Raw genomic sequence first — 41,965 nt, 5'->3', positions numbered from 1 at the left:
GCCGCTGGTCCGGGTTCAACGCCCAGCCCGAGATCCGGATCAGTGGGTTCTCGTCCAGCGACTCGACCTGCGGCGGTTCCACGTAGCGGGCGGATCGACCGGACGGTCCTCCACCTGACCCGCCACCACCGGTGCGAGCAGCGCGGCGAGCCCACCACCACGGCCAGCCCGGCGGCGGTCGCGGCGACCAGCCGCAGCCGCACCGCCGCGCGTACCGCCGGGGGGAGCCCGGCCACCGGGTCGCCGGCGGCCGGGTCGGAATGCCGGCCCGGCACGGCCAGCCGGCGGCGGCGACGGCCGCGAACAGCACCGTCGGCGCGACCGCCGGCTCCGCGTTCGGCCCCACCACGTAGAGCACGCCGCCGTAGAGCAGCACCGGCGGCAGGTAGCCCAGCAGCACCCGCCCGGCCCGCAGCGCCACCTCGGCGGCGGTCAGCCCGGCCAGCCAGGGGCCACCACCGGGACCAGCACGGTGTCCGGCGCCGGCTCGACCGGGATCATCGCGGTGAGCAGCCGGGGGATAGCGTTGCGCGCGGCGTCCACGGCCACCTCGCCGAGCCCGCCGGGCAGCGCCGCGTGACTGGCGGCCAGCCGCAGCGACAGCAGCGTCCAGCCGTCAGCGCGGCCACCGACAGGGGCGCCACCAACCAGGACGGCAGTCGCCGGGCGGCCACGCTGACCAGCACCGAGCCGACCGCCGCGCCGACCATCAGCCGGGTCAGCAGCGGGTCCGCGTACACCCGGCCCAGCACCACACCGGACAGCGCGACCAGCACGACCAGCGCCGCCGGCACCGGCACGGCGCGCAGCCGCGTCACCACCGGCGGATCCCGTCCCACTCGGCGGCGAACGCCGCGCCGTCCGCCGCGTCCAGCACCACCAGGCCCGTCCCACCGGCCGCCGTCGGTCCCGTCGCGCCGAACACACCGACGACCACCGACGGGTACGCGCCGCGCAGCGCGCCGACATGGCCCAGGTCGTCGCGGCCGCCCGGCCCGGTGAGGAACACCAGCGTGTCGCCGAGCCGGTCGCGGCGCAGCCGGGCGGTCGCCGCCGGCAGCACCTCCGACCCGCCCTCGGCCAGCTCGACCGCGGCGAGGAGATCCAGCGGCCCGGCCGCCCCGGCGGGCTCGGTCTCGGCGGGCGCCACCAGCAGCAGACACACCGGCAGGTCCTCGCGCACGGCGGCGGCCACCACCGACGCAGCCGCCTCGCACGCCGCCTCGAACGACTCCGCCACGCCCGCGACCCGTCCCGGGTGTGCGGCGGACCGGTTGTCCAGCACCACCACGAGCCGCGGCAGGCTGGTGTCCACGTTCTCCCGCACCATCAGCTCGCCCACCCGGGCGCTGGTCCGCCAGTGCACCCGGCGCAGCTCGTCGCCGACCACGTACTCCCGCAACGAGTCGAACGTGATCGAGCCGTGCGGCACGCTGTCGGTGCGCCCGTCCAGGCTGCGCCCCGCGCCGGTCGGCACCGCGGACAGCGGATGGATCCGCGGGTGCACCCACACCGGGACCGCGTCGCCGTAGCCACGGGCCAGCGCCACCAGGCCGAGCGGGTCACGGCGGACGACCCGCAGCGGCCCGACCGGCACCACGCCCCGGCGCTGCGTCGGCACCGCATAACGCACCACCGTGTCGCGTCCCGGGCTCAGCCGCAGCAGCGGCACCGGCACCAGTGCGCCGGCGCAGCGGTCCTCGGCCACCAGGTTCGCCGCCCGCAGCCGGCCGGTGTTGCGCACCGTCAACTCCATCGCCGCCGGCTCGCCGCGGGCCACCCGGTCCGGGTCGGCCCGACGCTCGACGGTCAACCGGGGCCGCCACGCGGCGGTCACCCCGGCGTAGCCCACCGCCACGGCCGCCGCCGCGCCGAGCACGGTCAGCTCCGGGTACGCGTACCGGAAGCCGACGCCGAGCAGCACCAGGGCGGCGACGAGCAGCCCGATCCCCCGGGCGGTGATCCCCACGCTCAGCCGTGCACCGGGGCGGGCTGGCCGGACGGCAGCGGCACCGGCACCGAGGCCACCGCCTGGCGCAGCACCTCGGCCGGCGTGACGCCCCGCACCTGCGCGTCCGGGGTGAGCAGCAGGCGGTGCGCGAAGACCGGCTCGACCAGCGCCTTCAGGTCCTCCGGCATGATCCAGCCCCGGCCGTCGATCAGCGCGTACGCGCACGCCGCCCGGGTCAACGCGATCACCCCACGCGGGCTCACCCCGACGCGCACCTGCGGGTGGGTACGGGTGGCCGCGGCCAGCCGCACCGCGTACGCGTAGAGCGGCTCGGCGATGTGCACCCGCCGGGCCATCTTCACCATCTCGCCGACGGTGGCGGTGTCGGTGACCGCGGTGAGTGAGTCGGGGGAGCGGACCGTGGCGCCCCGCAGCACCTCCACCTCGACCGCCTCGTCCGGGTAGCCGACGGAGAGTTTCACCAGGAACCGGTCGAGCTGTGCCTCGGGCAGCCGGTAGGTGCCGTCCATCTCCACCGGGTTCTGCGTGGCCACCACCAGGAACGGCTGCGGCACCGGGTGGCGTACGCCGTCCACGGTGACCGTCCGTTCCTCCATCACCTCCAGCAGCGCCGACTGGGTCTTCGGCGAGGCCCGGTTGATCTCGTCGGCGATGACGATGTTCGCGAAGACCGGCCCGGGGTGGAATTCGAAACCGCGGCTGGCCTGGTTGAAGATCGTCACACCGGACACGTCGGAGGGCAGCAGGTCGGGGGTGAACTGGATCCGCCGCCACTGCCCCTTCACGGTGGCCGCCACCGCCCGCGCGAGCGTGGTCTTGCCGACCCCGGGCACGTCCTCCAGCAGCACGTGCCCCTGCGCGAACAGCGCGGTCAACGCCAGCCGGACCACCTGCGGCTTGCCCAGCACGACCGCGTTGACGTTGTCGGCCAGCCGGGCGGCGAGGGCGGCGAAGCCCTGCACCTCCGGCTGGCTGAGCGGTTCGTGCGTGTTCACGGTGTGCCTTTCGGTCCGGGCGAGGTCAGCAGGTGGGCAGCACGTTGAGGTTGTCGCCGCCCTCCAGGTTGAGCCACGCCCACGGGATGTACGTCTTGCCCTCGTACGCGATCTGGATCCACCAGGTGCTCTGCTTGTTGTTGTTGTAGATCCAGGCGTCGACGTCCTCGCCCTTGGCCTTGCAGTACGTGCGCAGCCGCGTCCCGTCCGGCACCCAGCCCGCCTGCCGGTCGTCGTCCTGCTGGGTGACCTTGAAGATCTCGTTCCCGTTGCGACCCGGCACGTCCTTGTTGCAGTACGTCCGCTGGTCCCCGTCCGGGCCGTTCTTGCAGGTGGCGATGCCGTAGACCGGGTCGGTGGTCTGGGCGCGGGTGGCTGTGCCCTTACCGGCGGCGTTGGACGCGGTCAGCGTCACCGTGTAGGCCGTGCCCGGCGTCAACCCGGTCACCCGCAGGCTGGAGCAGCTCCCGCTGGCCGTCTTCCCGCCGGTCGCCGCCGTGCAGGTGGCCCGCCCGCCGCCCGCGTCCACGGTGAACGTCACCGTCACCGAGGTGGCGTCCGCCGACGAGCCGGTCACCGTGATCCGGGGCGCGGCCACCGTACGCGCGGTGGTGCTGGCCTCCGGGCCGTCGCCGGCCTCGTTGACCGCCTTGACCTTCACGGTCACGTTCTGGCCGTTGCCGAGGCCGCCCACGGTGGCCCGCACGTCGGTCACCTCGACGGTCTTGCCGCCGGCCTCCACCACGTACTTCGTCACCGGGCGGCCGTTCTCCACCGCCGGCGACCACTCCACCGCGATCGTGCCGGGCTGGTCGGCCACCGTGGACGCGCGCAGCTCGGTCGGTGCCTTCGGCACCGTGAACGGCACCACCGTGTTGCTCACCGGCGACGCCTTCGACCCGGCGCCCCGGTCGCTGACCGCGGTCACCGTGAACGCGTACTGGGTGCCGTACTCCAGCGCGCCGGCCGGCACCACCAGCTCGGTCTTCGGTGACTCGCCGGCGGGGGCGCTCGCGCCGGCCGAGGTCGCGGTCACCGCGTACTTCGTGACCGTGTTGCCCTGGCCGTCGGCCTCCGGCCAGCTCACCCGGACCGTGCCGTCCGGCCGGGCCTCGGCGGTCACCGAGGCCGGCGGGTCGGGCACCTCCGCGGTCGGCACGACCGGGTTGCTGCGCCGCGCCGGACCGTCGCCCTTCGCGTTCACCGCGTGCACCGAGAACGTGTACGTCTCACCGTTGGTCAGACCGGTGACCTCCAACGCGCGCTGGTTCGCGCCCACCTGGTGGGTCTGACCGCCGCCCTCCACCACGTAGCGGGTGATCTCGGCGCCGTTGGACGCGGCGGCCTGCCAGCTCACCCGCGCCGACGCGTTGCCCGCGGCGGCGGTGACCGCCTTCGGCGCGCCCGGCTTGCCCACCTTCGGTTTCTTCGGCGGGGGCGGCGGCGGGGGGACCGGCGGCGGGTCGCCGCCGAGCACGTCGTTGGCGTACTTGTTCACCTCGCGGACCCGGTTGCGGTCGTCGACCACCTGGGCGGTGGACGAGTCCGGCGGGTTGATGAACAGGTGGTTCTCCCGGACCTCCAGCTCCACCGGGCCGGGCCGGCCGGAACCCTTGATCGTCTCCACCAGCTGCCCGGCGGCGTCGAACGAGTAGACCGCGCCGGTGCTCTCGTCGGCGCAGTAGAACCGGCCCGCCCAGGCCACCGCCGGGCTGAGTCGCGCGCCCGTCCCGGGCACCGTGAACCGCTTCACCTCGGCGCCGTCGCGGACCACGTGCACCGACCGGTCACCGGGAACGGTGACCGGCACCTGCGGCCCGCTGGTCCGCGGCGGCAGGTTGCCCGGCGCGGTCATGGTCAGCCCGGCCCGCTGCGTCCGGCCGCCGACCACGGTCACCAGCGACGCGGACGTGCGGTCCAGCACCGCCACACCCTCGTCCAGGGTGGACACCACCAGCTCGTGCGCGGGCTCGGCCACCTCGTGGGTCTCGACCCGCTTCGGGCTGAGCCCGGCCGGCGGGGCGGCGCCGGGGGTGTCCGGCAGGTCGGCGGCGGTGATCGCCGAGACGGTGCCCTCGCTCGGCACCGCGATCCACAGCTTGCCGGCGCCGTCGAACGTCCCGCCGGCGATGCCCGGCGGGTAGCGGACCGGCTCGCCCACCGGCGTCAGCGCCCGCGGGTCGAGCTGCCGGACGATGCCCTGCACCGCGTCCACCACGAACGCCGCGTCCTCGTGCAGCGCCACGCTGACCCCGAACCCCGGCGCGGTCGGCGTGCTGGCGGTGATCTGCAACGTCGCCAGGTCCAGCGAGCTGACCTGGCCGGTGTTGAGGTCGCGCAGGATCAGCAGCCGGTCGGTCTGGGCGACCTGCATCTGGTGCCGCCGCCCGCCGGGCACCTCCATCCGGGTGTCCACCCGGGCGGTGACACCGTTGACCCGGGCCAGCTCGCTGCGGGTGGTGCTCCACAACCAGGAGGACGCGTCGTAGTTGGCCACCGCGTTGTCGGCGGCGCCCAGGCCGAGCACGGTCAGCCCCATCGCGGCCAGCAACGCGGCCACGGTGCCGATGGTCACCAGGCCGCCGCGCATCCGCGACCGGGGGCGGGCCGTCTCCGGCCCGGTGCTCGTGACGTCCTCGATGGTGGTCACTGCCGGCTGCCTCCCCGCGTCGGTGGGGGAGGGCGCCGCGCGTGGTCGACCCTCCCCAGAGCCGGGAGCCATCATAGGTGCCGGCAGAGGCCGGTGAAACCCGCACCGTCTCCCTGTGGACACCGAGCGTGTCCTCGGTGCCCCGTCACTTCGGCGTGGCGCCGCCATCGCGGTCCGTGCACACCTGACCGGACGTGGCGTACGAATCGGTCGAGTAGACCGCCAGCACGGTGAAGCAGTAGTCCAGCCGCGCGCTCAACCCGTTCACCGTGTACCGGGTCTGGCCGGCGTCCACAGTGGCCATCACCCCGAGCTTCTGCCCGGCCTGACCACCGGCCACCACGAACGGCACCCCACCGCTCGTCGGGTCGGTCCAGGTCACCGTGATCGTGGTGGTGTCGTCCCGCAACCGCAGGTCAGCCGGGGGCGGCCCGGTCACCTTCGGCTTCGGCGCGCTCGGCGCCGGCGCCGGCGGTGCCGCGTCCCGGTTCAGCCACACCGCGCCCGCGCCGACCGCGACCACCACCGCCAGCACCGCGCCGCCGACCAGCAGGGCCAGCACCGTACGGTTCCGGCCGCGCGGCTCCGGCTCCTCCACCTCCGGGTACGCCGCCGGCTGGTGGAACGACGGCGGCACCGCCGGCCAGGAGCCCTGCTCCGGATACGCGGGCGACGCCGGGTGTGCGGGCTGCCCCGGGTACGCGGGCTCCGGGCGCGCCGGTTCGGGGAAGTCGAGCAGCCCGTCGTATACCGGCAGGGACCGCCCGTCGGCCGGCGCGTCCCCATCCGGCCTCTCGCCGGGGGCGGTGGGATCCGTGCCGGGTCCCGGCCCCGGCGCGGTCGCCGGCTCGGGCTCCGGGTCGGCGGGCCGGTCCACCGGTTGGGACGGGGCGACGCTGCTCCACGGTGGAGCGGTCATCCCCCACGGCGGCACCGGTGACCCACTGACCGGGGAGGCGCTGATCGGGGCGGCGCTGATCGGCATGCCGCTGACCGGGTACGCGGCCGGTCCGCTGACCGGATGTCCCGGTGGCCCGCTGACCGGGACCGTCGGTGGTGCGCTGACCGGGTGTGCGGCTGGGCCGCGGCCCGGGATCGTCGGTGGTGCGCCGACGGGGTGTGCGGCTGGGCCGCCGCCCGGGATCGTCGGTGGTGCGCCGACGGGATGTGCCGGTGGCCCGCTGACCGGCGCTGCGCTTCCCGGCCCCGTGCCGACGGTCGGCGCGCCGACCGGTGGTCCGCTGACGGGCGCCGCGCCGGCGGGTGGCGCGTCGATCCCGGACGCGCTCGCGGGCGGTCCGCCGACGGGCCGGAAACTCGTGGGTGGACCGTCGGCGGGCCGGGTGTCCGGGCGGGACTCGCGGTCCGCGGCCGCCGCCCGATCCGCCTCCTCGCGCAGCAGCGGACCGATCTGCTGAACCTGGACGGTCGGCTTGTCCCAGCCCGGTCCGCCGGGGACGGAGCCCGCCGCGCCGCCGTCCGAGTCGCCCACCTGCGTCGGGTCCGGGCGTCCCGTCGTGGGCTGACCGGGGACGGGCACCGGCACGGCCGACGGTGACGAGGGAGCTGACGGCTGGGGCGTGGAGACCGGCGCCGCCGAGGCTGGTGGCGCGGCGACCGACACCGTTGCCGGTGCCGCCGGGGTCGATGCGGGGCCGGCTGCGGTCGGCGGCGTCGACGAGTGCGAGGTGGGGACGGGAGCCGGTGGTGGTGGCGGGACCGGTGGGGTCGAGGTGGGTTCGGGAACCGGTGGCGCCGGGACGGACGGAGTCGAGGCGGGGACGGGGTTCGCGGGCGCAGCGACGGGTGGTGCGGAGACCGGCGGCGCGGCGGGCACGACCGGCGGTGGCGGGAGGACTCCGTGTGCCGGCGGGCCCGGCGCCTGCGGCATCGGGGCGAGGGCGGGCGGCGGCGGAAGGACGCCGCGTGCCGGTGCGCCCGAGACCGGCGCCGCCGGCATCGAGGTGACGGCGGGTGACGCCGCCGGTGTCGGCGCGACCGGTGGCGGTGGCGCGACCGGTGGCGGTGGCGCGACCGGTGGCGCCGGCAGCCGCGGTGGCGGGGGAGAGGCGGCGCCAGGAGTCGACCCGGCCTCGGGTCGTGCCGGCGGCTGCGGGATGACCGGGGCCGGTGGCAGAGCGGAGGCTGAGGGGACCGGCGTCGGTGGCACGGGCGGTGCCGGGACGGGATACGCCGGGCTGCGTGGCACGGACCCGTGCGGGGTGTGCGTCGGCGTCGGGCCGGGCCCGGGCGTCGTGCGCCAGGTGGCGGGTGCGGCCGGCGGCCCGGGGAGCGGAGGCGTGGGCGGAACGACCGGCGGCCGGGCCGGCGCCGGCCGTTCACCGGCAGGGGGAGGGACGGTCGGAGGTACCTCGCCGGTCGGGTGATGGCCGGCAGTGCCCGCGACCGGAGTCGGCCCCGCCCGATGGACCGGTGTGACGCCGGGTGCCGGCGGCACCGGGGTGGCGCCGTGGACCGGCGGCACCGGTGTGACGCCGGGTACCACCGGCGGTCCGGCCGTCGGTCGCGGTGCGGTCCCGAGGGGCGCCGGGTGGTCCGCACCGGCGGCGGACGGCGCGGTGAACCGTGTGGTGACGTCGTCGGACGGTGCGGGGAAGCGTGCGGTCACGTCCTCGGGCGGCGTCGGAAGGCCGCTGGTCCGCGGTGCCGGCCGAGGAGCCCAGGGACTCGACGTTCGGGGCGGCGCGGTGGGTCCGACCGGCGGCGACGAGATCGGGACCGCCGGCGGGGGCGGCAGTGTGCCCCGGGCGGGTGCGGCGGTTCCCGGCGGCGGGGCAGCGGGAGGCGTCGTCGAACCCGGCCCGTGGCCCGGCCAGGGCGCCCGGCGCGCCGGCTGCGGCTGCGGAGCCCACTCGGCACCCGGTATCCGTGGTGCGGGCGGCACCGGAGGAGTGGGTCGCGGCGGGACCGGCGGGGGAGGGTACGACGGCGTGACCGCCGGTAGCGACACGGTGGGCCCGGACAGCGCCGGATCGGGGCGCGTGCCGGCAGCGGCGGCGGAGCCGCCGGGAGGGGGGCCGTAGCCGGCGGGAGCGGCGGCGGAGCCGCCGAGGTAGTGCCGCGCCGCGCGTACCGCCGGGTGGTCCGGACCGAGCACGGCGGGCCCGGCGGCGGCGACGCGGCTGTAGTTGCGGCGGGCCTCGTGCCGGTTGCCCAGCTCCTCCGCCACGCCGGCCAGGTCGAAGCTGAGCGCGAGCATCAGCGGGCCGGCGTCGCCGCGGCGACGCTCACCGGCAGCGTACGCCTCTTCGAGCGTCCGGCGGGCGGCGGCGGGGTCGTCGGCCTCCCGGTGCAGCCGGGCCAGCAGGTGGCCGGTGGCCAGGACGTCCTGGTGGTCCTCGCCGTACGCCGGTCGGGCCGCGGTGATCGCGTCGGCGAGCAGCCGGCGGGCGCCGGTCAGGTCGCCCGCGGCGCGCAGTGCGAGGGCCTGGTGTTGAGCGGCGGTCAACGGGGAGGGGTGGGACACGTGAGCAATGCTGCCCGGAATCGTCCGTCGCGCGCTACCCGCCCGCTGCCAGACGGTGTTGACCTGGGGAAACGTGGGGCGCTAGTGGTGATGTGCATGATCGTTCCGGGCCGTGTACAGTAATCCCCCGTGCGGCCCGACGGCCGGCTGATCCGGTGAGAAGATCACCTTGGTCGACCGGGTAGGCTGTACGTGCAGGTCCGGGTGGCGGAATGGCAGACGCGCTAGCTTGAGGTGCTAGTGCCCGTATAGGGCGTGGGGGTTCAAGTCCCCCCTCGGACACAACCCATAGGCCCACGGTGCGCGCTGAGATCCACTTCAGCGTGCACCGTTTGCGTTTGCGGGTGGTGACGATGGCACCACCCCGGGCGAGGTCGCCAGTTACCTCGTCCACGCGTTGGTCACCTCCAGGAAGGCGAGTTGCGCTTCGCCCAACGCCTGGCCGACAACGGCATCTCCGCGCCCGTCCCGGTCGGCCGGACCGGCCACGGCGGGTTCCTCACTCCTCCGGCAGATCGCGCATCGTACGCAGCGGAGAGAAGACGACCCAGAGCACCCCGAGCAGGGCACCGAGGCTGGCGATCCAGAGGGCGGGGCGGACCCCGATCGTGGCGCCGAGCGCGCCGCCGATCAGCGCGCCGACGGGCCGGATGCCGTAGTTGACGGTGCGCCGGAAACCGGAGACCACGGCGAGCATCGTCTCCGGTGTGGCCGCGATCTGCACCGATCCGGCGGTGATGTCGAGGATCATGACGCCCAGGGCGGAGACGAACTCGGCAGTGAGCAGCAGCGCGAGCACCAGCGGTCGCGGTCCCCCGGCCAGTGGTACCAGGATCAGTGGGGCCGGGAAGACGACGAGACCGAGAATCACCGCCGGGCCGATGCCGATCCGGCGACTGAGTGGGCCGGTGACGGCCGCGCCGAGGAATCCGCCGAACGAGCCGGCCCCGATGATCAGGCCCAGCAGGCCGGGGGAGACGTCGAGCTCGGTGGTCACGTACAGCACGAAGAGTGCGGCGAACATGTAGTTGAACAGGTTGAGCGTGGTGGCGCCGAGCAGGACCGCGCGTAGCACCGCGGAGCGGGCCACGTAGCGCACGCCAGCGGCCATGCCCAGGCCGGGGCCGGTCTGTGCGGGACGCTCGGTGACCTTTATCCGGGTCAGGAAGACACCCGATGTCAGGTAGGTGAGCACGTCGGCGACCAGCGCGACCGGAGCGGTGAGCACCTGCACGAGCACGCCGCCGATGCTCGGGCCGGCCACGTCGGACATGGCTCTGCTGGCGCTGATCAGACTGTTGGCGTCCACATAGTCCTGCCGCCGGACCAGGCTGGCGAACAGGCTGCTGTGGGCCACCTCGAAGAACACCGAGAGGATCCCGATCAGGAAGGCCACGACACAGAGCAGCGGCAGGTTCAGTGCGTCCGTCCACCACAGCAGCGGCACGGCCAGCAGGAGGCCCGCCCGGCCCAGGTCGGCGACGATCATTACTTGACGACGGCGCGGGTAGCGGTCCACCCACGCGCCGGCTGGCAGTGAGAAGAGCAGGTTCGGCAGCAGCGAGGCGGCGGTCAGGTAGCCCATCTCGGCGGGTCCGGCGCCGAGCGCGAGCACGGCCAGCAGCGGCACGGCGAGCATGGTGATCTGGTCGCCGAAGAGCGAGACGGTCTGGGCGGACCAGTAGCGGCGGAAGTACGGCTGCTGGAGCAGCCTCGGGATGCGCGGCCGGCGCGGGGGTGCCGGATCTGCCCGGACCAGGGGTTCAGTCACGATCCGTCCCCGCTCGCTGCCCTTCGACGGGTACGGGCCTACGCGGCACCGCCATCTGGATGATCTGCACGGGGCGCGACCCGGGCGGGCGTCTCGCCGGGTCGGCAACCCGTTCGTCGTGCCGGGCCAGCAGCCCCTCGATCTCCTCCGTGAGCCCACGCGGCTCAGCGGCGGTGACGTGCAGCAGCGCGTCGCCGAAGCCGGCGGCGGTCCGCCATTCGACGGGCTCGTCGCCGCGGACCGCGAGGTAGTCCCGCGCGCGTCGCACGAGGAGGGCGAGCATCACACCGTCGAGCTGGTCGGTGGCGGCCTTCATGGCCGGATCGTCCGAATCGTCGTCCCAGGAGGTGTCTCGCGCGGTGGCCCGCCGGGGCCGTTCTCGACTCTCCGCTGCGGCCGCACGTTCAGCGAACCCGTACTTGGCGAGCTGTCGCAAGTGGAATGAGCACTTCGGAACGTTGTCATCGAGCCGGGTCACACGCTAGAGAATGCTTCAGAAAGGCATTTATAGCAACTGACTTCCGTCGGGCGCCCGTCGGCCGGTCAGCCGTCGCGGCTGTCGCATACGAGACCGGTGGGGCATCCACTGCGAAGGTATTGCTCGACTGCGTGTCTCGCGGGAAAGGCCAGCCCGGATACGCACCACGGCGGCCGACCGGTGTCGTCGACAAATTGGGTCTTAGTCTTATGGATGGTTTGTGGAATTTCGTCGGGCTGCGTCCCTATTTGCACCGGGGTGAGGGCGGTGCCGGTGGTGGTGTCGTACGCCGACAGCGGGCGGGCCTGCTGGTCGCCTTCGGTGGCCGTGGCGGGCGGGGGCGCATCGCGAGCTATCGACCCGAAACCCCTGCTCACACCGCCTTCAATCGACTACGCAACTGCCCTGCCGGCGCCTCCGGCGACAAGATCGCCTGGCCGGGACGGGCCCCATGGATCGACGACCGTGCCGTAAGATCCATGTTGGAGGATGCAGTGCGAGAGATTCCCTGAACTCGTCCGCGGCGAATGCTGCCACCGACTGAACGCGCCCTTGCAATGACGATTGAAGAGGTTGGTCTGTGACGCCGTTCGATACCACGTACGTCTCCATCGATCCGCCGGCACATCGTGACTACAACGATCCCTCGACGGTGATAAAGGATCTGCGGTCCGATTGGTACGGCCTGATCGCCGACCTCCATGATGTCGTCCACACGGAAACCGTTCGCTATGCAGCTGCCCAGGGTTTGAAGCATCTCTTCCTCCCGATCACCACGCGAACGGTGACGTGCCCGACCGCGTTGGGCAGCGACGCGGAGCCGGTGCCGGTGACGGTGGGCGGGGTACGCACCTACCTCGCCGATTCCATGCAGTTCGCCCTTGAGTACGGGTGTCGTGTCGCCCCCGGCGGCTGCTACACGATCATGCCGTCGTTCCGGGGGGAGCAACCCGACAAGACTCATCTCGGGCAGTACGCGCACAGCGAGGCCGAGATCCCTGGGGATCTGGATGCCCTGATCGTGTACGTGACCGGCTACGTCAAGGCGCTTGCCGGTGCCGTCCTGGAGACCGTCGGTGGGCGGCTGGAGGCGGCCCGAGGTGATGTCTCCCATCTGGTCAGAATGGTGGAGGCGGCCAGCTTCGAGCAGTTGACGTTCGAAGAGGCCGTCGCGTGCGTCGCTGACGTGGAAGGCGCGGTCCGCGACGAGGGTACGTGGCGCACGCTCACCCGCAAGGGCGAGCGGCTGCTGCTGGACCGGGTCAGCGAGTTCCTCTGGGTGCACCACTTCGACAGTCTGGCGGTGCCGTTCTACCAGGCTTCCGGCGACGACCAGTTCAGGACGGCCCGGGCCGCCGACCTGTTCTTCGGCATCGGCGAGGTGGTCGGCTCCGGCGAGCGGCACACCGATGCCGATCGACTGCGCAGATCCATGGCGCTGCATGGCGTCAACGAGCACGAGTACGCGTGGTACGTCCGCATGAAGCAGGAGCTCCCGATGCTGACCTCGGGATTCGGCATGGGGATCGACCGATTTCTGATGTGGGTCCTCAACCACGACGACATCCGGGACCTGCCCCTGATCTCTCGCATCGACGAGCCCGAGGACTGGCCTGACGCGGTGGTCAGGCCCTAGCGCCGCTCGCGGTCCGTCCGTCCGTATCCGCTGGACTCCTCGTCCGCACTCGACCACTGTGAGGGTTCGTTGGCGACACCGTCACCTCTGGGTTCCGCGGCCCGGCGCCGCACGCCGGACACCGCCCCGGACGGGGCATCCCAGTACGCCGATGTGCCGGTCCGGCTGGACGAGGAGCTTCGGCGGGCGGAACCGCCGGCCGATCCGCGTTCCGATTCCGCGGTCCTGCCGTTCCTGAACCCCGTCGAGGGCGAAGCGTCCGGCAACGACACGCGGACCGTCCTGATCAAGCCGGACGGCGCCACACTCTCCGCCCTGCGTACGCTGGCCCATCGGCTGGAGATCGAGGAGCGCGCGTTGCTTCTCGCCGCATGGGCGTCGCTGCGCTCGCGCTACACCCGTACCGTGAACCAGCCGATCTCGGTGGTGACCGACGGCCCGGCGGCCCCGGAGCTGCGGCCCACTTCGGGGCCTCTCGGGCACCCGGTCCTGGTGCGCCTGCCGATTGCGGCCGAGGCCGCGTTCGCCCTGGCCGCCCGAGCCGCCGAGAACGCGCTGGCGACGACCGCCGCCGACGAGCATCTGAGCGGCCCCGCACACCGGCCCGAGACCTCGTTCCGATACCAGAGGAATTCCTCGTCGCACAGCGTGGAGCTGGAACCGGCCGAGTTCGGCGAGTCCCCCGGCCGGCTGCACCTGGATTGTTGGGCGGGCCCGGCCGAGCTGACGTTGATCATCGCCGCGACCGGCGGAGGGGTGGCCGAATCAGATCTGGTCTCGTACGCACGAGCGTTGGAGTTGTTGCTGGCCGATGTGCTGACGGATCCCGACCGGGCCGTCGGTCGACTGCGCCTGACCGATCAGGTCGAACAGCCGCCACCGCAGCCGGCGCAGCAGGATCCGGTGCTTCTCCGATTTCTTCGGCAGGCTGACCGCGTTCCCGATGCTCCCGCAGTCCGCTGCGGTGCGGATGTGATCAGCTACCGCCAGCTGGCGGCTTGGGCCGAGTTGATCGCGGCGATGCTGCACGATCACGGGATCCGCCCGGGTGATCAGGTGCCAGTGCTGGTCCCGGCGACTGTCGGCACGCCGGCGGCGATCCTGGGCTGTTGGCTCGCGGGTGCGGCGTTCGTTCCGCTGGATCCGGTCTGGCCCCGGGGCCGGACAGAGGCGATCCTGCGGCAACTGGATCCCGGCCTGGTGCTGGTTCCGGAAACCGTCGAGCAGTTCTCCTGTTCGGTTGATGTCGTCTCACTTCCTGCCTGCCCGCCGTCGACCGTCACCTTCCGACCGAGGCTGGTCAGCGGCGCGGACGTGGCCTATGTGATGTTCACGTCGGGCACTTCGGGAGTGCCCAAGGGCGTGGTCATCGGGCATGCCGAGCTGGCCCACTATGCTGCCGCCAGCCGCTTGGAACTGGAGCTGCCCGACCGGGCGAGTTTCGCCGCCGTCTCCACGCTGGCGGCCGATCTCTCGTACACGGCGGTCTTCCTTCCCCTGACGAGTGGCGGATGCGTACGGCTGGTCGGCGCGGACCGTGCCGCCGAGCCGCAGCTGCTGGCCGCCGAGTTCAGCGACCGACCGGTGGAGGCGCTGAAGATGGCGCCGTCGCAGATGTCGGCGCTTCTCACCGAGACAGCGGACGCGCGCGGCTGGCTACCGACCGAGGTGCTGGTGCTGGGTGGTGAACCGCTTCCGCCGGGTCTGGTCGAGCGGGTGGCCGAGCTGAGTCCCCGACTGCGCGTCTACAACGAGTACGGCCCGACCGAGACCACCATCGGCGCGTCCTGCCAGCTGGTGCGGCTTCCGGCCGACCCGCGGTGCGCCTCGGTCCCGGTGGGAACGACCCTGGGCGGTTGCGCACTGACCGTGGTCGACGATTCGGGTCTCCCGGTCCCACCCTGGGTGCCGGGAGAGGTGATCATCTCCGGCCCCGGGGTGGGAATCGGCTATCTCGACGAGGTGCAGGCCGGACGGGACGGCTTCGGCGAGCGCGGGAGACGGCAGTACCGGTCCGGAGATCTCGGCCGCCTGGTGCCCGGTGCCGGCGTCGAGGTGCTGGGCCGGCTGGATGACCAGGTCAAGCTGCACGACTATCGGCTTGAGCCGCAGGAGATCGAGATGTTGCTGCTCCGTCAGCGCAGTGTCGAGGCCGCCGCCGTTGTCGCCCGCCGGGATGACCGCGGGCTGGCCACCCACCTGGACGCTTACGTCGTCCGTGGTGATGGGCACGGCAGCGTGCAGGCCGAGGCACTGAGGAAGGCGCTCGGGCGTCACCTTCCACCGGCACTCGTGCCGACGGCGTGGCAGTTTGTCGATGCCCTGCCGTTGACCCGCAACGGCAAGGTCGACCGGGACGCCCTGCCCCCGATCGAGGTGAGCACCACCGCGTCGGTCGGTCCCGACGACTCGGTCGTGCAGCGGTTGTTGGCGATCTGGTCCGACGTGCTCGGCATGGAGCCCGTCTCTCCCGACGACGACTTCTACCTCCTCGGAGGGCATTCCCTGCACGCCATGCGACTGGTCTCACGGGTCAAGGAAGCGTTCGGCACCGAACTCTCGATGGCCTCGGTGCTGAGCGCCCGGACGCCGGTGGCCATGGCCGCCCTGGTGCGTGAGCGGCTGTCGGAGGACCCCGATCTCGTACCGCTGCGCCCGACCCGGCATCTGGACGGTACGCCGGTCTCCGGCCTGCTCGGATCCGGCGACGGTTCCCGATGACCGCCACTGACGAGCGGCCGGCGCTCGTGCGGGCCAACCGGCCCGCACGGATTCCGCTCTCCTTCGCCCAGCGACGGATGTGGTTCCTGCACCGCTACGGCGAATCGGGGTCGGCCTACAACCTGACCTTCCTCTGGCGGCTGGAGGGCGCGGTCGACGAGCAAGCGCTCGGCCAGGCGCTACGGGACGTGATGACCCGGCACGAGACCCTGCGCACGATTTTCCCGGAGGAGGCCGGTGAACCGGCGCAGCAGGTACTCGACCCGGCCGTCCTCGTGACACCGCTGACCGTACGCTCCGTCGCCGCGGCCGAGGTCGAGGCCGTCGTCCAGGAACTGGCCGACATCGAGTTCGCCCTGCAGGACGACCCTCCCTTTCGGGCCGCGCTGCTGACCAGCGGTCCTCGGGTGAATCACCTGGCCCTGTTCGTCCACCACATCGCCTGCGACGGCTGGTCGTTCGGACTGTTGGCGCGCGACCTGTCCACGGCCTATCGGGCTCGTATCGCGGGCACGGCTCCGGACTGGGCCCCGCTGCCGGTCCAGTACGTCGACTACACGATCTGGCAGCAGGCACTGCTGGGCACGGACCAGCAGCCGAGCGAGCTGACCACCAAGCAACTCCGGTACTGGACCGAAACGCTGGACGGAGCTCCCGAGCTGATCAGCCTGCCCCTGGACCGGCCGCGACCGTCGGTGGCCAGTTACCGGGGCCGCACCACCGAACTGACCATCCCACCGAGATTGCACGATGAGCTGGCCGAGCTGGCCGCCGAGCGGGGCTGCACGCTGTTCATGGTGCTGCACGCGGCGCTGGCGGCGGTCCTGTCCGCGTACGGTGCTGGCCAGGACATCGTGCTCGGCACCGCGTTCGCTGGGCGCACCGACCGCGCACTGGAACCGCTGGTGGGTTTCTTCGTCGACACGCTGGTGTTGCGCACCGACCTGTCCGGCGACCCGAGCTTCGCGGACCTGCTGGAACGGGTCCGCGACGCCGACCTGGCCGCCTTCTCGCATCAGGACGTGCCCTTCGAACGCGTCGTGCAAGCGGTGAAACCGGAGCGATCGAGCGCCTACCATCCACTGTTCCAGGTCTTCTTCGCCTTTCACGACGGCGAGGCCGCGAATGAGCTGCGGCTGCCGGGCGTGGTGAGCGCCTCGCTCCCGGAGCCGGTCAACACCGCCAAATTCGACCTGTCCGTCGATTTCTTCCAGCAGAGCAGCGGGGATGACGCCGGCGTGCGAATCGTCCTCGAGTACGCGACGGATCTGTTCGACACCGCCACCGTGACGCAGCTGGGCGCTCGGCTGCTGCGATTGTTGAGTGCGGTGTCGGTCGATCCGGACGTGCCGATCAGCCGGCTCAGCCTCCTCACCAGCGCCGAACGGCGCATGCAGTTGCAGCAGTGGAACGGGCCGGTCACGGACGAGCCGTCGCTGGATCTGCCCATGCTGGTGCGGCAGATCGCCGAGCAACGGCCGGCGGCCGTTGCCGTTTCCGGCCGAGAGGATCACCTTACCTACCGTGAGCTGGCCGGGACCGCCGCCCGGATCGCCGACGAGTTGGTGGCCGCCGGTGCCCGGCCGGACACTCTGGTGGCGGTGCTGTCCCATCGGACGCCGTGGTACGTGGCGGCCGTGCTCGGTGTGCTCGGCGCAGGCTGTGGGTTCATGCCGGTCGACGCGAGCACGGGTATCTCCCGGGCGGCGCAGATGCTGGAGGACGGGCGGGTCGGGCTGCTGCTGGCCGCGACCGACCTGGTCGACCGGGCCGAGTCGGTCGCCGCGTCCGCCGGGCTTCCGGTGCGGGTCCTGTCGCCCGGTTCGGGCCTCGCCGATCCCGCCACGCTCGCTCACCGGCCGAGCCGGGACGAGCTGGCCTATGCCGTGTTCACCTCCGGCTCGACCGGCCGGCCCAAGGGCGTCCTGGTGCCGCACCGGGGTCTGGCCAACCACCTGCGAGCGATAGTCGAGCTGTACAAGCTGGGCGAGCACGATGTGCTGGTGTTCAACGCGCCCCTGACCTTCGACGTCTCGGTGTGGCAGGCCCTCACCCTCCTGGCCGTCGGAGGCCGCGTCCACACGGTCGACGACGACCTCGCTCGTGATCCGGTCGCACTGGCCGATTGCTGCGCCGACCAGGACGTCACCATCCTGCAGGTCGTCCCGTCCTTGCTGAGGGCCATGTTGGAGGCGTGCGAGGAAGCACCCCGGCTGGCCGGCAGTATGACCGGACTGAGGCTGATGCTGGCCCACGGTGAGGAATTGCCGCCGGACCTGATCAGCCGGTGGCATCGGCAGGTGCCCGGAGTGCCGTTGGCCAACGTTTACGGCCCCGCCGAATGCTCCGACGACGTGTCGATAGCCATGCTGGACACGGATGTGACCGGCCCGTCCAGTCGCGCCTCCATCGGCAAGCCGTTGATCAACACTTTCGTCTACGTGCTTGACGAGAGGCTGGCGCTGGTGCCCGCCGGGGTGACCGGCGAGCTCTACGTCGCCGGCGCCGGCCTCGCCCGGGGATATGCGGGCCGCCCGGCGTTGACCGCGGAACGGTTCATACCCAATCCCTTCGGCTCACCGGGGCAGCGGATGTACCGCACCGGCGATCTGGTCCGCTGGAACTCCGACGGGGAGCTGGAGTTCCTCGGCCGTGCCGACGGCCAGGTCAAGATCCGCGGATTCCGGATCGAGCTCGGCGAGATCGAGCACCATCTCCGGTCAGCGCCCGGGGTCGACCAGGCGACCGTCATCGTTCGGGAGGATCGGCCCGGCGACCGGCGGCTGGTCGCCTACTTCACCGCCAACGACCAGGTTCCGGTCTCCTCGCTCAGGACTGCGGCGGAAGAGTCCATGCCCAACTACATGGTGCCCGCCGCGTTCGTGCAACTGGAGGAGATGCCGCTCACCGGCAACGGCAAGCTCGACGTGCGGGCACTGCCCGCCCCGAACTACTCCGGCGGCGGCCAGGAGCCGTCGAGCCCGGAGGAGCACCAGCTGTGCGCGTTGTTCGGAGAGGTCCTGGGAGTCGAGCGGGTCGCCGCCGACGCCAGTTTCTTCGAGTTGGGCGGGCATTCGCTGATGGCGACCCGACTGCTCAACCGCATCCGCACGGTGATGGGCGCCGAAGCGTCGGTCCGCGACCTCTTCGACGCGCCGACCGTGGCTGGTCTTGCGAGCACGTTGGCCGGCCGCAGGCACTCCTCGCGCCCGAAACTGCGGCGCCGGACTCGCCAGGGAGAGCTGCTGTGACGGCAACCGAGGAGAGGAGCCAGGGCATCATCCCACTGTCATTCTCCCAGCGTGGGCTCTGGTTCTTGAACCAGTTGTACCCGTCCGACACCTCCTATCACGTCCGGTTGGTGTGGAGGTTCTCCGGGGACCTGGATGAGTTCGCCCTACAGCAGGCCCTGTGCGACGTCGTCCTGCGGCACGAGAGCCTGCGCACCGTGCTGCCGGAAACCGATGGTGTCCCGGAACAGCGGGTGATGTCCCTGGCCGATCTGGGTCCGCTGCTCGTCTGCGTTCGGACCAGCGACGAGAAGGCGGACGAGGCCGAGGAGGTGTTCGCCACCCGGGGATTCGACCTGAGGACGGACATTCCGCTCCGCGGAGAGGTGCTGCGCGTCGACCCGGGTCGCGGTCTGCTGGTTCTGGTCGTGCACCACGTGGCCTTCGACGGCTGGTCGGAGGCGATCTTCTGCCGGGATCTGAGCCGGGCCTACACCGCTCGATCGGTCGGAGTCGCTCCCCACTGGCCGGAGCTGCCCGTGCAGTACGCCGATTACGCCCTGTGGCAGCACGAACTCCTGGGCGACGAGCGCGATCCGGACAGCCTGGTAGCCCGCCAACTGTGTTACTGGCGAGACCGGCTGGGCGGGCTGCCACAGGAGTCCGGGCTGGCGGCTGACCAGCGTACGAGGGCAACGGGTCCGATCCGCACCCGGAGCTTCCGAGTCGACGCGGACACCCACCGTGGCATGGCGAGACAGGCGCAGCGAACCGGCGCGACGATGTTCATGGTCGTTCACGCCGCTCTCGCTGCTGCCATCACCACGCTCGGCGGTGCGACCGATCTGCCGTTGGGCACCGTGGTCTCCGGACGGTCCGACGAAGCGCTCAACGAACTCGTCGGCTATTTCACCAACACGGTCGTGCTGCGTACCGACACCTCGGGGAGCCCGACGTTCACCGAGTTGCTGGGGCGGGTTCGAGAGGTCGACCTGGGCGCCTTCGCCAACCAGGATGCCCCGTTCGAGAAGGTGGTCGCCGCGGTGAATCCGAGGCGGCGACGAGTCGGCAGCCCGCTCATCCAAGTTCTCTTCCGGGTCGAGGAGCAGGCCAAACCCACGCTGGACATGGGTCCGGTGCACTTCGAATACCAGGAAAGGGCCAACACGGCGGCCAAGTTCGACATCGAGGTGGTGCTCGAGGAGGAGTTCGCCGACGACGGTGAGCCCCAGGGGCTGGCCGGGACCATCGAATACCGCTCGGACGCGTTCGAGGCCGCGCGGATGGATGCCCTGGCCGAAGAGCTGGTCCGTTCGCTGATGGCGATCGCCGCCGACCCCGACAGCCGGATCGACGCGAGCTGACGGCCTCGACGCGCGGCCGCCGACCCATCGACCTTCCGGATCCGTTCCGTCGCTACCCTAGGAGCTGAGTGTGGTTTCGCGTACTTCCGGTGTCACGGCGAATGCGGAGCACCGGTCCGCCCCTGCCCCGGAGGCCACCGACGACCTCGAACAAGATCTCGACACCGCGCACACTCTGCATGAACTGATCCAGGCGCAGGCCGAGCGGACACCTGACGCCATCGCGGTGGAGTCGGGCTCGCAGCAGATGCGTTTCCGCGAACTCGATCTGGCTGCTCGCGGATTCGCCCGCACACTCGCCGCGCGGGGCGTGTCCGCGCGCTCGCCGGTCGGTGTCTGGTGCAACCGGGGTCCGAACCTGCTCGTGGCGCTGCTGGGCGTGCTGCACGCGGGAGCGGCGTTCATCCCGCTGGACCCGGATCTTCCGCCCGCGCGAGTCCGCTCGATGCTCGCGGAGGCGGGAGCGGACCACTGCGTCGTGGACAATCCGGCCTGCGGCCCGGTCGACGATCTCGCGGTCGAGGTGATCCCCGTGACCGGCGACGCCGGCGACCCGCTGACCGTCCCGGTCGATCCGGACGACCTCGTCTCCATCTACTACACCTCGGGATCGACCGGAAAGCCCAAGGGCGTGGCCATCACCCACCGTGGCTGGGTGAACCGGATGCGCTGGATGCAGCAGCGGCACGAGCTGCATCCCGGCGAGGGCGTCCTGCAGAAGACGGTCCTGAGCTTCGACGTCTCCGCGGTCGAGCTCTTCTGGCCGCTGATCGTCGGCGGTCGCGTGGTGATGCTGGAGCGCGGCCTGCACCGTGATCCACGAGCTATCGCGCGTACTGCGGCGGCGCACGAGGTGGCCGTGCTCCATTTCGTGCCCAGCATGCTGGCCCTGTTCCTCGACGACGTCGCCGGGAGCCCACCGCCGACGCTGCGACACGTGATTTCCAGCGGTGAGGCTCTGCGTCCCGAACTCGTCCGCCGATTCCACGAGGTGTTCCGCGGCACGGAGTGTTCGCTGCACAACCAGTGGGGCCCGACCGAGGCGTCCATCGACGCCACCATCCACACCTGCTCACCTGAGGACGCCGGGTTGGCCGCGGTCCCGATCGGCAAGCCGCTGACGAACTACCGGGTGCACGTGCTCGATGAATCCGGCACGCCGGCGCCCTCCGGGGTCGAGGGGGAGTTGTACATCGGTGGCGTCGGGCTGGCCCGCTGCTACTGGAACGACCCGGCGAAGACGGCCGAGGCGTTCCTGCCCGACCCGGCCGTACCGGGAGAGCGGCTGTATCGCACCGGAGACCGCGCGGTGCGCGGCCCGGATGGTGCCATCACCTTCCTGGGGCGGCGAGATCATCAGGTGAAGATCCGGGGAAACCGGGTCGAGCTCGGCGAGATCGAGAGAACCCTGGCCCGGCATCCCGAGGTCGCCGACGCCGTCGTGACGGTGTACGAGCCGCAACCCGATGACAAGCGGTTGCTCGCGTACGTGGTTGGCCGCTCCGGCATGGTCGACACCGAGGCGGTGCGCTACTTCCTGATCGAACGGCTGCCCGGGTACATGCTTCCGGCTCGCCTGATCGCCTTGTCGGAGCTGCCGCTCACGGCCAGTGGCAAGGTGGACCGCGCTCGGCTACCCGTACCGACGAACGAGGCGCCTGTCGCCGGTCGCGCCCCACACAGCGAGTCCGAGCTGCTGGTGGCCGAGGTCTGGGCCAGGTTCCTGCCGGCCACCGATGCCGATGCGGACTTCTTCGAACTGGGCGGGCACTCACTGCTCGGCACCCAGATCATCAGCGGGCTGCGACGCGCCCTCGGTCTGGAACTGCCGCTCATGCTGCTCTTTGACAATCCGACGATCGCGGACCTGGCACTGGCCATTGAACGCGAACTGCTGAGTGAGCCTGAGGATGTCCCGCGATGAGCGAGCTCGACAAGCGCTTACGGGCCGCTCGTGCCCGGCTCGCCGACGTCGTCCAACCCAACTCCGCGGAGGTCGCCGGCCGTGGTGATCCGGCTCGCCATGTGTCCGCGGCGCAACAGTGGTTCTGGCTGGAGGACCGGATCGTCGGTGGCTCCCCGAAGTACAACGTGTCGGAGGCGATCCAGCTCACCGGGGAGCTCGACATCCGCGCTCTGCGGACCGCGGTGGCTGCCGTGGCGACCCGGCATCCGGTGCTGCGCAGCGGTTTCGTCGATCGGGGCGGGGCCCCGATGCCGGTCGTCCATGAGCCCGACGCGGTTCCGGTGCTGCTGTGCGACGTTCGCGACCACCCGGATGTTCCTGCCCTGGTGGCCACGGCGGATGCCGAGCCGATACCCCTCGCGACCCGGCCGCCGATGCGGGTCCATGTGTACCGCATAGCCGATCGACGGTGGCTCATCCTGCTGACTGTGCACCACATCGCCGTCGACGCGCCGTCGATGTCGCTGCTCTGGGCGGAGATGGCGGACCAGTATCGCAGGGTCAGCGCGGGGGGTCCGCCGCTGTTGAAACGCCCGAGGGTGTGCTACGCCGATGTCGCCGCTGCCGCCGCGGCGCCGTCGCCCGACGATGTGGACTACTGGAAACGCACGCTGACCGGCGCTCCCGATCTGGAGCTTCCGCTGGACCGGCCACGGGGCACGCCCGGCGAGCGGCCGGGCGCGCAGTTGCCGATCACCGTACCGGCGCCGTTGGCGGCCCGGATCCGTCGATGCGCCAGCCGCTGTGGGGCGACCGAATTCATGGTCCACACCGCGGCCTTCAGCGCGCTGCTCGCCATGCTCAGCGGGCAGCGCGACGTGGTCGTCGGGACTCCGGTGCTGGGCCGAGCGGGCAGTGAACTCCAGGACGTGATCGGCCCCTTTCTCAATGTCCTGGCACTACGCATCGACCTGAGCGGCGAGCCGGACTTCATCGAGCTGATCCGGCGCACCCGCCGCACGGCGCTGGAGGGGTTCTCTCGGGGGCAGGTGCCGTTCGCCGAGGTGGTGAAACAGGTCGGCGCCCAGAAGGCACGGAACCGCAACCCGCTGTTCGAGACGATGATCACGGTGGAACAGGGCGAGCCACCGCTGCCCAGGTGGCCAGGTGCCATCGTGGCCAGGGTGCCGATTCCGACGAGCCACGCCAAGTTCGACCTGGAGATGATGCTGACCACCGGGTTGCCCGACGGCAGTGTTCAGGGTGTGGTGGCCTACGCCACCGACGTGCTCGACGCGGCCACCGCCGACAAAGTCGCGGAGCTGTACATCCGGCTTCTCGACACCGTCACGCAGCGCCCGTACGAGCCGGTCACCGGTGCGACCCTGCTCGGGCCCCATGATCCCCCGGTCTTCACCGGCCCCGAACGTGCCGTGGGCGCCAGCTTGCTGCAGCGCATCGTCGAACAGGCCGGTCGCACCCCGGACGCGCCCGCGGTGGGCGACCGGACGCGGGTGCTCACCTACGCGGAGCTGCTGGCCACCGCGGCTGGAATCGCCGGACAGCTCCGCGAGGCGGGAGTGTGTCGGGACGACACCGTAGGCGTCTGCCTCGAGCGCACACCACAGATGGTCGCCACGCTGCTCGGTGTCTGGCTGGCCGGGGCGGCCTACCTGCCGCTCGACCCGTCGTACGGCGAGAAGCGCATCGGGTACATGCTGCGGCGCAGCAGTACTTCGGTAGTGCTGACCGACGGCACGACAGGGCAGCTGCTGGACTGGAACGCGGCGGGGACGCGGTCATTGCCTGTAACCGGGGCCCGCGCTGCTGTGGTGGAGAACGGCATGGTGGACCCGGAAGGTCTGGCCTACGTCATCTACACCTCCGGCTCCACCGGCCGCCCCAGGGGTGTGATGGTCCGACACGCCGGCTTGGCGGGCTTCGCCGTCGACTGGATCGAGCGGCTGGGGATCGATCCGACGGACACGGTGGCCGCCACCACCACGATCTCGTTCGACATGGCGGTGTTGGAACTCCTGGTGCCGCTCGCCGTCGGGGCGCGCGTGGAGCTGATCGACCGTGACACCGTCATCGATGGTCATCGCCTCGCCGAGGTCATCGAGACGGCCGGGGTGACGGTGATGCAGGCGACCCCGGCCGGGTGGTCGCTGCTGATCGGCTCCGGCTGGTCCGGCGCGCCGCTGCGGGCGCTCAGTGGTGGGGAGGCCCTACCCGCCGCCCTCGCCCGGGACATCGCCGCGCGCACCGAGCGGTTGTGGAATGCCTACGGTCCTACCGAGACCACCATCGGCGCCAGCGCGTACCTGGTGCCCACCGACACCGAGATCGCTCCCGCGTTGGGAGAGCCGTTGGTCAACACGACGCTCGCGGTGCTCGACTCGGGAGGTCGCCCGGTGGCGCCGGGCGCTGCCGGAGAGCTGTACATCGGCGGCAGCAGGCTCGCGCGGGGCTATCTCGGTGACCCTGCCGCAACCGCGGCTCGGTTCGTACCCGATCCGACCCGGCCCGGTGAGCGGTTGTACCGCACGGGTGACCTGGTTCGCCGCCGCTTCGACGGTGCCCTCGAGTTCCTGGGGCGAGCCGACAACCAGCTCAAGATCCGTGGCTACCGGGTCGAGCCGGAGGAGATCGAAGCTCGGTTGCGGGACCACCCCAGCGTGGCCGACGCCGCGGTGCACGCCGCCGGGCAGGGCATCGAGCGGGTGCTGGTTGCCTACCTCGTGTGGCGTACCACCGAATCAGACGGCTGGTCCCGGGTCCGGAAGGCCCTGGCGGAGGTCCTGCCGGACTACATGATCCCGACCATGGTCGTCGCGATGGAGCAGCTCCCCATCACGCCGAACGGCAAGCTCGACCGGGCTGCGTTACCCGCGCCCCCGCTGCCCGCCGGTCGTCCGTCGGCGCCCCCGCAGACTCCGCTGCAACGTCGGGTGGCGGCGATATGGTCGAGCGTGCTGGGTGTCGACGGGGTCGGGATCGACGACGATTTCTTCGCCCTGGGCGGGCATTCCCTGCTGGCCGCGCGGCTGGTTGCCGCGGTGCGGGAACAACTCGGCGCCGACGTTCCGATGCGACAGCTGTTCGCCCATCCCACTGTCGCAGCCCTGTGCGAGTTCATCGGTGAGCGGCCGCACTCGGCGGACCACGAGCCGGACCTGCCGGTGGCCACCGGCGCGTCCCCGTTGTCCTCGACTCAGCAGCGATTCTGGTTCCTGGACCGGTTGCGCGCCTCCCGCACCGACTACCACGTCAGCGTGGCGGTCCTGCTGCGAGGCACGATCGACCCGGTGCTGGTGCACGAAGCCCTGCTGACGGTCGTGGCCCGGCACGACATCCTGCGTACCCGATTCGGGGACGGCGCGGTCCAGGTGATCGATCCGGTGCGTCCGCTCTGGACAAACGTGGTGGAGCTCGGGCGGCGCACACCCGTCGCCTTCGTGGATGAGATCGCCGCGCAGCCCTTCGACCTGGCGGAAGGCCCGCTGATGCGCGCCGGGCTGGCACGTTCCGGCGGGGATCACGTACTGGCGCTCGTGCTGCACCACGCGGTGATCGACGGATCCTCCATGCCCATCCTGTGGCGGGAGTTCAATGCGGCCTACCGTGCTCTGGCCGCCGGTGAGCCCCCGGCGGGGCGCCCGCCTGTCCAGTTCGCCGACTATGCCAGGTGGGAGCGGGCGCGTACCGATGATGGACGCGATCTGTGCTATTGGCGGCAGCGCCTGGCCGGTGCCTCGGCCACCGAGATCCCTCCGGACCGCCCACGGCCGGCGGTGTTCGTCGAGGACGGCGCGGAGCTGCGATTCGAGCTGGACGCGGCGACGACCGCGGCGGTGGACCAGTTGGCTCACCGAGGAGGCACGACGCCGTTCGTCGTCCTGCTCGGGGCGTTCGCGGTGACCGTCGGGCTGCTTGCCGGCACCACCGACGTGGTGCTGGGCACACCCATCGCCGGCGCCGGGCGCAGCAGGCCCGAGTTCGCCGAGCTGATCGGTCCGCTGCTGAACAGCGTGGTGGTGCGTGCCGACGTCCGTCCCGAGCACCGTTTCGCCGACCTGCTGGCCGAGCTGCACCTGGACGTCGCGGACGCTCACGACCACCAGCAACTGCCGTTCGAGCGGCTCGTGGAACAGCTGGACCCGCAGCGCGACCTGGCCCGGCACCCGCTGTTCGGCACCATGTTCGCGCTCGACGCCTTTGACGAGAGCACGGTGGATCTGCCGGGGGTGATCGCGGAGCCGCTGGACGCCAGCCAGGTCGCGGTCAAGCTTGACCTGAGCATGTCGCTGATGCGTGCGGCGGAGCACATCGACGGAGCCCTGCAGTATGCGACCAGCCTGTACGACCCGGCGACGGCAGCGGTGCTGGTGTCGATGTTCCGCCGGGTTCTGGCCCTCGTAGTGGCCGCACCGGACGATCCGCTCGGCGCGCTGCCGCTTGCCGGGCCGGATGATGTGCTGATGCCGCTCCCGGCGGAGCAGCCGACCCGACCCGGGGAGCCGACAGAGCCCGAAACCACCTTGACCGAGCTGGTCGAAAGAGGCATTCGGGATGACGCGCCGACCCTCACCGCGGGCGGCCAGACCCTGACCGGCGCTCAGCTGCGTGGTCGGGCCGATGCGCTGGCCGTCCAGCTGCAGCGCGCAGGTGCTGGTCGGGGGGTGCTTGTCGGCGTGCTGCTACCTCGGTCGGCGGACCTCGTCGTGGCCATGCTGGCCGTCCTGCGCAGCGGATCGACCCTGCTGACCCTCGATCCCCTCCAGCCGCCCACCCGCTTGCGCCGCCTCCTCGCAGATGTGCCGCTGGTGGTCACCGACCGGCCGGTCGGCGATCCGGCCCTGGCCGAAACCGTACGGATCATCGAGCCCGACGGCCCACCCGGCGGTGTCCCGACGACCCGGGGACCTGAGCCGGACGACATCGCGTACATCACCTACACCTCCGGCTCCACCGGCACACCCAAAGCCGTGGCCACCAGGCACGGGGCCGCGGCCGGCTACCTGCGGCACGTGATCAGGGAGTACCGGCTCGGCCAGCGGGACGTGGTGCTGCAGTTGGCGGCGTTGTCCTTCGACGCCAGCGTCCGCGACATCCTGAGCACACTGGCGGCCGGCGCGCGGCTCGTGCTGACGCCCGACCAGGAGACCCATGACCAGCGCGCCATCGCGAGGGCGTTGCTGGATCACGAGATCACCGCGCTGCTGTCGATGGTGCCGTCGATGCTGGGGGCACTGGTCACCGCCGCCAGGCAGTTGCCGCGCCGCCCCGGGCTACGTCTGATCCTGACCAGTGGGGAGGAGCTGCCGGCCGCGGTGGCGACGGCCGCCCTCGACCTGGGAGACCAGGTCGAGGTGGTGAACCAGTACGGGCCTACCGAATGCACGATGACCACCACGTTCCACCGGGTCACCGAGGCGGATCTGCGTGCCGGGTACATACCTGCCGGCAGACCGCTACCCGATGCCCGGGTGCTCATCCTCGATGCCGGAGGACGGCCGTTGCCGCGCGGGGCGGTCGGCGAGCTGGCGATCGGTGGCCCACGCGTCTCGGCCGGCTATCTGGGCGCACCCGGCCTCACCGCGCTCCGCTTCGTGCCCGATCCCTTCCAACCGGGGGCACGGCTGTACCGGACCGGCGATCTGGCGCGTGTCGATCACCACGGCGAGGTCCGTTACCTGGGCAGGCTGGACCACCAGGTCAAGGTTCGCGGGGTTCGGGTCGAGCCTGGTGAGATCGAGTCCTCGCTGCTGGCGGTGCCGGGAGTACGGGCCGCAGCGGTGGTGGTGGTCGGCGAGCGGGACCGGGTGGAGCTGGTCGCCCACGTTGTCGCCGATCCCTTCGACGCTTCTCTCCTCCGCGCCAGCGTCGTCGAAACCTTGCCGCAGTCGTATCACCCCTCGCGCTTCGTGCGCGCGACGGAGTTGCCGCGCACAGTGCACGGCAAGGTGGATCGGGCCGAACTGGTACGCCGCACCCCGCCGGCCGTCGGCCCGGGTCGTGAGGTCCTCGGCCCGCGTGATGGCGCTGAGCTGCGCATGGTGCCCGTGTGGGAAAGAGTGCTCGGGTGCGGCCCGATCGGAGTGTGTGACGATTTCTTCGAACTCGGTGGGCATTCGCTCAAGGCCGTGGAGCTGATCGACGCGATCGCGGAGACATTCGGTGTCGAGCTGCCACTGAACGCGATCTTCCAGCACCGCACGATCGAGGCGCTGGCTGCCCGGACCGGACAACCTGCCCAGGACCGGCTGATGGTGCTGCTGACCGCCCCGGATCTCAGCGGTACTCCGCTGTTCCTGGTGCACCCGCAGTCCGGTGACGCGTGCGGCTATGTCGCGCTCGCCCGGGAGTGGGGACGGTGGCGGCCGGTCTACGGGATCGAGGCCGTCGGGTACAACACGGACGTCGCGCCGCTGGCCGACATCCCCGCCATGGCCCAGCGGTACGTGTCCGAGATCCGGGCGGTGGCGCCACACGGGCCGTACCTGCTGGCGGGTTGGTCGTTCGGCGGCAATGTCGCTCTGGAGATGACCCGGCTGTTGGAAGCGGCCGGTGAGAAGGTGGCGTTCCTCGGTGTGATCGACGCACGCGCATTCGGTGTCGACTCCACCGAGCACCGATATGAGAACGTGGCGGATCTGGAGAAGTTCTCTCTCTCCCATGGAGTGAGGGATGCCGAGATCTCCGCCGAGGGGCAAGGCGGGAACGCCGACTTCGAGGAGGTTCTCGCCGGGCTGACGCGACATCTCGTCGACCGGGCACGGCTGCCGGCCGGAGCCCAGACGCCGGCGCTACGGCGGATGTACGACGTGTTCACGGCCAACGGTCATGCCGCTGATCGCTTCCGACCGGCCGAGGTTGGCGCGGACATCTGGTTGTTCAAGGCTTCGGAGCAGCATCCCAGTCTGTCCCGTCCGGTGGTCAGACCCGAGAGTTGGCAGCAGTTGACTCGTGGCGAGATACATGTGAGCCTCCTGCCCGGCAACCATCACGATCTCTTCACCGAGCCGAACGTGGCCACGGTGGCTGTTCGGCTGCGCGACGCCGTGGACGCGGTCCTCGCTGTCGACTCCGGCGCAACCCCGGGAACTGACTCATGAAGCGGATCGGCATCGTCGGCGGGGTCGGGCCGTACGCGGCCGCGCACTTCTACCGGCGGATCCTCGATCTGTGCCCAGCCGTCACCGACGAAGAGTACGCGGCCGTCATACTGGTCGCGGAACAGATCCCCAGCCGGATCGATCATCAGCTGGCACGCGGGCCGAGTCCGTTGCCCGCGCTGGAGGAGGCAGTCCGCAGGCTGTGTGTGGCCGGCGCGGATCTGATCGCCATTCCGTCGGCCACCACACACGTCTACCGAGCCGATCTGCTGCGTGAGTCCCGGGTTCCGATCGTGGATCTACTGCTGGAGGTCGCAGCGCATCTGGAGCGCGGGGACCTCTGCCGGCCGCTGATCCTGGCCACCGAGGCCACCGTCGCTCTGCGGAGCTTCGAACCGCTTTTTTCCTCCGCCACCAGGGCGATCTACCCTGATCCGCACGGACAGCGCCAGATCACGGACTTCATCTACCGAGTCAAGCGCGGCGAACCGTCGGATCGAACTCGTGCGGAGTTCACCCAGTGCGTACGCGCACTGCTGAGAGCGCATCCCGATGCGGATTGTGTGGTACTGGGCTGCACCGAGTTGTCGGTGATCGCTCCCGCGGTCGAGGTGGCCGTGCCGGTCGTGGACGCCACCGACGTCCTGGCCCACGCTGCGCTGAACTACCGAGCTGACGCGACGAGCCCGCGAACCAACAAGGATGAACTGGAGGTCCGACTGTGACGAACACTGATGTTTCTGACGAGTGGCTGGTTGTGGTCAACGACGAGGAGCAGTACTCCATCTGGGCCAAGGGTCGGCCAGTCCCTGCCGGCTGGCGAGCGGTCGGTGAGCCGGACAGCCGTGATGGTTGCCTGAGGCGCATCGAGGAACTCTGGACGGACATGCGCCCCAAAAGCCTCCGTGACCGGATCGCAGCCGCCTCGGACGCCCCATGAGGCGTCGCCTTTCGCACGTGGCAGATCAGCCCAGACGTGCACCGCACTTCTTCGTCGTGGAGAAACGGCGTGGGACTGCGATGGGCATCAACGGAAGAGGGACCTTGTTCAGACACCGTTCGGCGAAGCTTGCCGTCACTGTTCAGCCGGCCGACGACTTCATGCCCACCCCGCGCGCGGCGCAGCGGGCGTGGTGGTTGCAGCGGGCCGGCGAAGAGCTGGTCGACGATCTCATGCATCTCGATGTACTCAGTACCGGGCTGGTCGCCGGGTCCGATCGGCCGGCAATCGCCGGGGGATGGCGCGACAGTGACGCTCACTATGCGGCCGACGAGTTGATAATCGAAGGTCAGCAGGTAATGCAGGACTGGGAGGCGCCGCTGATGCGTGCGATGGCCGCTCAGGTCGCAGCATCTGGTGGCGACGTCCTCGAAATTGGTTTCGGGATGGGGATATCGGCGACGTACATGCAGGACATGGGCATCCGCTCGTACACCGTCCTGGAGGCCAACGAGGACGTTGCTCAGGCGTTCGCACATTGGCAGAGCGGCTTCCCGGACGCCACGACCACGTTGATCCTCGGACCGTGGCAGGAGACATTGCCGACCCTCGGTCTCTACGACGGCATCTTCTTCGACACGTATCCGGCTGACGAGGACGAGTTCATGAGGTACGTCGTCGACGATGTCACCTTCGCCGCCCACTTCTTCCCGCACGCGGCCGCCCACCTGAGGCCAGGCGGGGTTTTCAGCTACTACAGCAACGAAATCGACTCGCTGAGTCGGCGGCACCAGAGGCGACTGCTTGAGCACTTCAGCAGCTTCTCTGTCGAGGTGGTGCGTGACCTGCTGCCGCCCGAGGACTGCCATTACTGGTGGAGCAACTCAATGGCGGTCGTACGAGCGGTCAAATGACCCGTCCGTGGGTGTGCGATCCGGTCGCGGAACGGCGGTGGACGGATTCCGGCATGTGACGCACGTCGGTGCCCGGGCGGACGGTGGCGTCGGGCGGTGGTCGGGTGTGCGGCCACCGCAGAGCAGGCAGCCCGGTGCGCGTGCTCCTGCGCGCCGGGCTGCCATGCCGTCGATCAGGGCCGCCCGCGTGTCGAGCACACGTCCGGCCAGCTGCGACGAGTGCTCAGTTACCTCCGGTGGGCCTGGGTGAGGATGTTCCGGCCGTCTTCCCCGCCCGCGCTGACCAGCGTGCGGCCAGGGCCTCGGCCACGAGCGTCTGAACGGCAGGCCGGTCGATCTTGCCGGAGGTGGTCAGCGGCAGTCGTTCGGCGGTGACGGTCGCCGTAGGGATCATGTACGCCGGCAGGCGACGGGACGCCTCGGGGATGACCGATGCGGCGTCGCCGACGATCAGCGTGGCCAGCATCGGCTCACCGGAGGGTCCCGGTATCAGCACGTTGGCGACGTCCTGGACACCGGGGCAGTCCCGCAGTGCCGCGTCGATCTCCTCCAGTTCGACGCGATAGCCGCGCACCTTGACCTGGTTGTCCAGCCGCCCGAGAAACTCGAGGACGCCGGGCTCGCACTCGCGGACGAGGTCGCCGGTCCGATACGTGCGCTGGCGCTCGCCGCCGACCTGGATCTCGCGGAAGCGCTCCGCGGTCAGCTCGGGCTGGTTGAGATAGCCGTCGGCCAGCACGCCGCCGACGTACAGTTCGCCGGCCGAACCCGGGACCACCGGGTGGCCGGCGTCGTCCAGGATCCACAGCCGCCGGCCGGGCACGGCCGAACCGATCGGCAGACCGCCGCCCGTGGCCGGTAGTGGGTCGTTCCCGGCGAGCCGGAACGCCGTGGCCGTCACCACGCACTCCGTGGGCCCGTAGCCGTTGACCAGGTCGATGCCGCGGAACGGACTGTCGCGGTACCGATGGACATCGGCGAGCGACGCGGCCTCCCCGCCGATCACCATCAGCCGCAGCGTTCGAAGGTCGGACGCACTGATCAGCGCCGCGTCCGCCAGCAGCGCCCGCCAGTACGCCGTCGGCAGCTGGAGGACCGTGATGCCGTGCTCCGCGACGAGCCGCCCGAGGGCCGCGGCATGAGGCAGTTCGCGGGGCCGGATCACCACCGTGCCCCCCGCCAACCAGGTCGGCCAGATCTCCTCCTGAGCGACGTCGAAGCTGAGCGACGCGAACTGCAGCACCCGGTCGCCAGGCGTCAGCCCGAAGAGATCGGCGGCAGCGGCGGCGTGCCGGGCCGCGGCGGCGTGCCCGACGATGACGGCCTTGGGACGACCGGCAGAGCCGGATGTGTAGATCGCGTACGCCGGAGCGTCCGGGCGTGCCCCGGCTGGCGCGGCTCCGGTCGTGGCGACGAGGTCGGGGGAGACCACCAACCGGCATCCGGCGTCGCGCATGGCCTCGGCACGCCGGGCGTCGGGATGGGCCGCGTCGAGCGGTACCGCGCAGGCGCCGGCGCGCATCGTCGCGGCCAGCGCGAGCACCGCCCCAGCAGATCCGTCCGCCATGACGGCCGCGCTGTCGCCGGGTGCCAGCCCGGCCTCCGTCAGTGCCGAGGCGAGCGCGTCGACACGGGCGTCGAGTTCGGCGTACGAGAGCCGGACCGCCTCTCCGATCAGGGCCGGACGGCCGGGCCATGCGGCGGCGCCGTGGCGTAGCACGTCATCCAACGTCTCGTGCGGGTACTCCACGATGCACCGCTCCTCAGGTCCGCCAGGTGCACGGCAGGGCACCCCGGCCGAGGCGCCCTCGTCGTCGTGCTGATCGCCGAGAGGGTACCCGCTCGGCTGTGCGTTGAGGTTGAGGACATCGATCCGGTTGCCCAACGGGTCGGCACATGGCCGGCGGTTTGCCCGGGACGCCGCCACTCACCGCGGGACGACGTCCACTTCGGTCGGTAAGCGTAGTCGCGAACGGATGTGACCGGTGACGCTCGCCGACTGGGCGCTACGCCGAGCATACGGCGCTCCACAGCGGACACCGATAGCGCCTGACGATCCTCGAAGGTGTCGACAGCGACCGCGCCGTTCCCTACACTCAGCCGGTGGAGCGCTGTCAATGAGAGTTGGCGACGCAGTCACCAAATCCGAAAAGGGCTGATTTTGACTGACGCGGGGCTGGCAGTAACTGCTCTTCATTCGCTCCTGGGCGATCGCATTCTCGGGCCGGACAGCAAGTCGTACGATGAGCACAGGCGTGTCTGGAACGCGGTGCACGATCGGCGCCCAGCGCTAATTGCCCGGTGCGTCAATGCGGTCGAAGTCTCATCCGTTCTGCGTTACGCGCGGTCTGCCGGTCTCGCCGTCACCGTGCGCGGGGGCGGCCACAACGTCGCGGGTAGGGCTGTCTCGGACGCCTCGGTGATGATCGATCTGTCGCTGATGCGCGGTGTCTCGGTCGATCCGTCGGCTCGGTTGGCGAGGGCGCAGGGTGGATGCCTGCTGCGGGATCTCGATGCCGCCACCACCCCCCATGGTCTCGCGTGTCCGGCCGGGGTGGTCTCACACACCGGCCTGGGTGGACTCGCGTTGGGGGGCGGGTACGGCTGGCTCGCTCGCCGATGGGGCCTCACCTGCGACCACATCCTGGCTGCCGAAGTCGTGCTTGCGGACGGTTCGATAGTCGAGGCCACCGAGAGCGCGCACAGCGAGCTGCTGTGGGCACTGCGAGGTGGCGGTGGCAACTTCGGCGTCGTCACTCGCTTCACACTTCGCCTCCGTCCGGTCGGTCCGGTCGTCCATCGCACCGGGGTCTATTCGATGGGCGACGGTGTCGATGCGCTGGCCGCCTATCGTGAGTTCGCCGAACAGCAGTCGGCGGAGTTGCACACAGTCGGGGCCTTCAAGATCGCCTCGGAGCAGGACTGGATCCCCGCGAAGCTCCGTGGCCGACCCACGTTGCACTTGACCGCGGCCTGGTTCGGTGACCCAGGTGACGGAGACGACGCTGTCAGACCGTTGTTCGACAAGTTCGCCCCGGCGGGGAGGCTGGAGCGGGTGCTCTCCTTCTCCGACCTCCAAGCCCTCGGCGACCACAGTGAGCCGCATGGGCATCGCTATTTCACCAAGTCCTGCTATCTCGGTGAGATCAGCCCCGCTGTCGCCGAGGCGATGGTCCGTAACGCCGAGGAGATCCGCTCCCCGCGGTCCTGCGTTGATTTCGAATACCTGGGCGGCGCGATCACGGACGTTCCGGATGAGGATTCGGCCTTTCCGTGGCGGGCGGCACCGTACATGTACACCGCCTCCGCGCACTGGACGGATCCCAACGCCGACGACGAAGAAGCGGCCTGGTCCCGCCGCAGCATCGCGAGGCTCGACAAATGGCACTACGGCGGTTCCTATGTCAATTACGTGCAGGACCAGCCGAGTTCCGGTTCGATCGACATATATGGTGCCGACCGTTACCGGAGGCTCGCTGAGATCAAGAGGCGTTACGACCCGGACAACCTGCTGCGGCACAACCAGAACATCGCACCGGAGCGCTCGCTCGCCGAAGATCAGCAGATTGCCTAAGTCCTGTCCTGGAGTTCCCCCCGGCTGGTGGGGCGTGCCAGGCGGTTTCGTATCCCGGCGGATGAGCGTCAGGCATGCACCTGCGGGTCCGGATCCGTCCGGGACCTTCGATGGTCTCGATGACCACTGCTGAACGTCGGCCCGACGACGTCCCCACCGGCGAAGCCCGGGTCGACGAGGCCCTGCGGCTGCTCTCCGGCGTGCCGGTCGAACTCGATGTGCCGGACGTGCGGACGGATGCGGGTGCGCCCTCATGCCGCGAAGCGCTCGTCACCCACGTGCTGTCGGCGCCGTTCGCCAGCGTCCGATGTGCCGATGAGCGGATCCCCGACTAGCGTGCGCATGTGGCCGAGTCCTTGGACCTCTCGAGTCCGGCTTCGCGTCGGGAGGCGCTCCGGATGGTTGACGTCGATGATCCTGGCCCTCACCAAGCGATGCTCCGCGAGATCTTCGACCGCGAAAGGGCGTGGCGCGAAGGCCCGGACGAGGGCGAGGGCGACGAGTACGAGCAGATATACGTGACGGCCCTTCTGCTGTTCCTTGTCGGCGATCCCACGGACTCGCCCCGCCTGTATGGGGCGAAGTTCCGCACTGGCGACATGGACCTCGGCGTCGGCTTCGACGCCCAGGCCATCTTCGGAGCGGGCCGGGGCGACACGCTTCAGTGGCTCCTGAAGAACGGCTACACCGACGAGCACGCGCGTCTGTCTGAGTGGTTGTCGCAGTCGGGAGACCCGAAGATCGACGATTGGGCTCGACACAAGCGCGCCTACTTCTACTCACCGGACGGCATGCTGCTCCTGGATCCGCTCTAGGCGAGCCCTGGCCAGCAGGGCCCGTCCGCTCGTGCCGCGTAGCGGATGGACCTGCACCCTGGTGCCGGCGCTTCGGTCCTGAAGGCCGATGGGTGATCCGGTTCGACGTCGAGCGCTGGTACGTCTCAGCGAAGAGCGGCCGTGGCCTGGGCGACCAGCCAGCGTTCCGCCTGCTCGTAGGTCCACCCGTTGTCGTCGAGCAGGGTGAAGTAACCGGAGTATCCGAAGTAGAACCAGAGGATGTCAGTCGCCTCCGCGACTGTTGTTCCCGCCCTCAGGCCGCCGACGTCGCGGAGTCGCACGGCGACGGCTTCGACGGCGTCGCGGTAGCGTCCGGTGGCCACCCGCAGGCTGTCGGCGACCTCGGCGTGGTGCGGCGCGGTCGTCAGCATCAGCCGCATGATGTCGCCGTACGTCTCGCGCATGGCCCGGACCGTGGCTGCCGTGTCCCGCAGGATCTCGTCCGGGTCGGTGAGCGTCTCCTGCCGGGAGAGGGTCTGCGCCACGATCGGCGCCTGGCTCCACAGGTCGACGAGCGTCCGGACCAGCCCCTGCTTGCCGCCGGTCACCGCGTACACCGTGGCCGGTGCGACGCGGGCCTCCGCGGCGATGTCCTCGATCTTCGTGGCGAAGTACCCGTTGCGGGCGAAGAGTGAGCGCGCCGCCTCGACGATGGCGGCGCGGGTGGCCGCGGCGTACTCGGCCCGACGGCTCCTCGGTGCTTCGGTCATGGTCGTGTGAGCATAGCCTCCGCCATTCGTCAGAGTTGGCCTCTGACGAGTGAATGGCTACTCTGATCAAATGGGTGACATGCTGACGTCCGGCACGGAGTACGAAGCGGCGCGGACGATCTGGAACGGTGCGGTGACCAGCCGCCCGCTCGCCGTCCTTCGGTGCGCCACCACGGCTGACGTCCAGGCCGGGGTGCGGGCCGCCGGGGAGAAGGGTCTCCCGCTGTCGGTGCGCGGCGGCGGGCACGACTGGGCCGGTCGCGCGCTGACCGACGGCGGGCTGACGCTGGACCTGAGCCCGATGCGGCGGGTGAGCGTCGACCCGGCGACCGCGGTCGCCACCGTGGCCGGCGGTGCCACGTCGGCCGACGTGGCCGCGGCCGCGCAGCGGGCCGGTCTGGTCGCGGTCACCGGGACGGCCGGTTCGGTCGGCATGGCCGGCCTGACGCTCGGCGGTGGGTACGGTCCACTGAGCGGCCGGTTCGGCCTTGCCGCCGACAACCTGCTGTCGGCCGACGTGGTGCTCGCCGACGGCACGTCGGTCACCGCGGACGAGGAGCGCGACCCCGAGTTGCTCTGGGCCCTGCGCGGCGGAGGCGGCAACTTCGGCGTCGTCACCTCGATGCGGATCCGGCTGCACGCGGTGCCGACGATCCTGGCCGGGATGATCATGTTCGGCTCCGACGTGCTGCCGGAGCTGGAGGAGTCGCTGCTACGCGGGCCGGACGAGCTGACCGTGCAGGCCGGCTTCATCACCGCCCCGACCGGTGGGTCGGCGCTGTTCGTCGCGCCGACCTGGTGCGGTGAGCCCGAGGCCGGGACCAAGGTGCTCCAGCGGCTCACCGAGCTCGGCGAGCCGCTGACGGCGCAGTTCGGCCCGACCACGATGCCCGACCAGCTCGCACAGATCGACGCGATGTTCCCGGCGGGTCGCCACGTCGAGATCGGGGCGCGCACGGTGACCGGACTCGACCGTACGGTCCAGGAGATCCTGCTCGACGCCGCCGACGCCAAGACCTCGCCGCTGTCGGCGATCTCGCTGCACAGCCTCCACGGCGCGGCCGCTCGCGTCCCCGCCGACGCCACCGCGTTCCGCAACCGGACGCCGCACCTGATGGTCGAGACCATCGCGGTGTGGGAACCCGGAGACCCCGCCGAGGATCGGCACCGGGCCTGGGTCCGGAAGACCGACCGGCTTCCGGGCGGCTATCCCAACCTGCTCGGTCCGGGCGACGCCGAGCGCACCGCCGCAGCCTTCGGGCCGAACGCCGAGCGCCTGCTCTCCGCCAAGAAGCGGTACGACCCCGAACTGGTGTTCCACGCCCCGGGAAGGCTCTGACGGCCGGCGCCGAGGATCCACCATCGAACGGAGGTGCGCAGTGGGCTGGAGCACCCGGGAGATCGCCCAACTCGCCGGCACCACGCTGCGGGCGGTACGCCACTACCACGACATCGGGCTGCTGACCGAACCACCCCGGCGCACCAACGGCTACAAGCAGTACGGGGTTGCCCACCTCGTCCGGATCCTGCGCATCAGGCGCCTGACGGAGTTGGGTTTCTCGCTGTCGCAGATCGCGACCATGCAGGACACCGACGATCAGCCCGTGGAGGCCCTGCGCACCCTCGACGCCGAGCTCGCGACCACCATCGAACGGCTACAGCGGGCCCGCCTCGAACTCGGTGTCATCCTGCGACAGCCCATACCGGCGGAACTGCCACCCGGTGTCGTCACACCCGATGTCGTGTCGACGATGCCGCCGGCCGACCGTTCGTTCGTCGTCGTGCTGACCCGCGTGCTCGGCGCCGACACCATGCGGGCCTGGGGGGACATGCTGCGCAAGCCCGTCACCGACCCGGTGGCCGAGCGGTTCGACACCCTTCCCGCGGACGCCGGCGAGCCGGCCCGCGCGGCCGTGGCCCGGGACCTGGCCCCCTACGTACGCACGCTGCTCGCGGAGAACCCCGGAGTGCGGATCACGAACGCCGGCACCCGGTACAGCGCACGCTACGTCGAACAAGCCGTCGGCAGGGCCCTGGCGGAGCTCTACAACCCTGCGCAGCTGGACGTCATGCGGCGCACCCACCGCCTGCTGTCCGAACCGCGGGACTGATCGACGGCGCCGACCGGCGCGCGGCGAGCGGGCCGGGGACGGGTGCCGGTGGACCGCACGTGGTCAGCTGCGGGCCGCGACGAGACGTCTGGTGCTGCGCCGGAAGCTCCACACGACGACCAGCGCGGCCAGTACGGTGAGCGGAGTGCCCATGACGACTCGGGCAAGGCCCAGCCCACCGGTGCTGTCGGCCAGGTAGAGCCACTGCTGGACCGCGAAGCGGGACCCGAACACCGACGCCGCGGCGAGGGTCGCGACGTCGTGTGCCACCCGTACGGCTCGGTCAGATCGCCATGCGTGCGTGCCGCCGTGCAGGGCGTTCCAGATGACACCGGTCAGCGGCCGGCGAGCCAGCACCGACCCGGACGTGACGACGAATCCGGCCAGCGAGGCCCAGATCCCGATCACGAAGAAGTCCCGCGCGGAGCCGGTCCAGGCGACGATCCCGGCGGCCACCGCCACACCGAGCAGGCTGCCCACCGCCGAGACGAGACGCTCGCCGCGCAGCCACCGAAGGACGAACAACGCCAGCCCGGTCGCGACCGCGACACCGACAGCCACCGGAAGCGGCAGGAACGCGTCGGCCGTGACGAACACGATCACCGGGACCGTGGAGTAGACGAACCCGGCCGGGCCGCCCATCTGCCGCAGGACGGTGTCGGCGGGCTGGGCGGTGCCGTCGGGAGGAGTGGTGTCACGGTCCCGCTCCGACATCACATCTGGGTCGACCTCGTTCGGCATTGGACAATTAGCCGGTGTGCCGCAGCGGCACACTCAAGCACACGCGGCACGGTGTGTCCGACCTCACGACCGGCGGCGCGACCGCTGCTGGCGCTCGATGCCGGCCGCGAGTTCGACGTCGAGGGCGCGGAACGTCTGCTCCGCGCCCTCGACCGATTCCCGCGCCAGGGCGATGCCGGCAAGCGACACGCCCAGGTCCACCAGGCGCCGGATCCGCAGCAGCCGGATCCCGTACTGCTCGCCATTGCACACCGTGTCCCAGGGACACGGTCAACGTCAGCCGCGCCGGCAGGTCCGGTCGCCGCTCGGCATCGTGCCATCCACCAGGTACGACGTGGCGAGGTTCAGCGCGCAGGCGTTGCCGCCGAGCAGGTAGACGCCGTGCCCGCTCCCGTCGACGGTGACCAGCCGGGAGCGCTTCCCGAACTTCTCCCGCAGCAGCTCGCCACCGGCGAGCGGGGTGACCGGGTCGCGCCGGTTCTGCAGGATCAGCACGTTGCGCGGCCCCTCGTCGTCCACCGCGACCGGCGGCTGCGCCGGCTCGTGCGTCCAGAAGGCGCAGGGGGTGATGTTGGCGCTGGCCGCGCCGAACAGCGGGAACCGCATGCGGTCCCGCGCGACCGCCCGCCGGTAGGTGTCCACGTCCTCGGGCCACGCGACGTCGTTGCAGGTGACGGCGAGGAACACGGTAAGCGCGTTGTCCTGCGCGTTGGGCGCGGTCGCCGCCTTCGCCCGCGGCGCCTCGCCCGGGTTCAGGTAGGTCTGCCAGATCCGCGCGAGGCTCGGGTACTGGATCTGGTTGTAGAGGGAGCCGAAGGTGATCTGCCGGAAGACGGCACCGGTGAGCCCGTCGGCGGCGGGCGTCTCGTCGAGCCGCTCGGCGAGCGTGAGGTAGGTCCGGCGTACCTGCCGCGGGGTGCGGCCGAGGCCGTAGGACTCGTGCCGCTTCGCCGCCCACGCCGCGAAGTCGGGGAACGTCTGCTCCATGCCGAGCGCGAACCGGCGCAGCCCGGCCTGGTCGAGGTGGGTGTCGCCGACGATGCTGTCCAGCACCACCCGGTCGGTGGTGGCCGGGAACATCGAGGTGTACGCGGCACCGAGCGCCGAGCCGTAGGATGCCCCGTAGAAGCTGGCCGTCTTCTCGCCGAGCGCGGCGCGGATCCGGTCCAGGTCGCGGGCCATGTTCGCGGTCGTGAGGTGGCGCAGCCGGCCCTCGGTGTCGTTGGCCGCACAGCGTTCGGCGACGTCCTCGGCGATTTCCGCCTGGCGGACCACCGCGGCGTCGTCCGGCGCGTACGGCGGGATGTTGGCCCAGTAGGCGTCATCGGCGGTGAAGCCGCAGTTCACCGGCGACGAGTGCCCGACGCCCCGGGTGTCCATGCCGATCAGGTCGTAGGCGTCCGTGACGCCGGCCGGCAGCCCCTTCGAGACCAGGAAGGCCGGCTGGTCGAGCCCGGTGCCGCCCGGCCCGCCCGGGTTGAACATCAGCACGCCGCGTCGCTTCTCCGGTTTCGTGCTCGCGATCCGCGACACCATCAGCTCGATCTTGGTGCCGTCCGGGTTCTGGTAGTCCAACGGAACCGGCACCGTCGCGCACTGCACCGGCAGTTGAACCGTCGGGGGCACCACCACGTCCTTCGGGCAAGCCGTCCAGCGTGGACCCACCGCGGCCGGTCCCGCCGGCGCCCCGCCGGCGGTCGCCGGAATCACCGAGACCAGGGCCCCGACCAGTCCCAGCGTCCCCACCAGGGCCATCGCGCGTCTTTGCGTCATTCTCATCTCCTGTCCGACCCACGTTCAGCGGGTTCGCACCCATGCGAACCTGTGCCCTCGGGGCACAGTCAAATGCGGCACGGCAGACGTCGGTTCGCATCTCCGGACGTCGTCGAACAGATCACACCCGGGCGGGGTTGAGTGTGCCGCTACGGCCGGGTGTCTCATCGAAGCCGCCGTCACCCGCCAGCGGCGGGGGCACCGGCCGAGCAGTCCGAGCAACGAACGCGGCTGACCGATCGGCACATCGACACGAAGGAAGACATGCGCCACTCTCCAGCACACCCGATCGTGCGTCCCCTGGGGGCGTTCGAGCACATCATCGACCTCTACATCGGTCGCAACCCGGTGCAGTTCTCGCTCGTCGTCGAACTCGCCGCGCCCGTCTCGGCACACCAACTGGAGCGCGCGCTCGCGCAGCTGCAGCGGACGCACCCACTGCTCACCGTCGGCATCGATCGCAGCGGCGACCGCCCGACCTTCCGGACGTCGACCGAACCCATCGAGGTCCGACACGTTGGGGGAGACTGGCGCGACGCGGCGGCGCAGGAGCAGGCCCGTCCCGTCGACCCCGACGGAAGCCCGCTGGCGTGCGCGACGCTCGTGGGCGGCGCACCCGGTGACCGGGGGAGCGCCATTGTCCTGACGTTCTCCCACCAGATCACCGACGGACGCGGCGCGCTCCGGGCAGCGCACGACCTCCTCGTGATCCTCGACGGGCGGACGCTCCCGGCCCGGCCGGCGCCCCTGGACCAGGAGAGCCTGCTCGAACGTCTGCCCCGGACGGAGCGGCCGACCGATCACACCCCGGGCCCTCCGGCGGAGCCGGCTGTCGGCACGATCCGTCCGTTCGACGCCACGGCGCCGAGCATCGAGATCGCCGAACTCGACCCCGCGACGACCGCACATCTTCGCTCCACCGCCCGTGCCAACGGGTCGACCGTCCAGGGCGCGATCTGTGCCGCCGCCGCGCAGGCGCTGGCCGCGCTCACCAGGGCCGAGAGCATCCGCGTCAACGTTCCCATCGATCTCCGCTCG

The 41,965-nt window shown here is 71.0% G+C and carries 26 protein-coding genes, 1 tRNA gene and 2 pseudogenes (1 of these 29 only partly in view); 16 read left to right on the top strand and 13 right to left on the bottom strand.

Features of this window, described 5'->3' with window-relative positions; all coding sequences use genetic code 11:
• The 6 genes and pseudogenes from COO58_RS19610 to COO58_RS31250 form a co-directional block, all read right to left on the bottom strand.
• Positions 1-894, bottom strand: a pseudogene (locus COO58_RS19610) (transglutaminase domain-containing protein); the annotation flags it as partial.
• Positions 815-1,969 (bottom strand): DUF58 domain-containing protein, encoded by a 1,155-nt coding sequence (locus COO58_RS19605; protein WP_098746638.1) that lies wholly within the window; start codon positions 1,967-1,969, stop codon positions 815-817. The pseudogene COO58_RS19610 and the gene COO58_RS19605, both read right to left, overlap by 80 nt.
• 2 nt (positions 1,970-1,971) lie before the next feature.
• The gene (locus COO58_RS19600) at positions 1,972-2,967 is read right to left on the bottom strand and encodes a MoxR family ATPase (protein ID WP_091573541.1); all 996 of its coding nucleotides are present in this window, start codon (positions 2,965-2,967) and stop codon (positions 1,972-1,974) included.
• A 25-nt stretch (positions 2,968-2,992) separates the two neighbouring features.
• The gene (locus COO58_RS19595) at positions 2,993-5,557 is read right to left on the bottom strand and encodes a fibronectin type III domain-containing protein (RefSeq protein ID WP_176558912.1); all 2,565 of its coding nucleotides are present in this window, start codon (positions 5,555-5,557) and stop codon (positions 2,993-2,995) included.
• Between the two features lie 205 nt (positions 5,558-5,762).
• A complete protein-coding gene (locus COO58_RS19590; protein WP_255292719.1) occupies positions 5,763-6,602 on the bottom strand; it encodes a fibronectin type III domain-containing protein in 840 nt (279 codons plus the stop codon).
• Positions 6,603-8,930: 2,328 nt separating this feature from the next.
• Positions 8,931-9,104, bottom strand: a pseudogene (locus COO58_RS31250) (hypothetical protein); the annotation flags it as partial.
• A gap of 198 nt (positions 9,105-9,302) precedes the next feature.
• Here COO58_RS31250 and COO58_RS19575 point away from each other — a divergent pair.
• Positions 9,303-9,386, top strand: a tRNA-Leu gene (locus tag COO58_RS19575).
• 217 nt (positions 9,387-9,603) lie between these two features.
• Here the strand turns inward: COO58_RS19575 and COO58_RS19570 are convergent.
• Together COO58_RS19570 and COO58_RS19565 are read right to left on the bottom strand one after the other, a co-directional pair.
• Positions 9,604-10,875 carry an MFS transporter gene (locus COO58_RS19570; protein ID WP_091573747.1) on the bottom strand — a complete coding sequence of 424 codons (1,272 nt, stop codon included), beginning with the start codon at positions 10,873-10,875 and terminating at the stop codon, positions 9,604-9,606.
• Complete coding sequence (locus tag COO58_RS19565; protein WP_245666279.1) at positions 10,868-11,353, bottom strand: ArsR family transcriptional regulator; 486 nt, start codon at positions 11,351-11,353, stop codon at positions 10,868-10,870. The genes COO58_RS19570 and COO58_RS19565 overlap by 8 nt, the downstream gene beginning before the upstream one ends.
• A 580-nt stretch (positions 11,354-11,933) precedes the next feature.
• Here COO58_RS19565 and COO58_RS19560 point away from each other — a divergent pair.
• From COO58_RS19560 to COO58_RS19520, 9 genes are all read left to right on the top strand, one after another.
• Positions 11,934-12,989 (top strand): amino acid--tRNA ligase-related protein, encoded by a 1,056-nt coding sequence (locus COO58_RS19560; protein ID WP_091573748.1) that lies wholly within the window; start codon positions 11,934-11,936, stop codon positions 12,987-12,989.
• A 153-nt stretch (positions 12,990-13,142) separates the two neighbouring features.
• The gene (locus COO58_RS19555) at positions 13,143-15,710 is read left to right on the top strand and encodes a non-ribosomal peptide synthetase (protein WP_141561934.1); all 2,568 of its coding nucleotides are present in this window, start codon (positions 13,143-13,145) and stop codon (positions 15,708-15,710) included.
• Positions 15,707-18,961 carry a non-ribosomal peptide synthetase gene (locus tag COO58_RS19550; RefSeq protein ID WP_098746627.1) on the top strand — a complete coding sequence of 1,085 codons (3,255 nt, stop codon included), beginning with the start codon at positions 15,707-15,709 and terminating at the stop codon, positions 18,959-18,961. Before COO58_RS19555 ends, COO58_RS19550 begins: the two co-directional genes overlap by 4 nt.
• Complete coding sequence (locus tag COO58_RS19545; protein WP_098746625.1) at positions 18,958-20,304, top strand: condensation domain-containing protein; 1,347 nt, start codon at positions 18,958-18,960, stop codon at positions 20,302-20,304. The genes COO58_RS19550 and COO58_RS19545 overlap by 4 nt, the downstream gene beginning before the upstream one ends.
• Positions 20,305-20,374: 70 nt before the next feature.
• Entirely contained in the window at positions 20,375-22,228 is a 1,854-nt protein-coding gene (locus COO58_RS19540; protein WP_255292716.1) for a non-ribosomal peptide synthetase, read from the top strand.
• Positions 22,225-29,328 carry a non-ribosomal peptide synthetase gene (locus COO58_RS19535; protein ID WP_098746624.1) on the top strand — a complete coding sequence of 2,368 codons (7,104 nt, stop codon included), beginning with the start codon at positions 22,225-22,227 and terminating at the stop codon, positions 29,326-29,328. The genes COO58_RS19540 and COO58_RS19535 overlap by 4 nt, the downstream gene beginning before the upstream one ends.
• Positions 29,325-30,053, top strand: a complete 729-nt coding sequence (locus COO58_RS19530; RefSeq protein ID WP_098746622.1) for an aspartate/glutamate racemase family protein — start codon at positions 29,325-29,327, stop codon at positions 30,051-30,053. Before COO58_RS19535 ends, COO58_RS19530 begins: the two co-directional genes overlap by 4 nt.
• Positions 30,050-30,268 (top strand): MbtH family NRPS accessory protein, encoded by a 219-nt coding sequence (locus tag COO58_RS19525; RefSeq protein WP_091573754.1) that lies wholly within the window; start codon positions 30,050-30,052, stop codon positions 30,266-30,268. Before COO58_RS19530 ends, COO58_RS19525 begins: the two co-directional genes overlap by 4 nt.
• 80 nt (positions 30,269-30,348) lie before the next feature.
• Positions 30,349-31,182 (top strand): class I SAM-dependent methyltransferase, encoded by an 834-nt coding sequence (locus COO58_RS19520; RefSeq protein ID WP_255292715.1) that lies wholly within the window; start codon positions 30,349-30,351, stop codon positions 31,180-31,182.
• A gap of 223 nt (positions 31,183-31,405) precedes the next feature.
• Here COO58_RS19520 and COO58_RS19515 read toward each other — a convergent pair whose 3' ends face one another.
• Positions 31,406-32,932, bottom strand: a complete 1,527-nt coding sequence (locus COO58_RS19515) for an amino acid adenylation domain-containing protein (protein ID WP_176558909.1) — start codon at positions 32,930-32,932, stop codon at positions 31,406-31,408.
• Positions 32,933-33,451: 519 nt separating this feature from the next.
• Between COO58_RS19515 and COO58_RS19510 the strand changes: the two genes are divergently transcribed.
• The 3 genes from COO58_RS19510 to COO58_RS19500 all read left to right on the top strand — a co-directional run bounded on the left by COO58_RS19510 (position 33,452) and on the right by COO58_RS19500 (position 35,571).
• Positions 33,452-34,756 carry an FAD-binding oxidoreductase gene (locus COO58_RS19510; protein WP_255292718.1) on the top strand — a complete coding sequence of 435 codons (1,305 nt, stop codon included), beginning with the start codon at positions 33,452-33,454 and terminating at the stop codon, positions 34,754-34,756.
• 119 nt (positions 34,757-34,875) lie between these two features.
• Complete coding sequence (locus tag COO58_RS30915) at positions 34,876-35,091, top strand: hypothetical protein (protein ID WP_255292714.1); 216 nt, start codon at positions 34,876-34,878, stop codon at positions 35,089-35,091.
• Between the two features lie 9 nt (positions 35,092-35,100).
• The gene (locus COO58_RS19500; RefSeq protein ID WP_098746617.1) at positions 35,101-35,571 is read left to right on the top strand and encodes a hypothetical protein; all 471 of its coding nucleotides are present in this window, start codon (positions 35,101-35,103) and stop codon (positions 35,569-35,571) included.
• Between the two features lie 125 nt (positions 35,572-35,696).
• Here COO58_RS19500 and COO58_RS19495 read toward each other — a convergent pair whose 3' ends face one another.
• Positions 35,697-36,302, bottom strand: coding sequence for a TetR/AcrR family transcriptional regulator (locus tag COO58_RS19495; protein WP_098746616.1), 606 nt, complete (start codon positions 36,300-36,302; stop codon positions 35,697-35,699).
• A gap of 70 nt (positions 36,303-36,372) precedes the next feature.
• Here COO58_RS19495 and COO58_RS19490 point away from each other — a divergent pair, with 70 nt between their 5' ends.
• The gene (locus COO58_RS19490; protein WP_098746614.1) at positions 36,373-37,641 is read left to right on the top strand and encodes an FAD-binding oxidoreductase; all 1,269 of its coding nucleotides are present in this window, start codon (positions 36,373-36,375) and stop codon (positions 37,639-37,641) included.
• A 40-nt stretch (positions 37,642-37,681) separates the two neighbouring features.
• Positions 37,682-38,413 carry a MerR family transcriptional regulator gene (locus COO58_RS19485; RefSeq protein ID WP_098746613.1) on the top strand — a complete coding sequence of 244 codons (732 nt, stop codon included), beginning with the start codon at positions 37,682-37,684 and terminating at the stop codon, positions 38,411-38,413.
• Positions 38,414-38,476: 63 nt separating this feature from the next.
• On the opposite strand, the gene COO58_RS19480 is transcribed toward COO58_RS19485, so the two are convergent.
• The 3 genes from COO58_RS19480 to COO58_RS19470 form a co-directional block, all read right to left on the bottom strand.
• Entirely contained in the window at positions 38,477-39,127 is a 651-nt protein-coding gene (locus COO58_RS19480; RefSeq protein ID WP_176558908.1) for a DUF3159 domain-containing protein, read from the bottom strand.
• Between the two features lie 90 nt (positions 39,128-39,217).
• Positions 39,218-39,406 carry a hypothetical protein gene (locus tag COO58_RS19475; protein ID WP_218012405.1) on the bottom strand — a complete coding sequence of 63 codons (189 nt, stop codon included), beginning with the start codon at positions 39,404-39,406 and terminating at the stop codon, positions 39,218-39,220.
• 24 nt (positions 39,407-39,430) lie between these two features.
• Positions 39,431-40,927, bottom strand: a complete 1,497-nt coding sequence (locus COO58_RS19470) for an alpha/beta hydrolase (protein ID WP_098746610.1) — start codon at positions 40,925-40,927, stop codon at positions 39,431-39,433.
• Positions 40,928-41,191: 264 nt separating this feature from the next.
• Here COO58_RS19470 and COO58_RS19465 point away from each other — a divergent pair, with 264 nt between their 5' ends.
• Positions 41,192-41,965 carry the 5' portion of a peptide synthetase gene (locus tag COO58_RS19465; RefSeq protein WP_141561933.1) on the top strand. Its footprint extends 447 nt past the window's final position, so 774 of the gene's 1,221 nt are visible here — the first part of the coding sequence; the start codon lies at positions 41,192-41,194; the stop codon falls past the right edge of the window.

It is taken from the genome of Micromonospora sp. WMMA1996 (genome assembly GCF_002573675.1).
Lineage (GTDB): Bacteria > Actinomycetota > Actinomycetes > Mycobacteriales > Micromonosporaceae > Micromonospora > Micromonospora sediminicola.
The sequence above is the reverse complement of the archived record's forward strand: the minus strand, read 5'-3'. Positions and strand labels throughout refer to the sequence as shown.

What these genes read in the sequence shown, in the direction of transcription:
- COO58_RS19490 (WP_098746614.1), top strand. Translation starts at nt 36,373, where the DNA reads ATGGGTGACATGCTGACGTCCGGCACGGAGTACGAAGCGGCGCGGACG.
- COO58_RS19520 (WP_255292715.1), top strand. Translation starts at nt 30,349, where the DNA reads ATGGGCATCAACGGAAGAGGGACCTTGTTCAGACACCGTTCGGCGAAG.
- COO58_RS19550 (WP_098746627.1), top strand. Translation starts at nt 15,707, where the DNA reads ATGACCGCCACTGACGAGCGGCCGGCGCTCGTGCGGGCCAACCGGCCC.
- COO58_RS19480 (WP_176558908.1), bottom strand. Translation starts at nt 39,127, where the DNA reads ATGTCGGAGCGGGACCGTGACACCACTCCTCCCGACGGCACCGCCCAG.
- COO58_RS19590 (WP_255292719.1), bottom strand. Translation starts at nt 6,602, where the DNA reads ATGCCGATCAGCGCCGCCCCGATCAGCGCCTCCCCGGTCAGTGGGTCA.
- COO58_RS19535 (WP_098746624.1), top strand. Translation starts at nt 22,225, where the DNA reads ATGAGCGAGCTCGACAAGCGCTTACGGGCCGCTCGTGCCCGGCTCGCC.
- COO58_RS19470 (WP_098746610.1), bottom strand. Translation starts at nt 40,927, where the DNA reads ATGACGCAAAGACGCGCGATGGCCCTGGTGGGGACGCTGGGACTGGTC.
- COO58_RS30915 (WP_255292714.1), top strand. Translation starts at nt 34,876, where the DNA reads ATGACCACTGCTGAACGTCGGCCCGACGACGTCCCCACCGGCGAAGCC.
- COO58_RS19595 (WP_176558912.1), bottom strand. Translation starts at nt 5,557, where the DNA reads ATGCGCGGCGGCCTGGTGACCATCGGCACCGTGGCCGCGTTGCTGGCC.
- COO58_RS19530 (WP_098746622.1), top strand. Translation starts at nt 29,325, where the DNA reads ATGAAGCGGATCGGCATCGTCGGCGGGGTCGGGCCGTACGCGGCCGCG.
- COO58_RS19495 (WP_098746616.1), bottom strand. Translation starts at nt 36,302, where the DNA reads ATGACCGAAGCACCGAGGAGCCGTCGGGCCGAGTACGCCGCGGCCACC.